Below are 56374 nucleotides of genomic sequence, written 5' to 3'. Positions count from 1 at the left end.
TTTCTCGGTTGGAATCGAAGATGTGGACGATATTTGGAACGATATTTCCAAAGCATTGGATACAACTTTGTAAATAAGGCTTAAAGGTCGTCTGAAGATGAATGGTTTTTCAGACTGCCTTTAGCAATACATAAGGATACATAAGGAATAGATATGAAAACATTATTCGGCGCATTAATGAGTATGGTAGTTTTGGCAGCTTGTACATCTCCTTCAGCATCTCAGCCTGAACAAGCCTCTAAAGCGCAGGTGCAAACTCAACAAACTGCGCAACCTACTTTAGCCGCCAAATGGCGTGTTGTCGCTTTCAATAAATTCACTGAAAAAGAATTGGCGGATAAAAACGCCTATTTGGATTTCAGCAAAATGCCTAAGGCTCATGGCAATATGGGTTGCAACGATATGATGTTTCAAGCGAATGTAATCGGAGCGGGCAAAATTGATTTTGGCCATATTGCGGTAAGCATGATGCTGTGTGAAGACATGAAGCTGGAAGATGCGTTTTTGCGCAAACAAAGCGTGTGGAACTATCGTTTTGACGGTAACGATTTGATTTTGGAACAAAAAGGCATCAGTATCCGTTTGCGCCGTGAATAATCTTAAAGGCCGTCTGAAAATAAATATTTCAGACGGCCTTTTGAATCTTTATAATAAGCCCTATTTGAAACTAATACCGCATATCAAGGAAACCTATTATGGCAGCTTCTCCAGAAGCCAAGTTTACCGAAGAAAAAGTCTTGTGGATCAAACACCATACGCCCAAGTTAATGACTTTTGCCATCAGCCGCCCTGAATCCTACCGCTTCTCGGCAGGGCAGTTTTCCCGTCTCGGCTTCCGCGACGGCGAAGGCTTTATCTGGCGCGCGTATTCTGTCGTGTCTGCCGAATACGCCGATACGCTTGAGTATTTCGCGGTGTTAATCGAAGGCGGCCCGATGTCGGCGCGTTTTGCCGCGATGAAAGAGGGCGATACTATTTTGCTGGATAAAACGGCTACCGGTTTCCTCTTGCCCGAGCGTTTCCCCGACGGAAAAGATTTGGTCATGCTCTGCACGGGTTCCGGCATTGCGCCTTTCCTCTCCATTATTGAGCAGCCTGAAATCTGGCAGCGTTTCGACCGTTTGGTTTTGGCGCATTCCGTTTCTTACGCCGACGAGTTGATTTTCAACCAACGCCTTGCCGATTTGAAAGGGCATCCGCTGATTGAAGAATATTTCCATAAATTCACTTTTGTTCCGGTTACCACGCGTGAGGAAACAGAAGGCGCATTGAGCGGCAAACGGATTCCCGAATTGCTGAAGAATGGCGGCTTGGAAGAGAAAGTCGGCTTCAAGTTCACCAAGGCAGATACGCGCTTTATGGTTTGCGGCAATCCGGCAATGGTCAAAGACACTTTCCAAGCCCTAATGGATTTGGGCTACGCCATGCACCGCAACCGCATCCCCGGCGAAATCATGATGGAAAATGGTTTTTAACAGATAAATGGTCAAAGGCCGTCTGAAAGTTTCAGACGGCCTTCAATATTAAATATAAACCGAAAATCAGAGAAAATATGAATATTAAACAATTTATCCAAGCCTTGCCCAAAGCCGAGCTGCACGTCCATATCGAAGGGACGTTCGAGCCGGAGCTGATGTTTGAAATCGCCAAGCGCAACCACATAGCGATTCCTTATGAGAATGTCGATGCGGTACGGCAGGCTTATGATTTTCACAATCTGCAGTCGTTTTTGGATATTTATTATGCCGGTGCCGGCGTCTTGCTGCACGAGGCGGATTTTTACGATTTGACCCGCGCGTATCTTGAGCGTTGCCGCGAAGACAATGTCGTGCATACGGAAATATTTTTCGATCCGCAAACCCATACTGCGCGGGGCGTGGCGTTTGAAACCGTGATTAACGGCATTGTCCGCGCCTGTCGTGAAGCCGGGCAGCAATGGGGCATAAGTACGCGTTTGATTATGTGTTTCCTGCGGCATTTGTCGGAAGAAAGCGCATTTGAAACCTTAAATCAGGCTTTGCCTTATAAAGAACACATCATCGGTGTAGGCTTGGATTCGAGCGAACTGGGACATCCTCCCTCCAAGTTTGAACGTGTGTTTGCTCAGGCGCGGGCGGAGGGTTTGCTGACGGTGGCGCATGCCGGAGAGGAAGGACCGCCGGAATATGTTTACGAGGCTTTGGACTTGCTGCATGTCCGCCGTATCGATCATGGCGTACGGGCGGAAGAAGATGGGGCCTTGATGGCACGTTTGATTAAAGAGCAAATGCCGTTAACCGTTTGTCCGTTGAGCAATTTGAAATTAAAAGTATTTCCGGCGATGGCAAAACACAATTTACGCCGTATGTTGCAACGCGGCGTGTTGGTAACTGTCAATTCCGATGATCCGGCATATTTCGGCGGCTATATGAACCGCAATTTTGAAGCGCTTGCCGAGGCTTTGGATTTGAGTGCGGAAGAAATCAAAACCTTGTGCGCCAATTCGTTCCGCGCTTCGTTTTTGAGCGAGGCGGAAAAGGAAGAATGGATACGGAAGATTGAAAGTTTTGATGTTGAATAACGATAAAAGGCCGTCTGAAAAAGTTTCAGACGGCCTTTTATGATGGCGGTTAATAGTCGACTTTGATTTTAGGCGTTTCCTGCGCGGCTTTGTATTCTTCTTCCAATTCAAAGCGAAGCGGATACAAATTCAATTTTTCCATCAGCAGGCGGTCGCCGTCTTCGTCCGGATTGCCCGTAGTCAGTAGCTTGTCGCCGTAGAAAATCGAGTTTGCGCCAGCCATGAAACACATGGCCTGCATGGATTCCGGCATATTGCTGCGGCCTGCGGACAGGCGGACGTAGCTGTGCGGCATAGTAATCCGTGCCACAGCGATGGTGCGGACAAATTCCGTCCAGTCCAAATCTTCGGCATCGGCCAGCGGCGTGCCTTCTACTTTAACCAACTGGTTGATCGGCACACTTTCAGGCTGCGGGTCGAGGTTGGCAAGGCTGGCAATCAGGCCTGCGCGTTCGGCGCGGGTTTCGTTCATGCCGACGATGCCGCCGCAGCAGACTTTCAAACCGGCATTGCGGACTTTGCCCAAAGTATCCATGCGGTCTTCGTGTTTTCGCGTGTGAATGATGTCGTTGTAGCGTTCGGGGTCGGTGTCGAGGTTGTGGTTGTAGTAGTCCAAACCGGCTTTTTTAAAGTCTTCAGCCATGCCGTCCTCGAGCATGCCGAAGGTGCCGCACACTTCCATGCCCAAGCCTTTCACCGCGCTGATGATTTCGGAAACAACAGCTACGTCTTTAGGTTTGGGGCCGCGCCATGCCGCGCCCATGCAGAAACGGCTGGCGCCGCGAGATTGGGCAATTTTGGCTTTTTCGACGATTTCGTCCACATCCATCATTTGCTCTTTGCCCAGATTGGTGTTGTGGTGTGCCGATTGCGGGCAGTAGGCGCAGTCTTCGGGGCAACCGCCGGTTTTGATGGAGAGCAGGGTGGAGAGTTGGATTTCGCGCGGGTTGAAGTTTTGGCGGTGGATTTCGGCGGCTTGGAAAACGAGGTCGAGGAAAGGCAGTCCAAACAAAGCCTCGACATCGCATTTTTTCCAATAACGCGCAGTCGGATGCGGCTTGCGCTCGGTTTGACGGCGCAAGGCTACGGGAGATACGGTCATAGTGTGTTCTTTCGTGTTTACAGCGACGCAGTGTCGCTGACGGCTTGACTGTCGGCGCAATGACGGCAGCAGCAGGTTTGAAATCAATATAAAAGGCCGTCTGAAACGGCGCAGCAAGTGTAACGCTTTTGATAATGTAGAGCAAATGTTTCAGACGGCCTGAAATATGGTTTGCCCGGGTTTGCTATAATCGCATTTTTAATTTTTCCGTTTTCTTATGAACGCGCCCAAAGCCTTCGCCGTACTCGGCCCGACCGCCGGCGGTAAAACCGCACTGGCCTTAAATATTGCCCAATCGTTGCCGGTGGAAATCATTAGTTTGGATTCCGCGCTGGTGTATCGCGGCATGGACATCGGTACGGCCAAACCGACTGCCGAAGAGCTTGCCGCCGTACCGCATCATTTGATTGATATTATCTCGCCGCTGGAAAGTTACAGCGCGGCGGATTTTGTCGGCGATTGCGTGCGCTTGGTGAACGAAATACATGTGCGCGGTCGCTATCCGCTGATTGTCGGCGGTACGATGATGTATTTCCACGCGCTGACGGAAGGTTTGAACGATTTACCCAGTGCGGATGCGGCGGTGCGCGCACAGCTTCAGGCGGAAAAAAACGAACATGGTCTGGCAGGCCTGTATCGCCGTTTGCAGGAAGTTGACCCGATGACGGCAGGCCGTCTGAAAGCCAATGACAGCCAGCGTATTGAACGCGCTTTGGAAGTTTACCTTCTGACCGGCAAGCCTTTGAGCGAACATTTCACGGAACAGAAGCAGGCTGCGCCTTTATTGGATTTATGCACGGTTGCCCTGATTCCCGAAGACCGCCATTTGTTACACCAGCAAATCGAAAAACGCTTTTTAAATATGTTGGAACACGGTTTCCTCGATGAAATGCACGCCTTACGCCGTGATTATCCGCAACTGCATGCGGATATGCCGTCTATGCGCTGCGTGGGCTACCGTCAGGCTTGGGATTATCTCGAAGGCGAAACCGATTATGACACCTTTGTCGAAAAAGGCATTGTTGCCACGCGCCAGCTTGCCAAACGCCAGTTGGCCTGGTTGCGGAAAATTCCTTTGGCACACACGCTAGACCCTTACGCAGACAACGATTATGTTCAGACGGCCTTAGCCTTGGCGCGTCGGCATTTTCAGGAATAATCCATGCTGACTACGCCACCACTTGCGCCTAAGACGTTGGTCGCATTAAAAGAATTGGGTATTTACACACTGGAAGATTTGCAAAAAATCGGCACAGTCCGCGCGTTTCTATTGCTGAAAGCGTCGGGTTTGACCGTAACCAAAAGCACCTTGTGGCAATTGGATGCGTTGGTTTCAGGTGTGGATGTCCGGCATATTTCCGAGGAGAGAAAGACGGAGCTGGGCGAAGCATTAAAAAACCATCCGCCTGTTGCCGTTTTTCCTTCGCAAAACGATATGGAAGCCTTTATGCGGCTGGCAATAGAACAGGCCAGACAATCGGCGGCATTGGGCGAAGTGCCCGTTGGCGCGGTCATCGTATATCAAGGCAAGGCAATCGCAGCGGCACACAATACCTGCATTGGCGACCACAATGTCAGCCACCATGCCGAAATCAACGCGCTTGCTGCCGCAGGTAAGGCCTTGCAAAACTACCGTTTGGAAGATTGCGACGTGTACATCACATTAGAGCCTTGCTCTATGTGCGCATCTGCCTTGATACAGGCGCGGGTCGGGCGCGTGATTTATGGTGCGGCCGAAGCCAAAACCGGCGCGGCAGGCAGTGTGGTCGATTTGTTTGCCGACAAACGTCTGAACAAGCATACCGCAATTTTGGGCGGCATATTGGCAGAAGAATGCCAAAGCGTATTGCAGGATTTCTTTGCGGCCAAACGTAAGGCCGTCTGAATTTCAGACGGCCTGTCAGCAAAAACATTTTATTTTAAATTTTCGGATTTCCCATGTCAGTCAATCATTACGAAAACTTCCCTGTCGGCTCCATTGTGCTGCCACGCCGTTTGCGCAAGCCGGTTCACGCCGTTTACGCTTTTGCACGGACGGCGGACGATATTGCCGACGAAGGCAATGCCGAAGCAGCCGAACGCCTGCGCCAACTGGACGAGCTGAAGGCAGAGTTAGACCGCATTGCACAAGGCGGGAAATCGCAAACGGCTTTAATGCAGCGTTTGTACAACGAAGCGATTGAGCCGTTTCAATTACCGTTGCAGCCGTTTTATGATTTGCTGGCGGCGTTTAGTCAGGATGTGGTCAAAACCCGTTACGAAAACTTTGGCGAATTGATTGCCTATTGCCGCTTGTCCGCCAATCCGGTGGGGCGCATTATGCTGCATTTGTACGGGCAAACTGATGAAGTGAGCATGGCGCAAAGCGACGGCATTTGCACTGCCTTGCAGCTGATTAATTTCTGGCAGGACGTGGCGGTAGATTGGCAGAAAGGGCGCGTGTACATCCCTCAAGAAGATTTGCAGAAGTTCAAAGTCAGCGAAGAGCAGATTGCGGCCGGCAAAGCCGACTTTGCTTTTCAACGACTGATGGCGCATGAGTGTCAACGTGCTTTTCAAATGCTGAAGGCAGGCTCGCCGTTGGGCAAAACCCTCAAAGGACGAATCGGTTTTGAGCTGCGCATGATTATTGTCGGCGGCCAGTTGATTTTGCAGAAGTTGGGCGGTTGCAAATATGACGTGTTTAACCAGCGGCCGCTGTTGGATAAGAAAGACTGGATGATTATCATCAAGCGTGCTTTGATGAAGAAATAAAAAAAAGGCCGTCTGAAATGGATGTTTCAGACGGCCTTGATGTTTTTGATTAGCGGTTTTTCAAACGGCTGATGCGGTTGTCCAAAGAAGGATGGGTGCTGAACCAAGAATCTTTTGCTTCGCTGGCAATGCCCATTGCGGTCATGGTTTGCGGCAGGTCGCTGGGGTTGCCTTTTAAGCGTTGCAGGGCAGCAATCATTTTCGGAGCGCCCACCAGTTTTGCAGCGCCCGCATCGGCGCGGTATTCGCGTTGGCGGCTGAACCACATCACAATAATGCTGGCAAGGAAGCCGAATACGATCTGCAATACCATGCTGACCATGAAATATGTACCTTGCGAAGTGCTGCCGTCATTGTTGCGCGCCACCATGCTGGAAACGATACGCGCCAAGAAGACGACAAAAGTATTCACAATGCCTTGAATCAGCGTCAGCGTTACCATATCACCGTTGCCGACGTGCGCCATTTCATGCGCCAAAACGGCTTCGACTTCATCGCGGGTCATGTGGTCGAGCAGGCCGGTGCTGACAGCGACGAGCGAGCTGTTTTTGGTCGCGCCGGTTGCGAAAGCGTTAGGCTCGGGAGAGTTGTAAATCGCTACTTCCGGCGTTTTCAGATTCCATTGGCGGGCTTGCGCTTCAACAGTTGCCAACAGCCAAGCTTCTTCTTCGCTTTGGGGCTGGTCTATGACGACGGCGCCGACCGAATGTTTGGCGATGGTTTTCGACATCAGCAGGGAGACAATCGAGCCGCTGAAGCCGACGACTGCGGAGTAAGCCAACAGGCTGCCGACTTGGTCGGTACTGTTGATGCCCAAGATGGCCAAAATAACACGGATGACAACCAGAACTGCGATATTGGTTGCGATAAATAAGAAAATGCGTTTCACCGATTATTCCTTTTTAGTGTGGTTTGTGAGGTGATTTTTATATGGGCGCATTGTCTCAAAAACTCTATAGAGATGAAACAGCGCAATAGGCAAAGGTATGCAAATTCAAAGCAATTGAAGCAAAAGCCGTATGAAAAAGCAGTATTTATGATTAAAAACAGCCTTTCAGACGGCCTGTATTGCAAACAGATATTATTTTCCGAATTCTTTCAGCCAGTCTCGCGCTACTAAAAATTGATTTAATGCGGTTTCTGGAGAACCTTCCTCCGGCGCATATTGATACTCGAAGCGTACCAAAGGCGGCATGGACATCAAAATGCTTTCCGTACGGCCGCCGCTTTGCAGGCCGAACAGCGTACCTCTGTCCCAAACCAAGTTAAATTCCACATAGCGTCCGCGACGGTAGAGTTGGAAATCGCGTTCACGTTCTCCGTAAGGCGTATTTTTGCGTTTGGCCACAATCGGCAGATACGCTGCGATATAGCCTTCCCCGACTGCCTTGATAAAATTCAAGCAGGTATCGAAATCCCAGCGGTTTAAATCGTCAAAAAACAGGCCGCCCACACCGCGTGTTTCATTACGGTGTTTCAAATAGAAATATTCGTCACACCATTGTTTGAATTCAGGATAAACCGATTCGCCAAATGGCGCGCATACGTCCCGCGCCACTGTGTGCCAATGCACGATATCTTCTTCAAAAGGATAAAACGGCGTCAAATCAAAGCCGCCGCCAAACCACCAAACCAGCTCGGCATTTTCAGGATAGGCAATAAAAAAGCGCACATTGGCATGGCTGGTCGGGACATAAGGATTTTTCGGATGAATGACCAGCGACACGCCCATGGCTTCAAACGCCGCGCCTGCCAATTCCGGACGATGGGCCGTAGCAGAAGCCGGCATTTGGGTTCCCTTTACATGCGATAAATTCACACCTGCCTGCTCGAATACTGCGCCGTTTTTCAATACGCAGGTTTCGCCGATGCCCAGTTTCCCCGTCCATGCTTCATGCACAAATTTGGCTTCGCCATCTTCTTGCTCCAGCGCGGCGCAGATTTGGTTTTGCAGGGTTTTGAGGAGGGTTTGGACGGATTTTGTGTGCATGATATATCCTTGATGGTTTCGTACTTGCAAAATGACGGGGAAAAAATGATTTAAGCTTTTGAAACTAAGTGTTATCTTTCTATTGCTTTGTTATGGGTAAATTTTGCATGGGCCTATCTTGCAATCAAGCTCCACTCATCAGCAATAGATTGAAAGATATCGATGATATTCCGATACCTTTCAGACGGCCTTGATTTATTCAGTAAAAAAAGTATGTGCGCCCAAATAGTTTTTGGCGTAAAACGGGGTGGAAAGTTTTTCGGTTTTGATGGTTTTACCGCTGCTGGGGGCGTGGATAAATTCGCCGTTGCCGATGTAGAGGCCGACATGGGAATATTTGTGTGCGCCGCCGGTGTTGAAAAAGACAAGATCGCCGGCTCTTAATTTGCCGTCGGGAATTTTTCGGCTGGCAGCGGCCATATCGCGCGCAGTGCGTGGCAGATTGACGTTGAGGGCGTTTTTATAGACGAATTGGATCATGCCGCTGCAGTCAAAGCCTGTGGATGTGGTGCTGCCGCCCCATTTGTAGGGTGTGCCGATCAGGCCTAGGCTGTGAAGCATCAATTCCTGCGAACCTTGGGTGCGGTCGATATGGGAAATGCGGACAGGTTGGACTTTTCTGGCGGTTGTTTGCGGCTTGTGGGATTTGTGTTTGCCGGTAGTGCCGCAGGAGGCCAACAATAGGCTGGCGGTACAAACAAATAGGGTTTTGCAGATGAGTCGAGACATGGTAAATTCCTCCGGCCGCATGATTTCTGTTTTCAGGCGGCCTCTATAATAATCCTTCTATGGGTAGGATGGACAGGATTTTTGAAGTAATCCGTTTCCAGAACTTGGCTTCGGGTTCGTGTGCGTAAGTTCGTTTTTCGCTTGGGTCATACCAGTATAGTTTGTTGTAATTGCCAAGCGTTACCTGATAGGCGTAGCTTGGTGTGGTCGTTACGAGGGTACGCTGCATTTGGCCTGCGATTTCGGGGCTTTCGATGACGACGCCCATTTCGGTATTGAGGCGTGCGGAGCGTGGGTCGAGGTTGAATGAACCGATGAAAATGCGTTTCTCGTCCACGATGAATGTTTTGGCATGCAAGCTGGTGGCGGAGCTACCGGTCAAGCCGCGGTCTTTGGAGGTCGGAACGGCGTGGTTGGGCTGGAGCTCGTAAAGTTTGACTCCTGCTTTAAGCAAGGGCTTGCGGTATTTGACGTAGCCGGAATGGACGGCGGCAACGTCGGTTGCCTGGAGGGAATTGGTCAGGACGGTAACATCCACGCCGTTGTGAATCAGCTTTTCTATGGCCTTAACGCCCGATTTTGTGGGTACAAAATAAGGGGAAACAAGATAAACGCTTTTTTCGGGTTGCTTGAGGGCATCTTGTAGGCGTTCGGAAATAGGCGGTTTGTGCCGGTCGCGGTCTAAGCCTTTGGCCGGGTCATCGCTGATCAGGCGTGTGCTGACGCTTTGCCACTCCATAAGGTTGCTCTGCATTTTTTGATATAGGTTGGAGTGTTCGATGCTTTGACGGTAGCGGATGAGCGTTTGATTTTTATCTTGGTCGGTGTAATTGAGCTCTGCCAATCCTTTTTGCAGGTTTCCCCGCTTGATGATGCTGGTCGCGTTGTAGGCGGAGTGGCTTGCCCAATAGCGGTCGAAATCTTGGGAAACTTCGGTTACGACGCGGCCTGTGGCGAGGATATCGAGGTCGGCAAAGATGGTATCGTCGTTAACCTTAAAATATTCGTCGCCGATATTGCGTCCGCCCAAAATGGTGGCACGGTTGTCGGCGGTAAACGATTTGTTGTGCATTCGGCGGTTGAGTCGCGGAAAGTCGGCAACGTAGCCGAGTGCACGCCATTTTCTGAAAATAAAGGGATTAAACAGACGTACTTCGATATTGGGATGATTGTCGAGTGCCAGCAGGAGATCATCCATGCCGTTGGTGTTGTTGTCGTCCAGAAGCAAACGCACACGGACGCCGCGTTCGGCCGCGCGATGAATCAGGTTGAACAGAAGCTTGCCGGATATGTCGTTGTGCCAGATATAGTATTGCAAATCGAGGGTATGGTCGGCGGATTCAATCAGGGCTGCACGGGCGACAAAGGCTTCATGGGCATCGTTCAGCAGATAGATATGGGAAACATCGGTCTTGGAGGACGTAGAAGGAATGCCTAATGCGCTGTCCAGCCGTGGGGTTGCAGGTATGTCAAGATAACTGCTTTGGGTGCGTTCGTCCAATGATGGCAAAAACGCGGCGCAACCGCCCAATAGCAGGGTATAAAGAAAGGGAAGATGAAATTTCATGGGAAACCGGTACAAACAATCCCTACCTAAATGACATTTAGGCAGGGATTGAATTGAAATTAGGTTGCTTGAATCAGCTTAGAAGGCAACATAATTTGCCGGATTGACCGGTTTGCCGTTTTGACGGATCTCAAAGTGCAACTGGGTACGAGATGCATCGGTATTACCCATGTGCGCAATGGTTTGACCGCGTTTAACGGTTTGGTTTTCATTAACCAGCAGACGTTGGTTGTGACCGTATGCGCTCAAGAATGAGGAGTTGTGTTGGATGATGACCAAGTTGCCGTAACCGCGCAAGCCTGAGCCTGCGTAAACGACTTTACCGTCTGCCGCTGCAACAACCGGCTGGCCTTGCGTACCGGCGATATCTACACCTTTGTTGCTACCGCCGAAGTTGGCGATAACGTTACCAGTAGTCGGACGCTGCCATGTGATGCCGCTGACGTTGCGGCTGCTGCCGGTAGACACGGTTGGTGTATTAGCAGGAGTGCTTGGGGTTGGAGCAGTGGTTGTCGTTGTTGGAGTAGAAGGTTTGCTTGCAGAAGCTGCAGGTGCAACGTAGCCTTCAGGTTTTACGCGCAGGGTTTGACCAATACTGATGGTGTTGTCGGCTAGGTTATTCCATGCACGCAGATTGTCTTGGGTAATGTTGTAGCGTTTGGAGATGTTGTAAACGGTATCACCACGAACAACAGTATGTGTCGCTGCATTAATATCAACAGGTGCGTAAGAAGGCGTGTAAGTGCCGGTGCTGCCGCTGTTGTACGTTGGAGCAGGTGTACTTGCCGGCGGAGTGTATGGAGCATCTGCCGCTGGGCTGGTGTTGGTATTGTAAGGCGCTGCACCGTAAGGATTGTCAGCGGTAGAGCTTGTTGTTGAACCACCGCTTTGTGTGCCGACGACTACAGGAGCCGGTTGTTGGCTGGCACAGGCTGCAAGTAATAAAACCAAAGCTGCCGATCCGGCATAAGATACACTTTTTTTCAACATGTTAATGACTTTCGTATTCGGGTAATTGTTCTCGTCGAGGCATATCATAATAAAAATATGCTTGTTTCTCAAGTGTTCGGCTGTTAGGGACTGTTAAGGCGCAGGGATTTCTGACCAAAAGGAAGCGGTTTGCTCCATTTGTCCGTAGGCAGTCAAATCGACTTGCAGGGGGGTAATCGTGATGAAGCCGGACGCGCATTCGCCAAAGTCGGTACCTTCTTCGCTGTCGGAAACATCGCCGACCGGACCAATCCAATAAATTTGTTCGCCACGTGGATTATACATGGGAACAATGCTTTGTTCATGATGACGACGGCCGAGCCGTGTAATTTTTATGCCTTGGATATCCTCAGGTGCGACGGCAGGGATATTGATGTTCCATAAGATGGGTTCGGAAATAGGACGTTTGAGAAAGTAGGAAAGCAGTATCCAAGCGGCTTTTTCCGCGGTTTCCCAATAACGGCCGCTGGAATCGGCAAGCGAGAAAGCAATAGCGGGAATGCCCATTAAATAGGCTTCCGTTGCGGCGGCAACCGTACCGGAATAAAGTGTATCGTCGCCCATGTTTGCGCCGTTGTTAATGCCGGACAAGACTAAGTCGGGTTTGAAGTCGGCAAGGGCGTGCTGGCCGACATGAATACAGTCGGTAGGAGTGCCATTGACATAGTAAAACCCGTTTTCCGCCTGTTTCAGTTGTAAAGGACGGTCTAAAGTCAGGGAATTACTGACGCCGCTGCGATCGCGTTCGGGCGCAACCACCCTGACATTGGCAAATTCTGCGCACACTCTTGCCAAAACAGCCAAACCGGGCGCAAGATAACCATCGTCGTTTGAGATTAATATGTTCATGTGACAATATTGTGACTATCGGTAAGATGGGCGGTATTGTACTGGTTTGCTTGAGCGATTGTCCACGAATCGGCAACGTTTGGGCGGAAAGGATAATAATGAAACATTATGAGTTAGACCCCAAAGCTTTATTGGGCGGCGTGATTGCTTCAGACGGCAATCAGGAGATTGTTCAGCTTTCACTGCAGAAAAATAATGAAATTCCGGCCTATGAGGCGGATGCGATTATTTTGCTTTTGGTTTTAAACGGCAAAGCCGAAATCAAAACGGTGGACGAAGTTTTGCAAACCGAAGGCTTACAAGTTATCCGTCTTGAGCCGATGGAAGCGCACAGTATTCGCGCGTTGGCTGATAACACCAATATCTTGGTTATCAAACAATTGATTCATGAAACCGGTCTCAGCAAACGTTTGAGATTTGGAAGTTGCTGCCTGTAATGCAATAAAGGCCGTCTGAAAAGTTTCAGACGGCCTTTTTAAAATCAACTAGGTTTATTTTAACCCTTTTTTCACCAAGTCTTCATAACCGCCATGGTTGGTTACGTTGGTGTAGCCGGCTTTTTTCAGCTCAGTCAGCGCGGCTTCTGCACGGCGGCCGCTGCGGCAGTAGAGGTTTACCGGCGCATTTTTATCCGGGCTGACAGATTTGATATGGTCAACGATTTGGTCATGCGGAATATTGAGCGCACCTTGCAAATGGCCTTCTTTAAATTCTTCGGCAGAGCGGACATCAATCCAAACGCCTTTTGCTTTTGCAGGTTGTGCCGCGCTTTTTTCAACCTTAGGCATAGAGGCTGCGGAAGCGGCCAAAGGAGTGGCAATAGCGGCGGCAAAAAGTACGGCGGTCAGCAGTTTCTTCATGGTTCAATCTCCTATTAGACAGAAAACAATATGATAACTTTATCAGTTTAGCATTTCATCAGGCCGTCTGAAAGGGGAGTAGGCTTTCAGACGGCCTGATTTTACAAACCGATTAGCGTTGGGTTTCTACTGCTTCCAAAGCGCGCAAAGCGTAGGTATAAGCGGCACCTGCATTCAGGGCGATAGCGGTGGCCAATGCGCCGGCGATTTCGCTTTCGGTTGCACCTGCTTTGGCTGCTGCGGCGGCATGCACGCTGATGCAGCTTTCGCAACGTGTGGTAATGGCAACGGCAATGGCGATCAGTTCGCGTGTTTTGGCATCCAGTGCTTCGGCAGCGGCTGCTTGATCCAGTGCACCGTAGGCTTGCAGCATTTTAGGATGGTTTTTACCCAGTTCACCGAATGATTTTTTTACCAAGGCGGTATGTTCAGGCCAGTTTTTAAACATGATATGTCCTTTCTTAATGTGAGTGGATAAGATAAAAAATCCTATCCGTTTGTGTTTGGTGTGTGTATTATTGCAATAATTGGAAGATTAAAATCGTCAAAACATCTCATTTATTGGTAGAAAAACACTATGGATATTTTGGATAGGCTGGTCGAATTGGCGCAGGTAAAAGGCAGTGTGGATGTTCAATGTCTGTTTCAGGGGGAATGGTATGTGCGGCATGAACCAAAGCGTGCGCATGGTTTGGTGCATATCGTAACTGCCGGTTCGGGTTATATCCGAATTGATGGGGAGCAAGAGGCCAGGCTGCTGAGTGCAGGGGATGTCATTTTTTTCCCGCGCAGCGTAGGCCATACTTTGAGCAGTGACAGCAGTTGTGAAAATCTCGGCGTCAACGTGCTGACGAGTGGAAAAGGCGCATTTAAAGTCAAGCAGAGTCATGCAGGAGGCGATGCGGCTTTGCATCTTTTCTGCGCGCGGTTTGAATATGAAGCGCAGGCGGATATTATGGCAGGGCTGCCTGATACGGTTTTACTGAATATCAACCATCCTTCTTTGCAGTATTTGGTGGCATTGTTGCAGTATGAGAGCGGTCAGGCTTTGTCTGGCTCGGTAGCGGTTGTGAACGCATTGGCTTCGGTGTTGTTAGTATTTCTACTTCGAGCCAGTCTGGAGAAAAATGGGGCAGCGCAATTAAGCGGTTTGCTGAATGGTTGGCAGGACAAACGCCTGCGGAATCTGCTTCAGGCAGTAGTGGATAAGCCGGAAGAAGAATGGAATATCGAGAAAATGACTGCGATGGCCAACTTATCTCGCGCCCAGTTAATGCGGGTATTTAAGCAGCAGACGGGAACAAGTCCACATGCCTTTGTTAACAGTATCCGCTTGCAGCAGGGAGCATTATTATTGAAACAGACGGCGGATTCGGTTTTATCGGTTGCGCTCTCGGTCGGTTTTCAATCGGAAACGCATTTTGGCAAGGCATTTAAAAAGCAATATGGGATATCGCCGGGGCAATATCGTAAGAATGATCGCGCTGATGAACCGGCGGTACAAGCGGAAGAAATGCCGATTTACTTTATTTAAACAGATGATAAAAGGCCGTCTGAAAGTGTAAAAATGAAATCTAAGATTTCCGAAACACTTTTCAGACGGCCTTAATTTTAAAACATATCAATCAAACAGAATTAGTCCAGTTTTTTGAAATGACGGCGACGTTCCAATTCGCTCAGGTAGCGTTTACGCAGGCGGATGGATTGTGGCGTAATTTCAACCAGTTCGTCATCGTCGATGAACTCAACCGCACCTTCCAAAGTCAATTTGATCGGTGTAGTCAGGCGCACGGCTTCATCTGTACCGCTGGCACGAACGTTGGTCAGTTTTTTACCTTTCAGAGGATTTACCACCAAGTCGTTGTCGCGGCTGTGGATGCCGATAATCATGCCTTCGTAGATTTTATCGTTGGGCGATACAAACATACGGCCGCGGTCTTCCAGATTCCATAAGGCATAAGCGACGGCTTCGCCTTGCTCTTGGGAAATCAGTACGCCGTTGTGGCGGCCGGGCATATCGGGTTTCACGGGCGCGTAGTCGTCGAATACGTGGCTCATCAGACCGACACCGCGCGTCAGGGTCATGAATTCGCCTTGGAAACCGATTAAGCCGCGCGCGGGAATATGGTATTCGAGACGGGTCCGGCCGTTGCCGTCGCTTTCCATATTGGTCAGTTCGCCACGGCGGCGGCCGAGTTCTTCCATTACCGCGCCTTGGTTTTCGTCCGGTACGTCCACGGTCAGGTTTTCATAAGGTTCGCATTTTTGGCCGTTAATTTCGCGGTAAACGACGCGCGGCTTGCCGACTGCCAGTTCAAAGCCTTCGCGGCGCATGTTTTCCAACAAAATGGTCAGGTGCAGTTCGCCGCGTCCGGATACGCGGAACACGTCGGCATCGGCGGTATCTTCCACGCGCAGGGCGACGTTGGTCAGCAATTCTTTTTGAAGACGGTCGCGGATTTGGCGGCTGGTCACGAATTTGCCTTCGGTACCTGCCAGCGGGCTGGTGTTCACCATAAAGTCCATGGTCAGCGTCGGTTCGTCCACGCTCAACATCGGCAGACCTTTGGGATTGTCTTTGTCGGTAATGGTCACGCCGATACCGATGTCTTCGATACCGGAAATAATCACGATGTCGCCGGCTTCGGCTTCTTCAAGCGGTACGCGTTCCAAACCTTTGAAACCCAAAAGCTGGTTGATGCGGCCTTGGGCGATTTGCTGCTCGTGGTTCATAACAGCAACGACTTGGCCGGGTTTGATACGTCCGTTCAGGATACGACCGATGCCGAGGCGGCCGGTGTAGTTGTCGTAGTCGAGTTGGGAAATTTGCAGTTGCAGCGTTTCGTCCGCGCTGCCGCTCGGTGCGGGCGTATGTTTTAAGATGGTGTCGAACAGCGGGCGCATGTCGTTGCTCTCGTCGGTTTCTTCCAGTTTGGCGAAACCGGACAGGCCGGAAGCGTAGACAATCGGGAAGTCCAACTGTTCGTCGGTTGCACCCAAGTTGTCGAAAAGTTCGAAAGTTTGGTCGATGACCCAGCTCGGACGGGCGGACGGTTTGTCGATTTTATTGATGACGACGATTGGTTTCAGTCCCAAAGCCAAGGCTTTTTTGGTGACGAAACGGGTTTGCGGCATCGGGCCTTCCTGCGCATCCACCAATAATACGACGCAGTCCACCATACCCAAAACGCGTTCCACCTCGCCGCCGAAGTCGGCGTGTCCCGGAGTGTCGACGATGTTGATGTGGTAGCCTTCGTAATCGATGGCGGTGTTTTTGGCAAGGATGGTGATGCCGCGTTCTTTTTCAAGGTCGTTGCTGTCCATCACGCGTTCGTCGACGTGCTGGTTGGCGCGGAATGTGCCGGATTGGCGCAGCAATTGGTCAACTAATGTGGTTTTGCCATGGTCGACGTGGGCGATGATGGCAATATTGCGGATTTGTTTCATGATGATTTATGTGTTTCAGCTAGGTGCTTAAAAAAAAGATAACTGGTAATTATAGCACGATTCCTAAGTGTTGACGGAGTAGAAGATTCAAAAAAATGAGGCAAAAGCAGTTGAGAATAATTCATAATTAAATTTGATTGATTTTGTTGGATTATTTGCTTTTATTTATGGTTAACGAATGTAAATGTTTTTGAATGATGCAATGGATTCTTAATACTAATGTCAAAAAAATGTTATTAAAAACAGTGGATTAATTTTTCAGACGACCTTTTAGGCGGGTTAAATTTTTTGATAATTGTTTGTATTTTAAATAGAAAATTTGTCAAAAGTGCTACTTGTGCATACAATTACGTCATTCCATAACAACACACGAATCTTCATTTCGTGATCGTCAACTTTTAAAAGAAAGAGAAAGAATTATGCAAGGCAACCAAGCAGTTATTGATTACATGAACGAATTATTGTCTGGTGAGTTGGCTGCTCGCGACCAATATTTTATCCACTCTCGCATGTACTCTGAATGGGGTTACACCAAACTGTTCGAACGTTTGAACCACGAGATGGAAGAAGAAACCACTCACGCTGAAGACTTCATCCGTCGTATCCTGATGTTGGGCGGTACTCCTAAAATGACCCGTGCCGAGCTGAACATCGGTACCGACGTAATTTCCTGCCTGAAAGCAGACTTGAACACTGAATACGAAGTACGCGATGCGTTGAAAAAAGGCATCAAATTGTGCGAAGAAGCTCAAGACTATGTTACCCGCGATTTGATGGTTGCTCAACTGAAAGACACTGAAGAAGATCACGCTCACTGGTTGGAACAACAACTGCGTCTGATCGAATTGGTCGGCGAAGGCAACTACTACCAAAGCCAACTGTAATCTAGCGTATAACGTATAAGGAGCTGAAAATGAAAGGTGATCGCTTAGTTATCCGCGAATTGAATAAAAACTTGGGCTTGCTTTTGGTTACCATCAACCAATACTTCCTGCATGCCCGCATTTTGAAAAACTGGGGCTTTGAAGAATTGGGCGAACATTTCTTCAAACAATCCATCCGCGAAATGAAATCCGCAGACGATTTGATCGAGCGTATTTTGTTCTTGGAAGGCCTGCCTAATCTGCAAGAGTTGGGTAAACTGTTGATCGGTGAATCTACCGAAGAGATCATTGCCTGCGATCTGAAAAAAGAGTATGAAAAACATGATGCTCTGGTTGCAGCCATCGCTCTTGCAGAAGAGCAACAAGACTACGTCAGCCGTGATTTGTTGGAAAAACAAAAAGACATCAACGAAGAACACATTGACTGGCTTGAAACTCAGCAGGAATTGATTGGTAAAGTTGGTTTGCCAAACTACCTGCAAACAGCGGCGCAAGAGGACTAAAACACAAACCACTGTCAAATATAGCAGTCCCTGCTCCCATCAACGGCATATCTTTACGGATATGCCGTTTTCTTTTATGGAAATGCTTTAAGGCCGTCTGAATGTTCAGACGGCCTTGATTTTATATCGTTTTCAAACGGTATAGATAAGTAGTTTCCTTGTTTCTGGCAAACGCCAAAGGATCGGTTTCATCTATTGCTTTTTTGTGTTGCGGTTTGGTTTTCAAAATATCAACTACATTGAGCGAGGCCGTCTGAAAGCATTGGTTTAGAAAGTCTTTATCGTGCAAATGCAAGTGTTCTGCTAGATCTGAAATAATCAACCAGGCTTCGCCGTTTGGATTTAAGTGCTTGCGTACGCCGTTGAGGAACGCAGTCAGCATGGCATGATTGGGGTCGTAAAGGGCGGTCTCAATAGCGGAGGTAGGTTTTGCCGGTAACCAAGGCGGATTGCAGACGATAAGGTCGGCGCAACTTTTTGGAAATAAATCAATCGATTGGATATTGACAGCTTTATTCAAGCCTAGGCGTTTGAGGTTTGCTGTGGCGCAGGCAATTGCTTTGGGGTTGGTGTCTGTGGCAATAATGTTGGGTATGCCTCGTTTGGTCAAAATTGCGGCAATAACACCTGAGCCGGTGCCGATGTCAAAGGCCGTCTGAATATTGGGAGCGAGTGGTGCTTGGGCGATTAAATCCAAATATTCGCCACGCAATGGAGAGAATACGCCGAAAGGAACATGGATTTTTCCGTCAAGCTGCGGAATGTCTATGCCTTTTTTGTGCCATTCGTGCGCACCGATAAAGCCCAGTAATTGATTCAGCGGTAATAGAAACGGTTTGTCGTTTAGTGTGTCGTAAACATCACACAGAGCGGCGTAGATGTCGGGTGCGCGTGCATTGTCCAGTTGAAAATTCGGTTGGATTTCAACGGCAAGCATATTGAACAAACGGCTTTGTTGGGCCTGTTTCATACGGTGGGCGTGAAAGGCCGTCTGAATATTGGCAGGCGCGTCTTTCTTTTTTTCAGACGGCCTGCGGATACGTTTTTTCATTGCGACCAAGACTTGCTTGGCATTGTGAAAATCGCCAGTCCAAACAGTTGCAGTTTGCTCGTGGGCATTTTTTAAAATTTCTGCTGCACCTGCTTCTTGGATGTAAACCGCCTGCTTGGGCGGCTTTTGTGTGCTTTCGTTGCGCCATTCGATGTCGGAGCGGTTGGTAGGGATAGTGTGGGGCATAATGTGTTTCAAATCAGGGAAATAGGGGATTAGTTTACTATATTTAGGATATGTTCGGTTTGAGAGGAGCTTTTAATAGTCTAAATTAGACAAAATGTATAAAAATTTCTCAGGTTTTAAAATTTATACCAATATTTTGATAAAAATAGATTGTCGTTTTGTCTAAAATGAGTATAATGCACAACCAGAACACAATAATCTTAATCAGATTTGGACAAGGAACATCATGCAATTAGACATTGACCGTTTGGTTGCCTATTTTGGTGGCGTAAACGCGCTGGCCGAAGCCCTGAAACAGCACGACCCAGAAAATGCGGCGACCACAGCGGCTATCTACAAATGGCGTACACGCGGTTCCCTGCCTTTGGCTCAGTTGCAAAAACTGACCGCTTTGGCGGAAGCGCAAGGCAGACCGCTTGATTTGAATGCTTTTTTACAAAAAAACGAATCTCTGGAGAGAACAGAAATGACACAGACCAATCGTGTAATTATTTTTGACACTACCATGCGCGATGGCGAGCAGTCGCCCGGTGCATCCATGACCAAAGAGGAGAAAATCCGTATTGCCCGCCAGTTGGAAAAGATGGGTGTCGATGTGATTGAGGCAGGTTTTGCAGCAGCCAGTCCGGGCGATTTTGAATCGGTTAATGCGATTGCCAAAATCATTACCAAATCTACAGTTTGCTCATTGGCGCGTGCCGTTGAAAACGATGTGCGCAAAGCAGGCGAAGCTGTTTCCCCCGCTCCGAATAAACGTATTCACACTTTTATCGCTACCAGCCCGATCCACATGGAGCACAAACTGAAAATGAAGCCGCAGCAGGTCATCGATGCGGCGGTCAAAGCGGTGAAAATTGCCAAAGAATACACTGACGATGTGGAATTTTCTGCCGAAGACGCAGTGCGTTCGGATTTGGACTTCCTTGCCAAAATCTTTACGGCGGTTATCGAAGCGGGGGCGACTACTATCAACATTCCTGATACTGTCGGCTACTCCATCCCTTCCGTATGGTACGAGCGTATCAGCAACATCATCAAAAGCGTTCCCAATGGCGACAAAGTAGTTTGGTCGACCCACTGCCATAATGACTTGGGTATGGCGGTTGCTAACTCATTAGCTGCTGTTCAGGCAGGTGTGCGTCAGGTGGAATGTACCATCAACGGTTTGGGAGAACGCGCAGGCAATGCCAGCCTTGAAGAAATCGTGATGGCGTTGAAGGTGCGTCATGATTTGTTTGGCTTGGAAACCGGCATCGATACCACGCAAATTGTGCCGGTTTCCAAACTGGTATCTACTATCACCGGCTATCCGATTCAGCCAAACAAAGCAGTAGTCGGCGCAAACGCCTTTGCGCACGAATCAGGCATCCACCAAGACGGCGTGTTGAAACACCCTGAAACCTATGAAATCATGACTGCCGAATCAGTCGGCTGGTCAACCAACCGCCTGACTTTAGGCAAATTGTCCGGCCGTAATGCTTTCAAAACCAAGCTGGCTGATTTAGGCATCGAGTTGGAAAGTGAAGAGGCATTGAATGCGGCATTCGCACGCTTCAAAGAGCTGGCGGATAAGAAACGCGAAATCTTTGATGAAGACTTGCACGCTTTGGTGTCTGATGAAATGGGCAGCCTGAATGCTGAAAGCTACAAATTCATTTCCCAAAAAATCAGCACTGAAACCGGCGAAGAACCACGCGCCGATATTGTGTTCAGTATTCGCGGCGAAGAAAAACACGCTTCCGCTAGCGGATCAGGCCCTGTTGATGCCATCTTCAAAGCCATTGAAAGCGTGGCGCAAAGTGGCGCAACCTTGCAGATTTACTCTGTCAATGCGGTAACTCAAGGCACGGAAAGCCAAGGCGAAACTTCCGTCCGCCTGCAACGTGGCGACCGTGTGGTCAACGGCCAAGGTGCAGATACTGACGTATTGGTGGCAACTGCTAAAGCCTATTTGTCTGCGCTGAGTAAATTGGAATTCGGCCAAGCCAAGCCAAAAGCGCAAGGCAGAGGCATGATTTAATGCTTTGAACAAGTAAAGGCCGTCTGAAAACGTTATGATGCGTTTCAGACGGCTTTTTTATTAGTCCGAAGAACCAGCTCGGTTATTGAAGTTTAAGCAGCCTATCTTGTTCGACGGATAATACGCCGTTTACCTTTTTAAAATAGGCAATGGCATCTTCAATCTTGGTCTTGGAAGACGGACGAATAGCAATGCCGTTCAGGTTTTTGTATTCATAAATCAAACTTGCGCCGGAGGCTTTCACTGCTTTTAGCAATGGCGCGGAACCGGTTTGAGCATCATAGAAGATAATCAGGTTGCCGGTAGTATCTTGGGCTTGTTGCTGAGATGGAGTAGCGTTTGATTGGGCAGGAATACTTGGGCTTTGGCAGGCGTAAAGCAGGGTGGAGAGTAGGACGAATAGAGGCGTTTTCATAATGTTGATTTAATTTGATCATTAAACAAGGCCGTCTGAAAAGTGTAAAACGAAATCTAAGTTTCCTTTTACAACTTTCAGACGGCCTTAGTCCGTTATGCTTCAGGCAATTCCATGGCTAGAACGGTTTGCTCTTGTTTGGCACGGAAAGCCGCCAATTTTTCAGCCAATTCAGGATTTTCGTTGGCTAAAAGTGAAATGGCAAACAGCGCCGCATTGGCCGCGCCTGCTTCGCCAATGGCAAATGTGGCAACTGGAACGCCTTTGGGCATTTGTACAATCGAAAGCAGGGAGTCTTCGCCGCGCAGATATTTGCTGGGCACGGGAACACCCAAGACGGGCACCGTGGTTTTGGCTGCAACCATGCCTGGCAAATGCGCTGCGCCGCCTGCGCCGGCAATGATGGCTTTGATGCCGCGTTCGCGTGCGGTTTCGGCGTATTCAAACATCAAATCAGGCGTACGGTGTGCAGAGACGACACGCGCTTCGTATTCAACGCCGAATTCTTTGAGAAATTGTGCTGCCTGCTGCATCACCGGCCAATCGCTGTTGCTGCCCATAATAATGCCGACTTGGATCATGAAGAGTTCCTTTTGCTTGAATGGATTAAGGGTAAAAAAATATTCAGACGGCCTTAGGAATGACAAGGCCGTCTGAACGTTTATCTTTGTTTAAGGCTGATAGAAGCGCGTTTTGCCGCTTCACTATTGGGGAAGCTTTGTATCAGTTTGCGCCATGTGCTGCGGGCGATGTCTTTTTGTTGCAGTTTGTATTGGCACTGGCCGATGCTGTACATGGCATCAGGAGCTTGTGGGCTGTTGCGGAATCGGTTGGCGTAGCGGTTGCCGATTTCGATAACGGATTCGCAGTTGCCCAGACGTTGTTGGCTTTGCAGTAGCAGATACATATTGCGGCGGGAAATTTCGCTGCCGTTGCCGCCGTCTGCCTCTTTCAAAATGGCCACTGCGGCGGAGAAGTTATTGCGTTGGTAGTATTTTTGCGCCTGATTATAAAGGCGCAGTTCGTTTTGTGCGGCTGAGTCTGTTTCAGACGGCACGCCGCCGCCATTGGCCAAATAATTCATTTTCAGCTTGCGGTCGTCCAATCGCTGGGCTTTGGGTTGGGAAGCCGAAGTAGTCGGACGTTTGATGTTTCGTTGTTGTTCCAATGTGTGCAAGCGTTGATTTAATTCTTCAACCGTGCGTTCCAGTCGGGCGATTTGTATGCCTAAGTGGTCAATCTGGGTTTGTTCGTCCAAACGCGGATAGGGGATACTTTTTTCGTGCAAAGGCTCACGTGGAATATCAGGCAGGACAAAGTTGGGATTGTCGGCAGATTGGGGAGAGTGGGAAACAGTGCATGATGCGGCCAATAGAGTAAGCGGCAAAAGAAACAGGGAATGTGATAATGTTTTCATCGGATTGTGTCGTTTTATTTTTTTAGTAGCAATGTCAAACCGTCGCCGACAGGCAGGGTAATGGGAATAATGCGTGTATCGTGCGGCAGATTTTGGTTGAAATGGCGCAGGATATCCAAGCTGGGCGGATCGTTTTCGGCTGCTTCATTCATGACGCGCCCACCCAGCAAGATATTGTCGATGGCAATCACGCCGCCACTCCGTACCAGTTGCAAACAGCGTTCGAAATATTTCGGCGTAGGTGGTTTGTCGGCATCGATAAGTGCCAAGTCGTAGCTTTCTGATTCGCCTTGCGCAATCAAATCGTCCAAAGTCAGCAAAGCCGGTTGCAGATGAAGCAAGATTTTATGCGCTATGCCTGCTGCCTGCCATGTTTCGCGGGCAATATCGGTAAAGGTTACATTGATGTCGCAAGCCGTGATTTTGCCGTCTTCGGGGAGGGCAAGCGCCATGGCGGTGCTGCTGTAACCGGTAAAGACGCCAACTTCCAAATATTTTTGGGCATTCAATAATTTGGCCAACCACACCAACATTGCTGCCTGCTCTTGGGCGATGGCCATCTTTCCCAGACGATGTGATTGGGTACGCTCGCGCAATGCGGTCAAAACGGGATGTTCGGATTGACCGATGCTGTTGAGGTAATGTTGTAATGCCGGATCGGTATTGTGCGTGTTGGTTGTCATGCCGATACGGGATTAGTCTTGATAGTAGGTATAGGGTTTTTTGTTGACTTTGGCCGCTTCAAATTCGGCCTGTTCTGTCGGATTGAGGGTAACATCCCACAGCAAATGGCGGTTTTCGAGGCGTTGTGCTTCCATTTCGGGATTGTCTTCCATGAGTTTGTCGAGGAATTTGGTAGCTTCGGATTTGTAATGGTACATGATGTTCTGCCTGAATCGTTGTTAGACCGTCATTATAGCCGATATTTTTTGTCAATACGCTAATTAATCGAACTTCCATAAGGTATAATGGCACGTCTTTTTTAGGCCGTCTGAAGCCTTTGCTCAATGTTTTGCCCCTTCTGCGGCAGAATATTGTGCAAAGGCTTAAGCCAGACAAGTTTCAGACGGCCTTTTTTATTGTGAAAAGAGCTGCTTATGTTAAAAAAATGGCTGCATAAAGTGTTGCCTAAAAAACACGTCAAATCGTTGCCTGAAAAGGAAATTATCCCGCTTGAGCAACACGGTATCCGCGCGGATATGTTGAGCTTTGCTGCGGAGAAAATTGCCAAACGCCTGCATGAAGCCGGTTTTCAGGCTTATGTTGTGGGCGGTGCCGTTCGGGATTTGTTGCTCGGGGTTGAGCCCAAAGACTTTGATATCGCAACCGATGCCACGCCGGAGCAAATCCGCAAAGTATTCCGCCGCAGCCGCATTATCGGCCGCCGCTTCCAAATCGTTCATGTGATGATCGGACCTGAAACTATTGAAGTCACGACGTTCCGCGGTGGCGATAAGGTTCAGCAAAATGCGCAAGGCCGTATTATGAAGGACAATACTTACGGCAGTATTGAAGAAGATGCCATGCGTCGCGACTTTACTTGCAATGCGCTGTATTACGACCCGATTAAAGAGGAGATTTGGGACTTCCATCAGGGCGTGGCTGATGTTGCCGATAAAAAATTGGTGATGATAGGCGATCCTGCCGAACGCTATCAGGAAGATCCTGTCCGTATTCTTCGCGCTGTACGTTTATCGGGCAAGTTGGGTTTTGAAGTAGAAGAGCAAACTGCTTTGCCGATTGCCGAATATGCAGGCCGTCTGAAAAATGAGCCGGTGGCCCGTCTTTTTGATGAAATTCTGAAAATCCTGTTTTCCGGTTATTCCTGTGCCTGTTTGAAACGGTTGAACGAGTTGAGTATTCCCGAAGGCATCCATCCGCTTTTAGATGCTTTGAAAACTGCCGAAGCGGCCGACAAACGTATGATTATGTTGGCGTTGAAAAATACCGACGAGCGTATCCGTGCGGATAAGTCCGTTTCCGTTGGTTTCGTATTGGCGGCGGTATTGTGGCCGACACTAAATGCTATGTGGCAACGAAATCTGAACCATGGACAAAAACCTGTCCCTGCATTGATGGATGCGATGAACACTATGCGGGATACGGTAGAGAAAGGTTGGGGCGTGCCGCAACGATTTTCTGCAACCATGCGTGAAATCTGGCAATTTCAGCCGCAATTCGACAATATGCGCGGTGCACGCCCGTATCGCCTGCTATCACAAGCCCGTTTCCGAGCCGCTTATGATTTCCTGATTTTGCGTAGCGAGGTTGGCGAGGTTGATAAAGAGATGGCTTCTTGGTGGACAACTTTCCAACATGCCGATGAGGAAACCCGTCAGCAAATGACTGCGGCCAATGATCACAAACGTCAGAAACAAAGTGGATCAACTGATGGAAAACTCAAACGTCGCCGTCGTCGTCCGAAAAAGAAAACCACTGAGGCTGAATAAATTATCAAAATAAATTTAAGGCCGTCTGAAACCATTGAATCTTTTGAGATTTGGTTTTTCAGACGGCCTTTTCGTATTCCAATAAAAAACCGCAGGTCTTTCAACCTGCGGTTTGTTTTTACGATTTGTTTTCTTCGCTGTCGAGGAAGCTGCGGAGGCGGTCGCTGCGAGTTGGGTGGCGCAGCTTGCGCAGGGCTTTGGCTTCGATTTGACGGATACGTTCACGGGTTACGTCAAATTGTTTGCCGACTTCTTCCAAAGTGTGGTCGGTATTCATATCGATACCGAAACGCATACGCAAAACTTTGGCTTCGCGCGGTGTCAGGCTCTCGAGGATTTCTTTGGTTACTTCGTGCAGGCTGGTGTACATCGCAGCTTCTGCCGGCGCAACGTTGTTGGCATCCTCGATAAAATCGCCCAAGTGCGAATCATCGTCATCGCCAATCGGTGTTTCCATGGAAATCGGCTCTTTGGCGATTTTCATGATTTTGCGGATTTTGTCTTCCGGCATTTCCATCAGCTCGGCCAGTTTGGCAGAATCAGGCTCTTCACCGGTTTCTTGCAGGTATTGGCGCGAGATACGGTTCATTTTGTTGATGGTTTCAATCATGTGAACCGGAATACGGATGGTACGTGCTTGGTCGGCAATGGAACGGGTAATTGCTTGACGAATCCACCATGTGGCGTAAGTTGAGAACTTGTAGCCGCGGCGGTATTCGAATTTGTCCACCGCTTTCATCAGACCGATATTGCCTTCTTGAATCAAATCAAGGAACTGCAAGCCGCGGTTGGTGTATTTTTTGGCAATGGAAATAACCAAACGCAAGTTGGCCTGAATCATTTCCTGTTTGGCTGCTGAGGTTTCTTTTTCGCTCAACACCATGTTTTTGTTGATTTCTTTCAACTCTTCGATGGAAATGCGGGTTTCGGCTTCCATATTTGCCAGCTCGGTTTGTTTTTCGAGGATGGCGTGGCGGAAACGATCCAATGCGTTTGCCCATACACGGCCTTTGGCTACTTCTTCTTCTACCCATTTCAAATCAGTAATGGCGGGCAGAAAGTTTTTGATGAAGTAGTCGCGTTCCATGCGGACGCGGTCGATACAGATGTCGCGGATTTCACGCTCAAGTTTGCGGATGTTTTCAACGCGGCTGCGCAGGCTGCTGCTCAGGTTTTCGATTTGACGTGTGGCGAAACGGACTTCCAACAGTTTGTTGGCAATGGCATCGCGGTGTTTCAGATAGTTGGCGTGCTGACTACCGTGTTTTTCCAACTGCTTGATCATTTTGCCGTATTCGCTCTCGATAAAGGCGAAATGTTCCAAAACTTTTTGCTTCAGTTCGGCCAAATGGGCGGCGGACATGGCATCGGAGTCGCTGCCGGAGTCGTCTTCATCTTCATCGTCGCCATCTTCATCATCGCTATCGGTTTCGCCTTCTTCGTTATCTGGTTTGGCATTTTCCAAATGACCCAAGCCCAATTCGTTCAATAAGACTTCGTTAGGGTCGATGATGGCTTCAACGACTTCATCCACACGGATTTCATCGTTGCGGACTTGCTCGATCAAAGCCAGAATTTCAGCAATCGAGCCTGGGCAGGCTGAGATTGCCTGCACCATGTTTTTCAGTGCATTTTCGATTTTTTTGGCGATGATGATTTCGTCTTCGCGCGTCAACAGATCGACTTGCCCCATTTCACGCATATACATGCGCACAGGGTCGGTAGTGCGGCCGAATTCTGAATCTGCGCTGGAGAGTGCTGCTTCGGCTTCTTCAACGGCATCGTCATCGGTCATGGCGGCGGCGTTGTCGCTCAAGAGGATGTCTTCAGCATCAGGGGCTTGCTCGGTTACTTGGATGCCCAAGCCGGAAATCATGCTGACGATGTTGTCGATTTGCTCGGCATCAGACATATCGTCGGGCAGGGCGTCGTTAATTTCGGAATAAGTGATGTAGCCGCGTTCTTTACCCATGATAATGAGTTGGCGCAGACGCGCGCGTTGCTCTTCGATACTCAAGGGACGGTTGTCGTCTTGGTCTTGGTATTCTTCGTAGTTTTGATTTTTAGACATGGATTGCTCTCTAGGTTGATAGGATGCCGACGGTTTACGGTGATGTGGCCGTACCTGAAGGCGGAGCAGAGCTTTTTGTTGTGAAATCAGATTTCACTTTAATACTCTGAGGCCGTCTGAAAATATTACAGATGGAGTGTTCTGCGTGTCATGTTTCGCAGCGTGTATTTAGATTGTTCAGACGGCCTGAGGGGTTAGTTTTGCTTTGCCGTCAAAAGCGACAGCAATAGTCTTTTTTCATTTTCGGTCAAACCAGTTTGAATACTTTTTTGCTTTAAAGTTTCGATTTGACTGTATTTTAATTCATTTAACAACTTTTTCATGCCGATTTGGAAACTTTCGCAATCTTCTTCGTTATCCCCTTCCATTTCTTCAGAGTGAAGGGTCGATAAAAAGATTTGATTGACGGTTTCCTCATAGGGCGAACCGCGCATATATTCAAGCACTTGTGCAGTTGCAGGAGTCGTATCATGATGCTTGATGGTTTCGGCCAAATTGGCAAGGCAGGCAAAGTCGCCGCTTAAAGCCAGATAATCGGGCAGGTCTATATATGAAGCCCAAGCCGGATTTATCAAGAGGCTGCGTATCTGTCTTTGAACCAGTGTCAGCATGGTTGGTTGTTTGACAGAAATAGGCGGCAGTTTGTAACTTTTTTGTTTGACGTGCCGCTTTGGCGCTTCTTGTCCGAGTAACTGGGCGAGGTTGTCCGGGTCAATGCCCACCAGCTCGCTGAGTTTTTGTTTCAGAAGATAGCCCAATGCCGGCGCGGTAATCTGAGCCAAAAGCGGAGAACTGGTTTTGACCAATTCTGCTTTGCCTTCTTGCGTATTGAGGTTGAGGCCGTCTGAAAGATGTTCCCAAAAGTATTCCGATAGGGGCTTGCTTTGGTTTAACAAGGCATCTTCAAATTGCGTCTTGCCGTAGGCGCGGATGTAGCTGTCTGGGTCGTGTTCTTCGGGTAAGAATAAAAAATGCAGCGATTTATCATCTTTTAATTGCGGCAATGCATTTTCTAGCGCGCGCCAAGCCGCTTTACGTCCCGCACTGTCGCCATCAAAACAAAAATAAATACTGTCTGCCTGACGCATCAGGATTTTGACGTGTTCCGCCGTGGTTGCCGTACCTAAAGCCGCTACGCCGTAGCCGACGCCGAACTGAGCCAATGCGACCACGTCCATGTAGCCTTCGACCACCAAAATCCGTCCGGCCTCTTTTACGGCAGCACGCCCTTCATATAGTCCGTAAAGGTTTTTCCCTTTGTCAAACAGAGGAGTATCCGGCGAGTTCAGGTATTTGGGTTTGGAGTCGTCCAATACGCGGCCGCCAAATCCGATGACCTGCCCACGCGGATTACGGATAGGGAACATAATCCGATGGCGAAAGCGGTCGTAATGTTTGCCTTCGTTGTTGATGACCATGCCCGTATCCACCAATGCAGTATTAGGATAGGGTTGGAACACTTGCGCCAAAGGCTGCCAACCGTCAGGCGCATAGCCTAAACCATAATGCGCGATGACTTCCGCACTCAAGCCGCGTTTGTCTAAATAAGCCTTCGCTGCCGGATTGAATTTCAACTGTTGCGCATAAAAATCCGCTGCCGCTGCCGTTGTTTCTTCCAAAGTCTGCTGTTTTTTCTTACGTTCGGCACGGATTTCGGGGTTGTCTTCCTGCCCGCGAACTTTAGGCACCGTCATGCCAACACGGTCTGCAAGAAACTGTACCGCCTCCGGAAACGACAGCCCCTGATGTTCCATCACAAAACCAATTGCCGAACCATGCGCCCCGCAACTGAAGCAATGGTAAAACTGCTTGGTCGGGCTGACCGAAAACGACGGCGTCTTTTCCTTGTGAAACGGACAGCAGGCCATATAGTTCGCCCCGCCTTTCTTCAGCGGAACCTGCTCGTCGATAATATCGACAATATCGACTTTGGACAAAAGCTCGTCAATGAAATCAGATGGAATCATGGCTCGGCAGAAGAGGATGGACGGAAAACATTTCAGACGGCCTTATAAACAGACAAAGGCCGTCTGAAAATGGGATTTTTGATGAGAGTTGAAATGAGTTTTGTATTATAGCAAATTGTTGTAATACATGTGTCTTATCCTTTTGAGGTAGAGTATTAATAATCGTATTTCATTCGTTATTAAGATGAATATGATGTCGCTAAACCAAAGACCGGCTGTAAGATATTCAGACGGCATTTGCTGTCGGCTTATTTTGCAATTCAGTTGCGCTTTCATGGTGTGAATATGATAATGAACATATATCCTCGGTTTTAGAAAGGTCGTTTCCCATGAAAACCTTTTCCCAACTGCTCAACCACCCCGATATTTCCTTTTCCCCGATTTCAGACGGCCTCAAAGTTGGCAATCCGGCAACGGGCGAGGCTTTGGCATTTGTCCGTAAGACTGATTCAGACGGCCTGAAGCTTTTGATTCAAAAGGCAGAGGCGGTACAAAAATTATGGGCGGCAAAAACTGCGTTGGAGCGTGCCGATGTGTTGTGGCGTTGGTATTTTTTGATTAAAGAAAACAAAGAAGAACTGGCGCGTATCATGACGATGGAACAGGGCAAAAGCCTGACCGAGGCTCGCGGCGAAATCGATTATGCGGCTTCGTTTGTGCGCTGGTTTGCCGAAGAGGCGAGGCGGATTGACGGCGATGTGCTGACAAGTGTGAAGGCGTCGCAAAAACTGGTCGTGTTGAAACAGCCAATCGGCGTTACCGCCGCGATTACGCCGTGGAATTTCCCGTCTGCGATGATTGCGCGCAAGGCTGCGCCTGCTTTGGCAGTGGGCTGCGCGATGATTGTCAAACCTGCATCGCTCACGCCTTTGAGTGCGTATGCGTTGGCCGTACTGGCTTATGAAGCTGGCGTACCTCAGGATTTGTTGCCTGTTGTCAGTGGTAGCGCTTCGGAAATCAGCCATGAATTCGCTACGAATCCGACTGTGCGCAAAATCAGTTTCACCGGCTCAACCGAAGTCGGCGCAAAAATTTTTGCTGACAGCGCGGCGGACATTAAAAAACTGAGTTTGGAGCTGGGCGGCAACGCGCCGTTTATCGTGTTTGACGATGCCGATTTGGACAAAGCCGTCGAAGGCGCGCTGTCCAGCAAGTTCCGCAACAGCGGTCAGACCTGCGTCTGCACCAACCGCGTTTACGCTCAATCCGGCATTTACGACGAATTTTGCCGCAAATTAAGTGAAAAAGTGGCCGCGCTCAAATTGGGCAACGGCTTGGAGGATGGTGTGAACCAAGGGCCGCTGATTGAGGAAAAAGCAGTGGAGAAAGTCGAGCAGCACATCGCCGACGCATTGGCTAAAGGCGCAAGTTGTCTGACCGGCGGTAAACGGAGCGCATTGGGCGGAACGTTTTTTGAGCCGACTGTTTTAAGCGGCGTTACGGCGCAAATGGCGGTAGCTCGCGAGGAAACCTTCGGGCCTTTGTGTCCGGTGTTCCGTTTTGAAACCGAAGCCGAAGTCATCGAGGCTGCGAACAATACGGAATACGGTTTGGCAGCTTACCTTTTCACCTCCGATACCGCCCGCCAATGGCGCATCGGCGAAGCCTTGGAATACGGCATGGTCGGTATCAATACCGGCTTAATCAGTAATGAAGTAGCACCATTTGGCGGCGTAAAACGCAGCGGTTTAGGACGTGAAGGCAGCAAATATGGTGCGGATGAGTATTTGGAACTGAAATATTTGTGCATTGATGTAGCGGAATAAGGCTGCACGGTAAAGGCCGTCTGAAATTTGGTTTTCAGACGGCCTTTGTTTTAGAGTAGATCCTGGATGGCTGAACGTTCTTCTTCTAATTCGGCCAGTGTGGCGGCAATACGTTTTTGGCTGAATTCGTCCGACAAATCCAAGCCTTGGACGATGCGGTAGCTGCCTTCGTCACAAATGACGGGGAAGCCGAAAATCAAACCTTCGGGAATGCCGTAAGAGCCGTCGGATGGAACGCCCATGGTTATCCATTTGCCGCTGCTGCCGAGCAACCAGTCGCGCAGGTGGTAGATGGCGGCATTGGCGGCGGAGGCCGCAGATGATGAACCGCGAGCAGCGATAATGGCGGCACCGCGTCCGGCGATTTTCGGCATAAAGACCTCGGTGTTCCAGTCGGGTTCGGTAATCATGTCTTGGACGGACTCGCCGTTGCTGGTGGCGTAGCGGTAGTCGGCGTACATGGTTGGGCTGTGGTTGCCCCAGACGCACATTTGCTCGATGGAAGTAATCGGGCGGTCGATTTTTTCGGCAATTTGACTGACGGCGCGGTGGTGGTCAAGACGCATCAGGGCGGTGAAATTTTCCGGCGGGATGTCGGGTGCGGATTTCATGGCGATGTAGGCGTTGGTATTGGCCGGATTGCCGACGACGAGGACTTTAACGTTGCGATTGGCAACTTTGTTCAACGCCGCGCCTTGTACTTTGAAAATTTCACCATTGGCGTGCAGCAAATCGGCGCGTTCCATACCTTGGGTACGCGGGCGCGCACCAATCAAGAGGGCGATGTCGGCATCTTTGAAGGCGACTTCGGGGTCGTCTGTGGCGAAGATGTCGGCAAGGAGTGGGAAGGCGCAATCCTGCATTTCCATAATCACGCCGCGCAATGCCTGTTGTGCCTGCGGCAGGTCGAGCAGCTGCAGGATAACGGGTTGGTCGCGTCCGAGCATGATGCCGCCGGCGATACGGAAGAGGGTGGCGTAGGCGATTTGGCCTGCCGCGCCGGTAACGGCGATTCGGACGGGTGGCTTGAGGGTCATATTTTTCCTTTTGAAGTCGTTGTTTTACTTGATTTTTGGATTATAGCAGTATTATGGGGAGAATGATGTAGTAAGGCCGTCTGAAATTTGATTTTCAGACGGCCTTGAGTGTTTGAAAAGATTATTCGCCGTTTTCCTTTTCGGCTTGTTCTTCCGCTGCTTCATAGGCTTCGACGATTTTCTGCACCAAAGGATGGCGGACGACGTCTTCGCTGGTGAAGGTGTGGAAATACAGGCCTTCTACATCGCGCAGTTTTTCGCGTGCATCTTTCAAGCCGGATTTGATGTTGCGCGGCAGGTCGATTTGGCTGATGTCGCCAGTAATGACTGCTTTGGCACCGAAGCCGATACGGGTCAGGAACATTTTCATTTGTTCGGGCGTGGTGTTTTGTGCTTCGTCCAAAATGACATACGCGCCATTTAAGGTGCGGCCGCGCATATAGGCCAGCGGCGCAATTTCAATCAAACCTTTTTCCATCAGTTTGGTTACGCGGTCGAAGCCCATTAAATCATACAGTGCATCGTAAAGCGGTCGCAGGTAGGGATCGACTTTTTGTGCCAAATCGCCCGGCAGGAAGCCTAATTTTTCGCCTGCTTCGACTGCGGGGCGTACCAAAACGATGCGTTCGATTTGGTGTTTTTCCATGGCATCGACTGCGGCGGCAACGGCAAGATAGGTTTTACCCGTACCGGCAGGGCCTAAGCCGAACACGACATCGTGGTTGAGCAAGGCGCGTATATAGCCGTTTTGGCGCGGGGTACGGCCGCCGATGCTGCCGCGTTTGGTGCGGAAATAGTATTGTTGGTCGTGGTGTTTTTCTTCGTGTTTTTCATCTGCGGTTTTTGCTTCGACGGCCGCGAGGCTGATGGCATTGTCGTCCAAGTCGCCTTTTTCTGCGGCTTCGGCAAGCGACAGCAAGGCACGACGGCCGGCGTGTGCCAGTTCGCCCATGAAGGTGAAATGTTCGAAGCGGTGGCTGATTTGGATATCAAGGGCTTTGCCTAAGGCTTCGAGATTGCTGTCGAGCGCGCCGCACAGGCGTTGCAACACGGTATTGTCAATTTCTTCAAACTGCAAATGGACGGTGTGGGTCATATCGGTTTCCGTAAATAAATCTAATTTTTCCGTATTATACCTTGTTCAGACGGCCTGCTTTATAATACGTCGCTTCTTTTTAATAAACCATTCCAATCAAAATGAATCACACTGCTTCTCCTCGCTCAGAATTTCTGCGCGGTATCAAAGAAACATCGCCCATGCTGATCGGCTTGTTGCCGTGGGCGCTGATTTTGGGCATGCAGGGCGGGCAGAAAGGCATGAGTTGGCTGGAAATGCTGCTGATGACGGGCATGAACTTTGCCGGAGGCTCGGAATTTGCCGCAGTCAATTTATGGGCAAATCCTTTGCCGATTATGCTGATTGCAACGGTTACGTTTATGATCAATTCGCGCCATATACTGATGGGTGCGGCGATTGCGCCGTATATGAGGGATATGCCGCTGAAAAAGGCGATGCCCGCGCTGTTTTTTATGTGTGATGAAAGCTGGGCAATGGCGTTTGCTGAAATTCAAAAACGCAAGGCGCTTGGTTTGTCTGCATTCAATATGCCGTTTTATGCGGGCGTGTGCTTTATTTTGTATGTGACTTGGATTGGTTTTGCGGCATTTGGCGCGGCAGTCGGCCCGATGTTTGGCGTTGTGGCGGCTTGGGGCTTCGGCATGGCGTTTCCTGCGGTGTTTTTGGTGTTGCTGCGCGGGATGTGGAAGAGCTTTGCGGCTTCACGCCCTTGGTTTGTCAGCCTGATTGTGGCGTGCGTAACCTATTTGACCGTAGATGGCGCATGGTATGTTCCGGCCGGAACGTTGTCGGGCTTGTTAGTGGCGTATTTGTGGGGAGAGCAAAAATGAAGGATTTGCTGTCGCTGCAATCGTTTCTGCTGTTTTTAAGCATGTTGGCCGTTACTTATTCAACCCGATTAATCGGCTTTTTTGCCTTGCGCAACCGTACATTGAGCCGTCGTGCGCAAGTGGTGATGGAGGCTGCGCCGGGCTGCGTGTTGATTTCTGTAATTGCGCCTTATTTTGTATCGGACAAACTGCATGAGCTGATTGCCATTGCTTTGACGGTATTGGCCGCCAGCCGGTTTTCGATGTTGGTAACGGTATTAATCGGCGTTGGCACTTCGGGCATACTCGGTTATTTGATGAAATAAAAAATTTTCAGACGGCCTTACTTGTTATAATGGCCGTCTGAATTTTTTGATAAAGCAAAAACATGGCAAACCAACGACTCATCTATGGCTTTCACGCCGTCAATGCCCGTTTGTGGCAAAACCCGAAATCGATTACCGAACTCTATATCCAAGAGGGCAAATCCGATGCGCGCACCCGCGATGTATTGGATAAAGCGGCCTCTGAAAACGTGCGCGTACACTTTGCCGACGCCGACCGCCTCAACGCCATCAGCAAAGGTGCGCGGCATCAGGGCGTGGTCGGGTTTATCGACGCTTCCAAAAACCATGTTCATTTGGAAGATGTGTTGGAAAACCTGAGCGAACCTCCGTTTTTGCTGGTATTGGACAGTATTACCGATCCGCACAATCTCGGCGCGTGCCTGCGTACTGCCGATGCGATGGGCGTGCATGCCGTGATTGCGCCCAAAGACAAAAGCGCCGGCCTGAATGCGACCGTCAGCAAAGTTGCCTGTGGTGCGGCGGAAACTGTGCCGTATATTACCGTAACCAATCTTGCCCGTACTTTGCGTGAGCTGAAAGAATACGGCATTTGGATTGTCGGCACGGACATGGGCGGCGACTCCGACCTTTACCACTGCGACTTGCCCGACAGCGTGGCCTGGGTAATGGGCAACGAAGGCGAAGGCATGCGCCGCCTGACGCGCGAACATTGCGATATGCTGGTGTCGATTCCGATGTTTGGCACGGTCGAAAGCATGAACGTCTCCGTCAGCGCGGGCATGGTGTTGAGCGAAACGCGCCGTCAGCGGGTGTTGAAAGCAGAGAAATAACGCTTAGGTTTGTGAACAGAAAACGTCGTCTGAAAACTGGAAATTCGGTTTTCAGACGACGTTTGTTATGGTGATTAAAGTTAATCCGCGTATAAATGGCGTGGACTCCGAGAGCGCTCAGTCATGAAGACGGCACGGAGAGGTCGTCTGAAAATCAGACGGACATATTGAGATTATTTGAAAGCAGCCTGCATTTCGGCAAACGAAACTCAGGCTGCTTTTGCATTTTCAGATGACCTCCACCCGCAGCGCATCCACAATCAGCTTAAACACATTCGAATGCCCGCGGTGGCTGGGGTAATAGAGGTAAAGCGGATCGTAAGTCATTGCATATTCAGGAAGTAACTCGACTAACTGACCCGAATGGATTGCATCCGCCACGCTCATATGTGCCACCCACGCGATGCCGAGGCCGTCTGAAACGGCTTGCAGGCGCAGATGATTATTGATGGAAAACTGCGATTTGGGCGTGAATGTAATCAGCTCTTTTTTGTATTTGAATTCCCACTGCATCTCCGCGCCGTGTTCGGCGGAGAGCTTTGTGCCGATGAGGCGGTGCTGCTGCAAATCGTCAATATTTTTCGGCGAACCGTGTTGCGCCAAATAATCGGGCGAGGCGACCAACGCCATTTTGAGCGGTGCGGAAATCGGCACCGCAATCATCTCTTCGGGTATTGGTTCAAAATCGGCTTTAATTTCGGGTACAACGCAGCTTCCACCGCTACCACAGTGGCATTGATACGAAATTTATTCTATTGAGAAAATTATTTTTGTAGTAACTATTGAATTATCATCGCATTCCCCAAATAATTGAGTAAATTTAACAGATAAAGGTAAAACAATGTATAAGCAACAATGGAGATTATCGAACGATACGGATAAATTGCATTTGACTCTTGATAGGATTATTGGATTTATTTCAAATTGTGATACCAAAGTATCATTTTGGTTCTCATTTTTTGGCGCTATTTTAACCATTTTATCTACTTTAAAAACACCCACAACAGAATTTATAAAAAGTGTTTTTTGTGCAAATCCTAGAAATAGAACAGATGAAGTCGTTTTATTTATTTTTATGCTTATATTTTTGGTATCAGCTATATGTTTCATAATTGGACTTTACTTTCTAAGCAAGGCCTTGATGGCAAAAATAACCAATAACGAGGATAGAAAATCTAATATTTTCTTCGGGCATATTGCATCAAACAGGAACCAACAAGCCTATTTGAAGTGTCTTAAAGCGACTAATTTGAATAAATACATTGAAGATTTAGTTTCACAAATATATATCAACTCCAAGATTTGTGAACAAAAATTTAAAAATTATAATAAGGGAGTAAAAATAAGTGGTATAAGCACTATTTTTTTATTGGTTTCGTGGCTTTACATTTTTCAGAAATAGGAGATAACAATGTCAGAGTATGACTATATACAGGGAAAAAACCGAGTAGAAAGTATTCTAGATAATCATATGATCATAGAAGAAAAGAAGAAATTACCAGTAGATGGTAATTTTACTTTTGAAAATGGATACAGGACATGGTTAACCAGTATTTTTATAGATATTCGGGATTCAAGTAGATTATTTACAAGCAATAATCAGGAGGAAACTGCAAAAGTAATCAGAGCATTTATTTCTGAACTGATTGAAATACTAAGAGATGATGATGGATTCATGCTTGAGATCGGTATTCGTGGGGATTGCGTTTATGCAATTTACAATACACCTTCAAAAGAAGATATTCTAAATTGTGCCAATAAAACCTTCGATGCAAACACATTTATCGAGATGTTTAATAAGATGTTATGGAAAAGAGGGATTGATCCTATTAGAGCAGGAATAGGAATGTCGACAGGGTACGATTTAGTTATTAAAACAGGGAGAAAAGGTGTTGGAATTAATGAAAAAGTATGGATTGGTACAGCTGTCACTGAAGCATCCAATCTTTCATCATTAGGAGATAAAAATGGTTACCGTAGATTAATGTATTCATCGCTATCATATAGTAATTTTATTGATGGATTAAAAGCTCAGAATAGTAATCAAAATGTTGAAAAATGGTTTACATCTATAAACAACCCTATACCTAATATAGGTATTGTATATAATACGGATATTATACAATCTACATTTAATGAGTGGATTAAGTTTAACGTATAAAGATATTGGTCGAAAGTAAATTATAGTTCCATTACTGATAGCGTAAACATCCACGCTATTATTGTTAAAAGGTCGTCTGAAAACGGATTTAGTTTTTCAGACGACCTTTTCCTTATCTATACGCAAAAGTGCGGTCAAGTTCCCAAGCGTTTTTCAAACTTCAAAAACTTAAAAATTTTCGCCCACGCGGTGGATTTGGGGCTGTTTAATAAAGTGATGCCGCAGGCTAATCAGATTGAAATCAATCCATTCCAACAAAAAACCGAAGCCGTTGCCGCTTTGCAGGCTGAAGGCATTGCCGTGGAAGCGTGGGCGCCGTTTGCCGAAGGTAAAAACGATATTTTCCACAACCCCGTGTTAAGCAAAATCAACACGAAATACGGCAAATCCGTGGCGCAGGTGATTACCCGCTGGCTGATTGAGCGCGACATGGTGGTATTGGCAAAATCCACCAAACCTGAACGCATGGCGGAAAACTTGAATGTCTTTGACTTTGCCCTCAGTGATGAAGACAAAGCAGAAATTGCCAAACTGGATGGCACGTTCGCCGCCATCATGCATCACGACACGGTGGATAATTTGAAACGCATCTTCGCGTGGAAAACGGGGCAGTAACCGTTAAACATGGTGTGCTCCGGCACACCTTACTTTTTCTCTAAACATTTCAGACGACCTATTTTTAACTTTGCAGCAAAGCCAAAGAATATTTCATCATTTCCTACTGGGAAAATATGTTGTTCATAAATTGAGATTTATTGCTTAATCATTTATCCGTACAATCCGCCTCATCAGATATTAAGGAGGCAACGATGAAAAAATGCCTGTATTATTTGTCGGACATGGCAGTCCGATGAATGTGTTGGATAAGGAAAATCCTTTCAATACCCACTATTTTTATGACTTAGGCAAGATTTTGTCGGGCTGAGACGATTTTGCAAAAGTCTCAGCCCCGATTTATCTTACATTAACTTTTCTTCCGGCGGCGTTCGCCCGGCAGCAGCATATCTGCCCATTTGATAATGTTGGCGACTTCTGCCGGATTGAGTTCGTAGAACTGGCCGCGTTTGAGGCGGTTTGGCAGACCGATGGGGCCAAAGCCTACGCGGACGAGGCGGCTGACGGTCAGGCCTTGGCTTTCAAAAATACGGCGTACTTCGCGGTTGCGGCCTTCTTTGATGACGACGTTGTACCATTTGTTTGCGCCTTCGCCGCCTTGTTCGTAGATGCGTTCGACTTTAGCCAAACCGTCTTCGAGCATGACACCTTCCTCAGTCAGGACGCGCATTTGTTCGGTGGTCAACTCGCCCAATACGCGCACGGCGTATTCGCGTTCGACTTCAAAGCTGGGGTGGGCAAAGCGTTGAACCAGTTCGCCTGAAGTGGTCAGGATCAAAAGGCCGCTGGTATTGATGTCCAAACGGCCGATGGCCACCCAGCGGCTGCTGGCTGCTTGCGGCAGGCGGTCGAAAATGCTGACGCGGCCTTGCGGGTCGTCACGGGAAACGATTTCGCCTTCTTGTTTGTAGTAGAGGATGATGCGTGGCAGGCGGTCGGCCCATTTGAGTTTGATGATGCTGCCTTTGACGGTAACGTGGTCGTCAGGCGTAACTTTTTCGCCCAGTTGCGCTACGCGGCCGTTGACTGTTACCCAGCCGTTGCTGATCCATTCTTCCATTTCGCGACGTGAGCCGACGCCGGAAGCGGCCAGGACTTTTTGCAGGCGCTCGGGTTCAAAGCGTGAAAGGTCGCTGCGGCGTTCTTTCAAATCGCGGGCGTGCTCCATGATTTTTTGGTTGGGATTGCGGACCACCAGTTTTTTGGCTTTGGCCGCACGTTGTTTAGGCGCGGTATTTTGAGCTTTAGGGCCGTCTGAAACTTTTTGGCCGTAAGGTTTGCCTGATGTTTTTCGTTCGTCGTCTGGACGTTTCTTATTGGCAAAGGATTTGGCCGGTTTGGAAGGTTTTTTGGCGGTAGAGGATACGCCGTCGCGCCATTGGCGTTTGCTGGAAGGCTGTTTGGACATGATTTTTCCTAACTCGCTTGAAAAAGCGGTTCTTCTGCGGCGGTTGCGGCAGGGGTTGGATTGGGGGAAAAGGCCGTCTGAAAATCAAATTCAGACGGCCTGCCGATGAAAGGTTGTATTGTAACTCAACCAGTAAATTTTTGTTTGAAAATCCGAAAATTATGGCGAAAGGCGTTCGCGTATCCAGTTGCCGTCAACCAGGCGGTATTGGATGCGGTCGTGCAGGCGGCTGGGGCGGCCTTGCCAGAATTCGATGCGGTCGGGAATAACGAGGTATCCGCCCCAATGCGGCGGGCGGGGAACATGCAGGGGATGTTTGACACCGACGGCCGCGGACTTAGCCACCAATACGGCTTTGCTGGAAATCACTTCGCTTTGCGCGCTTGCCCATGCGCCGATACGGCTGGTATACGGGCGGCTTTCAAAATATTCGTCCGAAGCGGCGGCGTCGAGTTTTTCAATGCGTCCTTCAACGCGCACTTGGCGTTCGAGTTCCGGCCAGAAAAAGGTCATGGCGGCAAAAGGGTGAGCAGTATAGGAACGGCCTTTGCGGCTGTGGTAATTGGTAAAGAAAACAAAGCCTTTGGGGTTGACTTCTTTCAGCAGTACCATGCGGCTGTTGGGCCTGCCGTCTTCGCCTACGGCGGCAACGTTGACCGCTGTCGGCTCGTTGACTTCGGCGTGAATCGCTTCGTTCAGCCATTGCTCGAATTGGACAATAGGGTCGGCGTGGCATTCGGCTTCCGACAGCTCGCGTTTGCTGTAATCTTCGCGGATATTGTGCAGATCCATGATTTTCCTCCTTAGGTCTGACTGAATCATACTCCGTTTTTTCAGACGGCCTCAAGGGCATTTGTGTATAATCGTAGCCCTTTCCAATATCGAACAATACGGAGTCCTGTCATGCAAACCGAAGTCGAACTGAAAATCTTAAATCCGAAAATGGCCGATTCCCTGCCTGCTTATGCAACGCCCGGTTCTGCCGGTTTGGACTTGCGTGCCTGCTTGGATGAAGCTGTTGTATTGCAGCCGGGCGATGTGTATCTCGTTCCGACTGGTTTGGCGGTGCATTTGGCCAACCCTGCCTATGCAGCCGTTTTGCTGCCGCGTTCCGGCTTGGGTCATAAACACGGTATTGTTTTGGGTAACTTGGTCGGTTTGATTGACTCGGATTATCAAGGCGAATTGAAGGTTTCTTTGTGGAACCGTGGTAAAGAAGCGTTTACCATCGAGCCGATGGAGCGCATCGCGCAAATGGTGATTGTGCCGGTTGTCCAAGCTGCGTTTAAGGTTGTGGACAAGTTTGCCGCCAGCGAGCGTGGTGAAGGCGGATTCGGCAGCACCGGCAAAGCATGATAATTTAAAAGGTCGTCTGAAACAGGGAAAATTGAAATATTCGATTTCGGTTTGCCGCTGTTCAGACGGCCTTTTTATTGAGGCAACCTTTGCATAATTACACACAAGATTGCATTTTTATATCTTGCCTGCATGGCCGGCGCACCCAATAATACAGGCCGTCTGAAACCTTTACGGAGCGTTGTTATGTCCCGCCCCTCACTTTTTCTGCCTTTGTTTTTGATTATCTTTGGCGCGATTTGGTTTTTACGCGCTACGGATATTTTGCCTGCGACATCGACAATGATTGCCGGCGCATTAATTATTTTGGGCTTTGCCGTATTGATTATGGACGGCATCAACAAACAGTCCATTGTTTCCGGCCCGATGCTGGTTTATATCGGTACAGCCATTTATCTGCACATGAGCTACTGGATTTACCTCTCGCCGTTGCTGGCCATCGGCATGGTCGTGTTGGGTTGCCTGCTGTTGCTCTCGCGCAGCGATATGATTCCTGAGAAACACACAAAATAGAAAGATGAGAGATTTGGGTTTTGCCCTATAAAGGCCGTCTGAACAATGGTATAATCCGCCGTTTAAGACGGCCTTTTTTATTGTGGTTTAAATTTGAAATTTGCCCTCCCGGCCGCACCGTTTTCTTACATTTTGCAAAGTTTCCGCCATGACCCAAGACAAAATCCTTATTCTCGACTTCGGCTCGCAAGTTACCCAGCTGATCGCCCGCCGCGTGCGCGAAGCCCATGTTTACTGCGAACTGCATTCTTTCGATATGCCTTTGGAAGAAATCAAAGCTTTCAACCCGAAAGGCATTATCCTCTCCGGCGGTCCTAATTCCGTTTACGAATCCGATTATCAAGCCGATACTGGTATTTTTGATTTGGGCATTCCGGTTTTGGGCATCTGCTACGGCATGCAATTTATGGCGCACCACTTGGGCGGCGAAGTTAGCCCGGGCAACCAACGAGAATTCGGTTATGCGCAAGTTAAAACCATCGACAGCGAGCTGACACGCGGTATTCAAGACGATGCACCTAATACACTCGACGTTTGGATGAGCCATGGCGATAAAGTTTCCAAACTGCCTACCGGCTTCTCTGTCATCGGCGACACCCCGTCTTGCCCGATTGCCATGATGGAAAACGCTGAGAAACAATTCTACGGCATCCAATTCCACCCTGAAGTGACCCACACCAAACAAGGCCGCGCGCTGTTGAACCGCTTTGTCTTGGATATTTGCGGCGCACAACCAAGCTGGACCATGCCGAACTACATTGAAGAAGCCGTTGCCAAAATCCGCGAACAAGTCGGCAGCGACGAAGTGATTTTAGGTTTGTCCGGCGGCGTGGACTCTTCCGTAGCGGCCGCGCTGATTCACCGCGCCATTAGCGATCAACTGACCTGCGTGTTTGTTGACCACGGTCTGTTGCGTTTGAACGAAGGCAAAATGGTGATGGATATGTTTGCCCGCAACTTGGGTGTGAAAGTGATTCACGTCGATGCCGAAGAGCAATTTTTGGCGAAACTTGCCGGCGTGACCGATCCGGAGAAAAAACGCAAAATCATCGGTGCGGAATTTATCGAAGTATTTGACGCTGAAGAGAAAAAACTCACCAACGCCAAATGGTTGGCGCAAGGTACGATTTACCCTGACGTAATCGAATCCGCAGGCGCAAAAACCAAAAAAGCCCACGCCATCAAATCTCACCACAACGTCGGCGGCCTGCCTGAAAACATGAAACTCAAATTGCTTGAACCATTGCGCGACTTGTTCAAAGACGAAGTACGCGAATTGGGCGTGGCTTTGGGTCTGCCGCGTGAAATGGTGTACCGTCATCCGTTCCCGGGTCCGGGTTTGGGCGTGCGCATCTTGGGCGAAGTGAAAAAAGAATACGCCGACTTGCTCCGTCAAGCAGACGATATTTTCATTCAAGAATTGCGCAACACCACCGACGAAAACGGCACATCTTGGTACGACCTGACCAGCCAAGCCTTTGCCGTATTCCTGCCTGTGAAATCCGTCGGCGTGATGGGTGACGGCCGCACATACGATTACGTCGTTGCCTTGCGTGCCGTGATTACCAGCGACTTTATGACTGCGCACTGGGCAGAGCTACCATACTCGCTGCTTGGCCGCGTGTCCAACCGCATCATCAACGAAGTCAAAGGCATCAACCGCGTGGTTTATGATGTCAGCGGCAAACCGCCTGCCACGATTGAATGGGAATAATCCCTAAATAATAAAGGCCGTCTGAACAGATATTGTTCAGACGGCCTTATTCTTTAGGGATCAAGCCCAATTAAAATTGATTTTTTAATTCACGCAAAGCGGCGAAGACTTCGAGTTCACTGTTTAACTTTCGTCCGCTCAATTCTTCGGCGCGTGCCTGAACTTGGGGCAGGTGTATGCGGAAAAACGGATTGACTTTGCGTTCGTGTGCAAGGCTGACAGGCAGTGTCAGCGTGTGTTCGGCAGCGGCCAAGGCCGTCTGAATGTCGGCGTTGTCCGGCTCGATATGCTGGGCAAAGCGCAGATTAGAGGCGGTGTATTCGTGCGCCGGATAAAACAGCGTTTCTTCGGGCAGTTGGTTGAATCGGTGGAAGCTGTCGTAAAGCTGCTCGATTGTGCCGGTAAATACGCGGCCGCAACCGGCGGAGAACAAGGTATCGCCGCAGAAAACGTGCAGGCCGTCTGAATTTTCCAACAGATAACTGATGTGGCGGTCGGTATGGCCGGGGGTTGCCCAAACGGTAACCAAGCCTTCGCCAAACGGGAACTGCGTACCTGCGGTAACGGTATGCGTTGCTACGTCGATGTCGCTTTCGCCATAGATCGGGGATTCCAAAAAGCCGTGGAACAGGCTTTTTGCGCCGCCGGTATGGTCGGGGTGCGGATGGGTAATCCATGTTTGCGCCAGCATCAGGCGGTTGTGAACGAGGAATTTCAAAACGGGCGTGGCATCGGACGGATCGACGCAGGCGGCATGGTTGCCTTCTTGAATCATCCAGATGTAGTTGTCGTTTAGGGCTTGGATTGGCGTGATTTTCATATGCTTTCTTCTGGTTGGGGATTTCAGACGGCCTCTAAATAATCTTTGATATTCGGGCTTTGACCGAATACGGCTTCATGGGCTTGATGGATGCACAGTCGGTTGAACAGCAATCTTTGGGTTTGGTCGCCGTCGATAATCCGCACTTGGCCTTGCAGTTTGGGCGCGTCGTGATGAAAGGTATTCTTAAACGCGTGCCAACGGTCGGTTTGCAGATGGACGACGGCAAACATATCGTGCGAGATATTAACGCCGACACTGAATAGCTTGGCCGAGGCTTGCAGGCAGAAACTGCTGTCGCCAAACAGGCACAGCCCCGTGTTTTCCGGATAGCGGAACAATTCGATTTTCACGGCTTCGGGTTTGGCAAAGATATTACAAAACAACCGTTCAAACAACGACGGCTGCGCCACGCCTTCGCTCAACATACCGTAAAGCCCACCTAGCCAATCGACATAGCCGAGAAAAGTGAAACGGTAGTCCTGCATAATGGCTTCGATGCGCTTGGGGTCGCGTTTGCTGATCAAGCGGACAAATTCAAAACCGACTTCCGGCAGCCGCGCCCGAAGCGTTTGGAGCAGGCGGTGGGCAAACAGGTTTTTATGGTTGTGCGGATTGCGCAGAATGCCGAGGAATTTCAGCCGCAATATCCGCCACAAGGCATCCGGTACTTTGACGGTATCGGCATTTGCCGTAGTTGTTTTCAGACGGCCTGCAGGTAAGGTGCGCAGGTGGTTGCAGGCCTCTTCGTAGCCGCTTTCATGACGGTTGAACCAGCTTTCCAGATTGTATTGGTTGGCGGAGTCTTCGACAAAGGTCAGCGTATAGAGGTTTTTCGCCGCCAAGTTACCGATGATGTTGACGCTTATCGCTTCGCTGCGGTTTTGTTCTTTGCCACGGGCTTTTTCGCCAGTATGGAACATAGACAACGGCAGGCGGTAAACGTTTTGGTTTTGCGGGCTGACCTGCGGATTATGCGCATGCTGCCGCTGCTCGGTTTGGGCGATGAAGTGATGTTCCTTCGTCGGATTCGCGGTCAACAGGGCGTAAGGCTTTTCTCCGCATTCGGAAAATTCGCAATCGCTGAGGATAAAGGCTTGTCGAGTCATAATGTCGGGAAAGGCCGTCTGAATATGTCGATTATAGCTGATGGGGAGCTAAGGGGGGATTATGATTATACGGAATGATGCTTCTGCTTGCAGAATACGCTAATAGAATGCCGATAATGGGAATCCAAAAAACATTTCACCGCCGTCATTCCCGCACAGGCGGGAATCCAGAAGCTTGGATTTACAGTAATCTTTAAATATTTCTGAAATGAAGAGGTCTGGATTCCCGCCTACGCGGGAATGACGGTAATTGGTTAGTATTCGTATACAAAAGAACGCAAAAAGGTCGTCTGAAAACAAATATAGCGGGGTTCGCTAAATCGTTTTCAGACGACCTTAAATCAACGGACTGTTCAACACTATTTATTCTTCTTTTTGGAAAACGTGGTTGCGGTGATATTCGAAATATTTTTCGCTTTCAGGTTCGATTTTTAATTGCATATCGGGAGAAATTCCAAGCCGCTCTTGATTTTCCGGATCGATTTTTGGACTGATTTTTATCGTACCGTCGGTATCAAACGTAATCAGACCGCTATCGAATAATGCGTCGATATGGGGTGCGAGCATCAGACCATTGGAGGGATCTAACCTCTCTTCATTATTGCACTTACTCCAAGGTTTAATATGGCTGGCAATGAGTAAAGACTCGATATCTAGACCTGTCAGTGGACAGCTCGGATACAGGTTGAGTAGTTTTTTCCGGAAACTGCCTTGCCCTTGACGGGCTTTTATTAAGGTTTCGATTTCGGTTCGCTTTTCTGGTTCAATTTCGGATACTAATTGTTCTTTGAGTTTACCGAGATCTTGTTCCAAAGATTGGGTTGAGTTTATTTGAAAATTTGTTGGTTTGTATAATTCAAATATTCCTCCTTTTTTCCACCATAAAAAGTCTTGGTGCATTGATTCGTGATAATGCTTCCTTGAGTTTGAATTGACACTAAGTACATGCAAAGAAGCATGTGTATCATCATTATAGTCAGGAGTAATCTGCCATTGGTTTTTTAGTTCTTCAATCTGTTCATCTACATCTTTTACCTTAAATTGTGTTTTGCCCATATCATGCAGATGTAAGACGATTCTTTTTATAATTTCTATTGTCCCATCAATATGTTCCCCATTGATCCGTGCGGAATATTTTGTTTTTGCCATTTAAGTTTTCCTATCAAAGTCAAGTTTTCTAATTTAATTATTTGGGGTAATGCATCGATTTTCCTATGATCGTCATTCCCGCGCAGGCGGGAATTCAGACCTCTGCATTTCAGAAATATTCAAAGATTACTGTAAATCCAAACTTCTGGATTCCCGCCTGCGCGGGAATGACGGCGGTCGGTTCGGTCTTCATACGCAAAAGAATGAATAAAGGTCGTCTGAAAACAGATATAACAGAATCCGCTAAATCGTTTTCAGACGACCTTTTCTTTAAAGCCGAATCAAATCAGCCTGCCGGTTAACCCAAAGCCTTCCTCGCTCCGGCGAAGAGGCGGTACCAGCCGGACAGTTCCGTCCAGTCTTCCGGTTTCCAGCTCATTTGCGCGGCGCGGTACACGCGTTCGGGGTGGGGCATCATGATGGTGACGCGGCCGTCGGCGTTGGTAACGCCGGCGATGCCTTGCGGCGAGCCGTTGGGGTTGAGCGGGTAGGTTTGGGTAACCTGGTTTTGTCCGTCGACGTATTGCAATGCGATGCCGAGGCCGTCTGAAATTTTGCCGCCGTGAAGCGCGAAGTCGGCGCGGCCTTCGCCGTGGCTGACGACGACGGGCAGGCTGGAGCCCTGCATTTCGTTCAGGATCAGGGAGGTTGATTTGGGAACGTGAACCATGCTCAGGCGCGCTTCGAACTGTTCGCTCAGGTTGCGTTTGAACTTCGGCCAGCCTGCCGTGCCGGGGATGATTTCGGCGAGGTTGCTGACCATCTGGCAGCCGTTGCACACGCCCAATGTCAGCGTGTTCGGGTCGGCGAAGAAGGCGGCGAACTGGTCGCGCAAGGCGGGGTGGAACAGGATGGATTTCGCCCAGCCTTCGCCCGCGCCGAGTACGTCGCCGTAGCTGAAGCCGCCGCACGCCGCCAGCATTTTGAAGTCGGCAAGGTGGACACGGCCTGCCATCAGGTCAGACATATGTACGTCGTAGGCATCGAATCCGGCGCGGGTAAAGGCGGCGGCCATTTCGATTTGCCCGTTCACGCCCTGTTCGCGCAGGATGGCGATTTTGGGTTTCGCACCGCTGTTGATGAACGGCGCGGCGATGTCTTCGTTCACGTCGAACTTCACGTCGGCAAACAATGCGCTGCGGTCGTTGTCGCCAATCAGGGCGAACTCGCTGTCGGCGCAGGCGGGGTTGTCGCGCAGGCGTTGGATGGCATGGCTGGTTTCCTGCCATGCGCGTTGCAGGTCGGCGCGGGTTTGTTCCAACACGATGCCTGCCTGATTGCGGATAACGATTTTTTCGTCAGAACCGATGGTGGCAACGGTATGCAAGGGCAGCGTTGCCGCTTTAAACAAGGCTTCTACTGCCGCAACATCTTGTTTGGCAATTTGAATCACTGCACCCAGTTCTTCATTGAACAATGCACGTATGCTGGCTTCGTTGACGTCGGCTTGGTTGGCAACCATTGAGGTCAAATCCACATTCAAACCGCACCGCCCTGCAAACGCCATTTCCACCAACGTCGCAAACAAGCCGCCGTCGCTGCGGTCGTGATACGCCAAAAGTTTGTCTTCGGCGACAAGCTGTTGAATCACGTTGTAAAACGCTTTCAGACGGCCTGTATCGTCCAAATCGGGCGCGTCACCGCTCATGTTGTTGTAAACCTGACCGAATGCTGAACCGCCCATACGCGCTTTGCCGAAGCCCAAATCGACAAACAGCAATACGCTGTCTTCAACGTTTTTCAATTCGGGCGTAACGGTTTTGCGCACGTCTTTGACAGGTGCGAACGCGGAGATAATCAGGCTCAACGGTGAAACCACGGATTTTTTCTCTTCGCCGTCCTGCCACACGGTTTTCATCGACAAACTGTCTTTGCCCACGGGAATGCTCAAATCCAATGCCTGACAGGCTTTGGAAACCGCATCGACGGTGCGGTAGAGTTTTTCGTCTTCGCCCTCGTTGCCGCACGCCGCCATCCAGTTGGCGGAAAGTTTGATATTGCCGATGTCGCCAATGTTGACCGCCGCGATGTTGGTGATGGCTTCGCCGACGCACATTCTGCCCGAAGCGGGCGCGTCAAACAGGGCGACGGTCGGTTTTTCGCCCATAGACATCGCTTCGCCGCGATAGGTGTTGAAGCCCATCATGGTAACGGCGCAGTCGGCTACGGGGGTTTGGTATTTGCCGACCATTTGGTCGCGGTGGGTCATGCCGCCGACGCTGCGGTCGCCGATGGTAATCAGGAAGTTTTTGGCGGCTACGGTGGGCAGGCGCAAAACGCGGTAGGCGGCTTCGGTAATGTCGATATCGCCGGCGTTAAACGATTTTTCAGACGGCGTAACCGTTTTGTCGGTGCGCGTGGTTTTGGGCGGTTTGCCGAGCAAAACGTTCAGCGGCAAATCGACGGGATTGTTGGAGAACAAATCGTCGCGCACTTTCAAATGGCCGTCGTCGGTCGCAGTGCCGACCACGGCAAACGGGCAACGTTCGCGTTCGCAGATGGCGCGGAAGGTGTCCAAATCTTTTTCCAAAATGGACAACACATAACGCTCTTGCGATTCGTTGCACCAGATTTGCAACGGGTTGAGACCGTGTTCTTCCAGCGGCACTTCGCGCAGTTTGAATACCGCGCCGCGTCCGGCATCGTTGACCAGTTCGGGGAAGGCGTTGGACAGGCCGCCTGCACCGACGTCGTGGATGGAGATAATCGGGTTTTTGTCGCCAAGCTGCCAGCAACGGTCGATGACTTCTTGCGCGCGGCGTTCGATTTCGGGGTTGCCGCGTTGTACGGAGTTGAAATCCAAAGAAGCGTCGTTTGTGCCGGTATCCATCGAAGAAGCCGCGCCGCCGCCCAAGCCGATAAGCATGCCCGGGCCGCCCAGTTGGATCAGCAGCGCGCCTTCGGGGATTTCGTCTTTATGCGTCTGCTGCGCCTGAATGCTGCCCAAGCCGCCGGCAATCATAATCGGTTTGTGGTAACCGCGAACTTGTCCGTCAAACTTCTCTTCAAAGGTGCGGAAGTAGCCCAAGAGGTTCGGGCGGCCGAATTCGTTGTTGAACGCTGCGCCGCCGATCGGGCCTTCAATCATGATGTCTAAAGGAGAAGCAATATGGCCGGGTTTGCCGTAGGCTTGTTCCCAAGGCTGCTCCAAGCCAGGGATATTCAGGTTGGAAACAGTAAAACCGGTCAAGCCTGCTTTCGGGCGCGAACCTTTGCCCGTTGCGCCTTCGTCGCGGATTTCGCCGCCCGCACCCGTTGCCGCGCCCGCAAACGGCGCAATGGCGGTCGGGTGGTTGTGCGTTTCCACTTTCATGATGATATGCGTGTCTTCCTCGTGGAAACGGTAGCCTTGGTTTTCCGCCGCATTCGGATAGAAACGCTCGATTTTCGCGCCTTCGATCACGGACGAGTTGTCTTTATAGGCAACGACCGTGCCTTCGGGATGCGCGTTGTGCGTGTCGCGTATCATGCCGAAGAGGGATTTCGGCTGTTTTTCGCCGTTGAGGATGAAATCGGCGTTGAAGATTTTGTGGCGACAGTGTTCGCTGTTTGCCTGTGCGAACATCATCAGTTCCACATCAGACGGATTGCGCTGCAAAGCCCGATAGTTTTCAACCAGATAATCGATTTCGTCGGCAGAAAGCGCCAAGCCCATTTCGGTATTGGCTTTGACCAAAGCCTCTTTACCGCCGCCCAATACATCTACGCTGGAGAAGGTTTCCGATTGGATATGGTGGAACAGTTGCGCCGCTGCATCGATGTCGGTCAACACGCTTTCGGTCATGCGGTCGTGCAACAGGGCTGCCCATTGTTGTTTTTGCCCATCGGTAAGCACACCTTCGAGCCATACTGCCATACCGCGTTCAATACGCTCAATACCTTCCAAACCGCAGTTTTCGGCGATATTGGTTGCTTTGGAAGCCCAAGGAGAAATGGTGCCCAAACGGGGCGTTACCAAAAATAAATGCAAGCCCTCGCGCGCTTTGGGCGTTTGTTCAACGCTTTGCGCTGCCAGTAAGGCTTGCAGTTTTTCGACTGTCGCGGCATCAAGTGCTTTTTCGCTACCGACAAAATACCAAAATTCGCTGCTTAATTTGACTTCGGGCAGGCCGAGGGCGGCTGCTTTTTGGAAGAGTTTTTCAACACGGAAATCGGAAAGGGCGGTTACACCGCGCAAGGGCAGAACAACAGACATGGATTCAGCTCACAAAATGCAGTTGGGGAATCCATTATTATACCTGAAAAATGCAATTTTGCTTGTGAATTTATACTTCAAGTGTTGACAATTTTTGCTTGTGAATTGAAGGGGAATGGAGCAATCGTATCGTTTGATTTTTTATTTTTGTACCTGATTATTCGATTATTTTTGTTTATTTTTGAAGAATCGGAAGGAATGGGGATAGACAGGCGTAAAGGTCTAAAGTAAAAATTATTTGATAGTTGACTTTGACATTTTGCTGACAATAAGGCCGTCTGAAACCTTACTTTCAGACGGCCTTGCTTTATCCTTTTCTTTTATTTCCCAACATATCCAGCAATCCTGCTAAATTACTTTTTCCCTCTTCCTTGCTCACAATCGGCTCGCCGCCTTTGCGGCCTAGGATTTTGATGTCTTCCTGCGGCATTTCGTCTATAAAGCGGCTCGGCTCGGGGAACTGCCATGTGCCTTGCTTTTTGCGTTTGAGGCAGTGGGTCAGCGTAAGTTGGCGTTTGGCGCGGGTAATGCCGACGTACATCAGGCGGCGTTCTTCTTCGACGTTTTCTTCTTCGATGCTGTCGTTGTGCGGCAGGATGCCCTCTTCGCAGCCGACGAGGAAAACGTAGGGGTATTCCAAGCCTTTGGAGGCGTGTAGGGTCGAGAGTTTGACGGCATCGACTTCTTCTTCGCTTTTGCCTTCCAAGAGCGTCATTAGGGCGACGGTTTGGGCAAGTTCGATGATGTTTTTGCCGTCTTGTTCGCCTTTGCGCTCCAACCAGCCGGTCAGGTCGCTCACGTTGCGCCATTTGATTTCGCCAGCTTTACCCTCTTCACTGGCAAGCAGGTGGTTTTCGTAGTCGATTTCTTTGAGCAGGCCGTTGATGAGTTCGCCTGCTTCGCTGGTTTCGGCTTTGGCGCGGTAGTTTTCAATCATATCCATGAAGGCTTGCAGGTGTTGGCGGTTGGTATTATTCAACAGGGCAAGCGCTTCTTCTGTTTGCGCGGCTTCATATAGGCTGCATTCGTGTTCGTGCGCGTAGGTGTTGAGCTTGCCCAGTGTCACGTCGCCGATGCCGCGTCTGGGCGTGGTAACGGCGCGCAGGAAGGCGGGGTCGTCGTTGGGATTGGCAAGCAGGCGCAAATAGGACAAAACGTCTTTAATTTCGGCTTTGTCGAAAAAGCTTTGTCCGCCGGAGAGTTGGTAGGGAACGCGTGCGCTGCGCAAGGCCTCTTCAAAAATCCGTGCCTGATGGTTGCCGCGGTATAACACGGCGAAATCGGCGTATTGGGTTTTGTCGCTGCCGACCAGCTTCTGCTTGACGATTTGGCTGACAACCCAGTCGGCTTCGTGTTGCTCGTTTTGGCAGGCAACGACTTTGACGATTTCGCCTTCGCCGAACTGCGACCAAAGTTTTTTCGTGAACAGCTTGGGGTTGTTTTCAATCACTTTGTTGGCGATTTTGAGAATCCGCGCGGTGGAGCGGTAGTTTTGCTCCAATTTGATGACTTTCATCTGCGGATAGTCTTCCTGCATTTTGCGCAGGTTTTCCATGTTTGCGCCGCGCCATGCGTAGATGGACTGGTCGTCATCGCCGACGGCGGTAAACATGCCTTCCGCGCCGGTCAGAAGCTTCATCAGGGTGAATTGGCAGGTATTAGTATCCTGACATTCGTCAACCAACAGATAACGCAGCTGCCGCTGCCATTTGTTGCGCACTTCGCTGTTTTGCTGCAACAGCACGGCAGGCAGGCGGATTAAGTCGTCGAAGTCCACCGCCTGATAGCTTTGCAGGGTTTCCTGATAACTCGCATAGACGCGCGCTGTTTGTTGTTCCCACACATTAGCGGCCGTCTGAACGACATCTTCAGGCGTCTTTAAAGCGTTTTTCCAAAGGGAAATTTGATGTTGCGCTTTGAATATGGCTTCTTTGCCCGTACCGCCCAAGAGCTCGCCGATGATTTTGGCGCTGTCGGTAGAGTCGAGGATGGAAAAGTTTTTTTTGTAACCTATTTGATTGGCTTCTTCGCGCAAAATCTTCATGCCCAAAGAGTGAAAGGTGCAAATCGTCAGCCCGCGCGTTTGCGATTTGGGCAGCATTTTGGCAACGCGCTCCTGCATTTCCGTAGCGGCTTTGTTGGTGAAGGTAATCGCGGCGACGGTGTGCGGCAGATAGCCGATATTGACAATCAAATGCTTGATTTTTTGCGTAATCACGCCGGTTTTGCCGCTGCCTGCGCCGGCAAGGACGAGCAGGGGACCACCTAGATATTTGACCGCGGCTTGCTGTTGGGGGTTGAGTTTCATTGAAGGGGAAGACGGGTAATGTGGGGAGCAATTATACAACAAGGCCGTCTGAAATTTTCAGACGGCCTTGGGCGTTTTTTAGAGTAAACCCTATGCAAAATATTTCAATTTGCCTTTGAAGTCTTCCAGCTTCTCATAGCCTTTTTGCGCCATGATGGCTTTTAATTCAAGAGAAACACGTTCAAAAATGTCTACGCCTTGCTGGTGTAGCGCCGTGCCTATCTGCACCATGCTTGCGCCGCACAAGATGTGTTCAAACGCATCACGGCCGCTGTAAACGCCGCCCGTGCCAATGACTTGGATAGACGGATCTAATCTTTGATAGAACGCGTGGACATTGGCGAGCGCAGTCGGTTTGATGTATTGGCCGCCTATGCCGCCGAAGCCGTTTTTCGGGCGGATCACGACGGATTCGTCTTCAATATACATGCCGTTGCCGATGGAGTTGACACAGTTGACGAATTTCAAGGGATAGCGGTTGAACACTTTCGCCGCTTGATCGAAATGGGCAATATCGAAATATGGCGGCAATTTGATGCCCAAGGGCTTGTCGAAGTAGGTAAAGGCATTATCCAAAATCGTCTCGGTGGTTTCAAAGTCGTAGGCGATTTGCGGTTTGCCGGCGACGTTTGGGCAGGATAGGTTGAGTTCGGTAATGCCGTTGAACCCGCTGTTTTGCACCTTTTCCAACAGGATATGTGTTTCGCCGGGCGACAGGCCGACCAGTGATAGGAAAAATGTCCGTTCCGGCTGAGACTCTTGAAGGGTAAGCAGGTAATCCAGATAGTAATCAATGCCTTGATTCGGCAAGCCCATCGAATTGATACTGCCGAGAGGGACGTCCCGATAACGCGGCTCAGGGTTGCCTTGACAAGGGGTAAGCGTTGCTGTCTTGGCAATGAAAGTGCCGGCAGCAGATTGTCTGACCTCTTCCAATTCCTCAACAGTCATGCATGACACACCTGCTGCGTTCATCAGGCAGTTGTCAAAAGAAAAACCGGCGATTTGTGTTTCCAACGATACCATCTCCTGCTCCTTTTCTTCGAAAAATCAAATTGTTTGCCAAGCGTAACACGAAGAGGCGGTACGATTTTTAACAAACATCAAATGACAAAGCATGTAGGCGGATGTTGTTTTCAATATTGAAAAAAGGCCGTCTGAAAAACTCAAACGGTCTTTCAGACGGCCTTCACTATATGGCATCAATTAGGAACAAAAGCTGTCGGTTGATTTGGATATTGGGTTTTGAAATCAGACCAACCATTCGGCTAAGGCCGCTTCAAAACGTTTCAAGCCTTCGGCCATGTCTTCATCGTTCAGCAGCAGGCTGGGGGCGAAGCGCACCACATTAGCGCCGGCAACCAGTACCATCAGGCCGTGTTTCAAAGCGGCGGCGGTAATTTCCGATGCCTTGCCTGCGTATTTGTCCGCCAACACGCAGCCGAGCAGCAAGCCCATGCCGCGGACTTCTTTAAATATGCCGGTTTTTTCGCCTATTTCACGCAAGGCCGTCTGAAGTTTTTGGCCTTGTTGTTCAACGTGTGCCAATGTTTCGGGCGCATTGATGATGTCAAATGCACGACTGCCGACGGCACACGCCATCGGATTACCGCCAAAGGTCGAGCCATGTGTTCCGGGGCCGAAGGTTGGGGCGATTTTATCGGTGGTCAGAATCGCGCCAATCGGGAAGCCGCCGCCTAAAGCTTTGGCAGAGCTGAGAATATCGGGCGTCACGCCGTAATGCTCGTAGGCAAACAGTTTGCCCGTATGACCCATGCCGGTTTGCACTTCGTCCAGAATCAGCAATGCGCCGTGCTTGTCGCACAAACGGCGTGCGGCTTGCAGATATTCTTGGGTGGCAGGCAGGATGCCGCTTTCGCCTTGAATCGGCTCGATAATCACGGCGCAGGTTTTGTCGCCGACGGCTGCTTCCAATGCGGCAACATCATTGAAGGGAACGTGGGTAATGTCGGCCGGCAGCGGTGCGTAGTCTTTGCTATATTTGGGCTGGCCGCCGACGGATACGGTAAACAGGGTGCGGCCGTGGAAGCTGTTGAGACAGGAGATGATTTCGGTTTTGTGTTCGCCAAAATGATCGCGGCCGTATTTGCGCGCCAGTTTCAGCGCGGCTTCATTGGCCTCTGCTCCAGAATTGCAGAAAAACACTTTGTCGGCAAAGGTGTTTTCGACCAATTTTTGGGCCAATTCTTGCGCCGGTTGGGTGGTGTAGATATTAGAAATGTGCCAGAGTTTTTGCGATTGTTCGGTCAAGGCTGCGACCAAATCGGGATGGCAATGGCCTAGCGCGTTTACAGCAATACCGCCTGACAGGTCAATGTATTCTCGTCCTTCGGTATCCCAAACCCGGCTGCCGAGCGCGCGTTCCGGAATCATGGGGGCGAATGAGAAATTGGGCGTCAGGTAGTTTTGCATGTTCTTTTCCTTTTGAGATTGTCAACAATCTCTTGAATTATGCGCCTATTGGTTGAGAGATTCAATATGGTAATCAGGCCGTCTGAAAACTGGCTTTCAGACGGCCTGATGCTTATTTATGCTTGATTTCCCAGCATTGATGGATTTTTTTGTTGCGGAAATCGTCGGGAACGGACTGTTTGGAAATGTCTTTGACGGCGTATTGTTCCGATACCGAATCGTCCAGCACAAAGCTGCGTAGATTATTGGAGAAGTACAAAATGCCGTCTGAAGCGAGCAGGCTCATTGCTCCATCAATCAGCTTTTTATGGTCGCGCTGGATATCGAGAATGTCGAGCATCTTTTTGCTGTTGGAAAAGCTGGGCGGATCCATGACGATCAGGTCGAACTTTTTGCCTTCGTCTACGGCATTTTGCAGGTATTGGAACACATCGGCGCGGACGATTTTGTGTTGTTCGGGGCTGATGCCGTTGAGTTCGAAATTGCGTTTTGCCCACTCGAGATAAGTGTTCGATAAATCGACGGTTTCGCTGGATACTGCGCCGCCGGTTGCGGCATAGACGGTGAAGCTGCCTGTGTAGGAAAACAGGTTGAGGAAGCGTTTGCCACCTGCGGTTTCGCCGACTTTTTTGCGTGTGTTGCGGTGATCGAGGAAAAGGCCGGTATCGAGGTATTTGTCGAGGTTGACCCAAAACTTGCGGCCGTTTTCAGTGATGACGAAATCGTCGCCGGTTTTGCCGGTTTTCTCGTATTGCTGCAAGCCTTTTTGGCGTTCGCGGCGCTTGAGGTGGATTTGTTCGGGCGCAAAGCCTGTCACAAAACTAATAGCTTCCAATACATCCGCAAGCCATGCTTCGTATTCTTCAGGCTGTATCAGCCAGCCGGTATCGTATTCCTGAAGATGGATTTGGTCGCCGTAAACATCGACGGCAAAGGGAAATTGGGGAATATCG

General features: G+C 49.5%; 55 protein-coding genes and 1 pseudogene (2 of these 56 only partly in view). 25 read left to right on the top strand and 31 right to left on the bottom strand.

All coding sequences use genetic code 11. From position 1 onward, the window contains the following. The 4 genes from ACTHTA_RS02700 to ACTHTA_RS02685 form a co-directional block, all read left to right on the top strand. Nucleotides 1-73, top strand: partial view of a trans-sulfuration enzyme family protein gene (locus ACTHTA_RS02700; protein WP_049351516.1) — the 3' end only. The gene continues 1085 nt to the left of window position 1, outside the view; only the last 73 of its 1158 coding nucleotides appear in the window; its start codon lies off the left edge, out of view; its stop codon occupies nucleotides 71-73. 80 nt (nucleotides 74-153) lie between these two features. After that, nucleotides 154-597: an META domain-containing protein gene (locus ACTHTA_RS02695; RefSeq protein ID WP_308887462.1), complete on the top strand. Its 444-nt coding sequence runs from the start codon at nucleotides 154-156 to the stop codon at nucleotides 595-597. Between the two features lie 98 nt (nucleotides 598-695). After that, the gene (locus ACTHTA_RS02690) at nucleotides 696-1475 is read left to right on the top strand and encodes a ferredoxin--NADP reductase (RefSeq protein ID WP_128582580.1); all 780 of its coding nucleotides are present in this window, start codon (nucleotides 696-698) and stop codon (nucleotides 1473-1475) included. 77 nt (nucleotides 1476-1552) lie between these two features. Beyond that, the gene (locus ACTHTA_RS02685; protein ID WP_308887463.1) at nucleotides 1553-2560 is read left to right on the top strand and encodes an adenosine deaminase; all 1008 of its coding nucleotides are present in this window, start codon (nucleotides 1553-1555) and stop codon (nucleotides 2558-2560) included. A 49-nt stretch (nucleotides 2561-2609) separates the two neighbouring features. Here the strand turns inward: ACTHTA_RS02685 and bioB are convergent, their stop codons facing one another. Beyond that, nucleotides 2610-3662, bottom strand: coding sequence for a biotin synthase BioB (gene bioB, locus ACTHTA_RS02680; RefSeq protein WP_004519884.1), 1053 nt, complete (start codon nucleotides 3660-3662; stop codon nucleotides 2610-2612). A gap of 217 nt (nucleotides 3663-3879) precedes the next feature. Between bioB and miaA the strand changes: the two genes are divergently transcribed. From miaA to hpnC, 3 genes are read left to right on the top strand one after another with little or no spacing between them, the layout of a single operon-like run. After that, the gene (miaA, locus tag ACTHTA_RS02675) at nucleotides 3880-4821 is read left to right on the top strand and encodes a tRNA (adenosine(37)-N6)-dimethylallyltransferase MiaA (protein ID WP_440364301.1); all 942 of its coding nucleotides are present in this window, start codon (nucleotides 3880-3882) and stop codon (nucleotides 4819-4821) included. 3 nt (nucleotides 4822-4824) lie between these two features. Beyond that, nucleotides 4825-5547 (top strand): tRNA adenosine(34) deaminase TadA, encoded by a 723-nt coding sequence (gene tadA / locus ACTHTA_RS02670; protein ID WP_308887465.1) that lies wholly within the window; start codon nucleotides 4825-4827, stop codon nucleotides 5545-5547. A gap of 53 nt (nucleotides 5548-5600) precedes the next feature. After that, nucleotides 5601-6416 (top strand): squalene synthase HpnC, encoded by an 816-nt coding sequence (gene hpnC / locus ACTHTA_RS02665; RefSeq protein WP_308887466.1) that lies wholly within the window; start codon nucleotides 5601-5603, stop codon nucleotides 6414-6416. A gap of 49 nt (nucleotides 6417-6465) precedes the next feature. Here the strand turns inward: hpnC and htpX are convergent, their stop codons facing one another. The 6 genes from htpX to surE all read right to left on the bottom strand — a co-directional run bounded on the left by htpX (nucleotide 6466) and on the right by surE (nucleotide 12541). Continuing rightward, nucleotides 6466-7305 (bottom strand): protease HtpX, encoded by an 840-nt coding sequence (htpX, locus tag ACTHTA_RS02660; protein ID WP_063067809.1) that lies wholly within the window; start codon nucleotides 7303-7305, stop codon nucleotides 6466-6468. Nucleotides 7306-7497: 192 nt separating this feature from the next. Next, nucleotides 7498-8406 (bottom strand): oxygen-dependent coproporphyrinogen oxidase, encoded by a 909-nt coding sequence (gene hemF, locus ACTHTA_RS02655; RefSeq protein WP_308887467.1) that lies wholly within the window; start codon nucleotides 8404-8406, stop codon nucleotides 7498-7500. A 195-nt stretch (nucleotides 8407-8601) separates the two neighbouring features. Then, the gene (locus tag ACTHTA_RS02650) at nucleotides 8602-9135 is read right to left on the bottom strand and encodes a C40 family peptidase (RefSeq protein WP_250590047.1); all 534 of its coding nucleotides are present in this window, start codon (nucleotides 9133-9135) and stop codon (nucleotides 8602-8604) included. Nucleotides 9136-9178: 43 nt separating this feature from the next. After that, nucleotides 9179-10702, bottom strand: a complete 1524-nt coding sequence (locus ACTHTA_RS02645; protein WP_250590046.1) for a phospholipase D family protein — start codon at nucleotides 10700-10702, stop codon at nucleotides 9179-9181. Between the two features lie 78 nt (nucleotides 10703-10780). Beyond that, entirely contained in the window at nucleotides 10781-11692 is a 912-nt protein-coding gene (locus tag ACTHTA_RS02640) for a peptidoglycan DD-metalloendopeptidase family protein (protein WP_003686291.1), read from the bottom strand. A 93-nt stretch (nucleotides 11693-11785) separates the two neighbouring features. After that, nucleotides 11786-12541, bottom strand: a complete 756-nt coding sequence (gene surE, locus ACTHTA_RS02635) for a 5'/3'-nucleotidase SurE (protein ID WP_003686460.1) — start codon at nucleotides 12539-12541, stop codon at nucleotides 11786-11788. Nucleotides 12542-12639: 98 nt separating this feature from the next. Between surE and ACTHTA_RS02630 the strand changes: the two genes are divergently transcribed. Then, nucleotides 12640-12978 (top strand): hypothetical protein, encoded by a 339-nt coding sequence (locus ACTHTA_RS02630; RefSeq protein WP_004520298.1) that lies wholly within the window; start codon nucleotides 12640-12642, stop codon nucleotides 12976-12978. Nucleotides 12979-13032: 54 nt separating this feature from the next. Here the strand turns inward: ACTHTA_RS02630 and ACTHTA_RS02625 are convergent, their stop codons facing one another. After that, the gene (locus tag ACTHTA_RS02625; RefSeq protein WP_308887469.1) at nucleotides 13033-13401 is read right to left on the bottom strand and encodes a rhodanese-like domain-containing protein; all 369 of its coding nucleotides are present in this window, start codon (nucleotides 13399-13401) and stop codon (nucleotides 13033-13035) included. A 112-nt stretch (nucleotides 13402-13513) separates the two neighbouring features. Then, nucleotides 13514-13849 carry a carboxymuconolactone decarboxylase family protein gene (locus ACTHTA_RS02620; RefSeq protein ID WP_308887470.1) on the bottom strand — a complete coding sequence of 112 codons (336 nt, stop codon included), beginning with the start codon at nucleotides 13847-13849 and terminating at the stop codon, nucleotides 13514-13516. Nucleotides 13850-13978: 129 nt separating this feature from the next. On the opposite strand from ACTHTA_RS02620, the gene ACTHTA_RS02615 reads away from it, so the two are divergent. Continuing rightward, on the top strand, nucleotides 13979-14935 hold the full coding sequence (locus ACTHTA_RS02615) for an AraC family transcriptional regulator (protein ID WP_308887471.1): 957 nt from the start codon (nucleotides 13979-13981) through the stop codon (nucleotides 14933-14935). A gap of 101 nt (nucleotides 14936-15036) precedes the next feature. Here ACTHTA_RS02615 and typA read toward each other — a convergent pair whose 3' ends face one another. After that, a complete protein-coding gene (gene typA / locus ACTHTA_RS02610; protein ID WP_440364300.1) occupies nucleotides 15037-16848 on the bottom strand; it encodes a translational GTPase TypA in 1812 nt (603 codons plus the stop codon). 419 nt (nucleotides 16849-17267) lie between these two features. Between typA and bfr (ACTHTA_RS02605) the strand changes: the two genes are divergently transcribed. Beyond that, nucleotides 17268-17732 carry a bacterioferritin gene (gene bfr / locus ACTHTA_RS02605; protein ID WP_003686357.1) on the top strand — a complete coding sequence of 155 codons (465 nt, stop codon included), beginning with the start codon at nucleotides 17268-17270 and terminating at the stop codon, nucleotides 17730-17732. Nucleotides 17733-17761: 29 nt separating this feature from the next. Next, the gene (gene bfr, locus ACTHTA_RS02600) at nucleotides 17762-18235 is read left to right on the top strand and encodes a bacterioferritin (RefSeq protein ID WP_003686403.1); all 474 of its coding nucleotides are present in this window, start codon (nucleotides 17762-17764) and stop codon (nucleotides 18233-18235) included. A 121-nt stretch (nucleotides 18236-18356) separates the two neighbouring features. Here the strand turns inward: bfr (ACTHTA_RS02600) and ACTHTA_RS02595 are convergent, their stop codons facing one another. Next, on the bottom strand, nucleotides 18357-19472 hold the full coding sequence (locus ACTHTA_RS02595; protein ID WP_308887472.1) for a class I SAM-dependent methyltransferase: 1116 nt from the start codon (nucleotides 19470-19472) through the stop codon (nucleotides 18357-18359). A 226-nt stretch (nucleotides 19473-19698) separates the two neighbouring features. Here ACTHTA_RS02595 and ACTHTA_RS02590 point away from each other — a divergent pair, with 226 nt between their 5' ends. Continuing rightward, nucleotides 19699-21492, top strand: coding sequence for a 2-isopropylmalate synthase (locus ACTHTA_RS02590; protein WP_440364299.1), 1794 nt, complete (start codon nucleotides 19699-19701; stop codon nucleotides 21490-21492). 82 nt (nucleotides 21493-21574) lie between these two features. Here the strand turns inward: ACTHTA_RS02590 and ACTHTA_RS02585 are convergent, their stop codons facing one another. The 5 genes from ACTHTA_RS02585 to ACTHTA_RS02565 form a co-directional block, all read right to left on the bottom strand. Continuing rightward, on the bottom strand, nucleotides 21575-21907 hold the full coding sequence (locus ACTHTA_RS02585; RefSeq protein ID WP_315116257.1) for a hypothetical protein: 333 nt from the start codon (nucleotides 21905-21907) through the stop codon (nucleotides 21575-21577). A gap of 95 nt (nucleotides 21908-22002) precedes the next feature. Then, on the bottom strand, nucleotides 22003-22488 hold the full coding sequence (gene purE, locus ACTHTA_RS02580) for a 5-(carboxyamino)imidazole ribonucleotide mutase (RefSeq protein WP_003686478.1): 486 nt from the start codon (nucleotides 22486-22488) through the stop codon (nucleotides 22003-22005). 80 nt (nucleotides 22489-22568) lie between these two features. Then, on the bottom strand, nucleotides 22569-23324 hold the full coding sequence (locus tag ACTHTA_RS02575; protein WP_308887475.1) for a tetratricopeptide repeat protein: 756 nt from the start codon (nucleotides 23322-23324) through the stop codon (nucleotides 22569-22571). A gap of 14 nt (nucleotides 23325-23338) precedes the next feature. After that, nucleotides 23339-24007, bottom strand: coding sequence for an O-methyltransferase (locus ACTHTA_RS02570; protein ID WP_308887476.1), 669 nt, complete (start codon nucleotides 24005-24007; stop codon nucleotides 23339-23341). 12 nt (nucleotides 24008-24019) lie between these two features. Then, the gene (locus tag ACTHTA_RS02565; protein WP_308887477.1) at nucleotides 24020-24205 is read right to left on the bottom strand and encodes a DUF3460 family protein; all 186 of its coding nucleotides are present in this window, start codon (nucleotides 24203-24205) and stop codon (nucleotides 24020-24022) included. A 216-nt stretch (nucleotides 24206-24421) separates the two neighbouring features. Between ACTHTA_RS02565 and ACTHTA_RS02560 the strand changes: the two genes are divergently transcribed. Continuing rightward, on the top strand, nucleotides 24422-25774 hold the full coding sequence (locus tag ACTHTA_RS02560) for a polynucleotide adenylyltransferase PcnB (protein ID WP_308887478.1): 1353 nt from the start codon (nucleotides 24422-24424) through the stop codon (nucleotides 25772-25774). A 118-nt stretch (nucleotides 25775-25892) separates the two neighbouring features. Here ACTHTA_RS02560 and rpoD read toward each other — a convergent pair whose 3' ends face one another. Further along, complete coding sequence (gene rpoD / locus ACTHTA_RS02555) at nucleotides 25893-27845, bottom strand: RNA polymerase sigma factor RpoD (protein WP_308887479.1); 1953 nt, start codon at nucleotides 27843-27845, stop codon at nucleotides 25893-25895. A gap of 194 nt (nucleotides 27846-28039) precedes the next feature. Continuing rightward, nucleotides 28040-29812, bottom strand: coding sequence for a DNA primase (gene dnaG, locus ACTHTA_RS02550; protein WP_283121261.1), 1773 nt, complete (start codon nucleotides 29810-29812; stop codon nucleotides 28040-28042). A 329-nt stretch (nucleotides 29813-30141) separates the two neighbouring features. Here dnaG and ACTHTA_RS02545 point away from each other — a divergent pair, with 329 nt between their 5' ends. Continuing rightward, nucleotides 30142-31578, top strand: a complete 1437-nt coding sequence (locus tag ACTHTA_RS02545; protein ID WP_308887481.1) for an NAD-dependent succinate-semialdehyde dehydrogenase — start codon at nucleotides 30142-30144, stop codon at nucleotides 31576-31578. A 50-nt stretch (nucleotides 31579-31628) separates the two neighbouring features. On the opposite strand, the gene ACTHTA_RS02540 is transcribed toward ACTHTA_RS02545, so the two are convergent. Both ACTHTA_RS02540 and ACTHTA_RS02535 read right to left on the bottom strand, forming a co-directional pair. Next, nucleotides 31629-32615 (bottom strand): malate dehydrogenase, encoded by a 987-nt coding sequence (locus ACTHTA_RS02540; protein ID WP_107810366.1) that lies wholly within the window; start codon nucleotides 32613-32615, stop codon nucleotides 31629-31631. Between the two features lie 121 nt (nucleotides 32616-32736). After that, nucleotides 32737-33711 (bottom strand): PhoH family protein, encoded by a 975-nt coding sequence (locus tag ACTHTA_RS02535; protein ID WP_308887482.1) that lies wholly within the window; start codon nucleotides 33709-33711, stop codon nucleotides 32737-32739. A gap of 101 nt (nucleotides 33712-33812) precedes the next feature. Here ACTHTA_RS02535 and ACTHTA_RS02530 point away from each other — a divergent pair, with 101 nt between their 5' ends. The 3 genes from ACTHTA_RS02530 (at nucleotide 33813) to rlmB (ending at nucleotide 35640) form a co-directional block, all read left to right on the top strand. After that, nucleotides 33813-34523: an AzlC family ABC transporter permease gene (locus tag ACTHTA_RS02530; RefSeq protein ID WP_440364424.1), complete on the top strand. Its 711-nt coding sequence runs from the start codon at nucleotides 33813-33815 to the stop codon at nucleotides 34521-34523. Next, nucleotides 34520-34828 (top strand): AzlD family protein, encoded by a 309-nt coding sequence (locus ACTHTA_RS02525; protein ID WP_003686428.1) that lies wholly within the window; start codon nucleotides 34520-34522, stop codon nucleotides 34826-34828. Before ACTHTA_RS02530 ends, ACTHTA_RS02525 begins: the two co-directional genes overlap by 4 nt. Nucleotides 34829-34890: 62 nt before the next feature. Further along, nucleotides 34891-35640, top strand: coding sequence for a 23S rRNA (guanosine(2251)-2'-O)-methyltransferase RlmB (gene rlmB, locus ACTHTA_RS02520; protein ID WP_440364425.1), 750 nt, complete (start codon nucleotides 34891-34893; stop codon nucleotides 35638-35640). A gap of 228 nt (nucleotides 35641-35868) precedes the next feature. Here the strand turns inward: rlmB and ACTHTA_RS02515 are convergent, their stop codons facing one another. Continuing rightward, nucleotides 35869-36303 carry a LysR substrate-binding domain-containing protein gene (locus ACTHTA_RS02515; RefSeq protein ID WP_308887485.1) on the bottom strand — a complete coding sequence of 145 codons (435 nt, stop codon included), beginning with the start codon at nucleotides 36301-36303 and terminating at the stop codon, nucleotides 35869-35871. A gap of 178 nt (nucleotides 36304-36481) precedes the next feature. Between ACTHTA_RS02515 and ACTHTA_RS02510 the strand changes: the two genes are divergently transcribed. From ACTHTA_RS02510 to ACTHTA_RS02495, 4 genes and pseudogenes are all read left to right on the top strand, one after another. Next, entirely contained in the window at nucleotides 36482-37042 is a 561-nt protein-coding gene (locus ACTHTA_RS02510; protein WP_308887486.1) for a Pycsar system effector family protein, read from the top strand. Nucleotides 37043-37051: 9 nt separating this feature from the next. Then, nucleotides 37052-37801 (top strand): adenylate/guanylate cyclase domain-containing protein, encoded by a 750-nt coding sequence (locus tag ACTHTA_RS02505; RefSeq protein WP_308887487.1) that lies wholly within the window; start codon nucleotides 37052-37054, stop codon nucleotides 37799-37801. Nucleotides 37802-37996: 195 nt separating this feature from the next. After that, on the top strand, nucleotides 37997-38416 hold the full coding sequence (locus tag ACTHTA_RS02500) for an aldo/keto reductase (RefSeq protein WP_273620630.1): 420 nt from the start codon (nucleotides 37997-37999) through the stop codon (nucleotides 38414-38416). Nucleotides 38417-38618: 202 nt separating this feature from the next. Continuing rightward, nucleotides 38619-38684 (top strand): annotated as a pseudogene (locus ACTHTA_RS02495) (dioxygenase); the annotation flags it as partial. Between the two features lie 81 nt (nucleotides 38685-38765). On the opposite strand, the gene ACTHTA_RS02490 reads toward ACTHTA_RS02495, so the two are convergent. Further along, nucleotides 38766-39824 (bottom strand): pseudouridine synthase, encoded by a 1059-nt coding sequence (locus ACTHTA_RS02490; protein ID WP_003686367.1) that lies wholly within the window; start codon nucleotides 39822-39824, stop codon nucleotides 38766-38768. Nucleotides 39825-39983: 159 nt separating this feature from the next. After that, nucleotides 39984-40616 carry a pyridoxamine 5'-phosphate oxidase gene (gene pdxH / locus ACTHTA_RS02485; RefSeq protein WP_308888254.1) on the bottom strand — a complete coding sequence of 211 codons (633 nt, stop codon included), beginning with the start codon at nucleotides 40614-40616 and terminating at the stop codon, nucleotides 39984-39986. A 111-nt stretch (nucleotides 40617-40727) separates the two neighbouring features. On the opposite strand from pdxH, the gene dut reads away from it, so the two are divergent. The 3 genes from dut to guaA all read left to right on the top strand — a co-directional run bounded on the left by dut (nucleotide 40728) and on the right by guaA (nucleotide 43407). Beyond that, nucleotides 40728-41180, top strand: coding sequence for a dUTP diphosphatase (gene dut, locus ACTHTA_RS02480; RefSeq protein WP_250600433.1), 453 nt, complete (start codon nucleotides 40728-40730; stop codon nucleotides 41178-41180). A 186-nt stretch (nucleotides 41181-41366) separates the two neighbouring features. Next, entirely contained in the window at nucleotides 41367-41693 is a 327-nt protein-coding gene (locus tag ACTHTA_RS02475; protein WP_039862324.1) for a hypothetical protein, read from the top strand. A 148-nt stretch (nucleotides 41694-41841) separates the two neighbouring features. Beyond that, nucleotides 41842-43407, top strand: coding sequence for a glutamine-hydrolyzing GMP synthase (gene guaA, locus ACTHTA_RS02470; RefSeq protein WP_308888253.1), 1566 nt, complete (start codon nucleotides 41842-41844; stop codon nucleotides 43405-43407). A gap of 70 nt (nucleotides 43408-43477) precedes the next feature. Here the strand turns inward: guaA and gloB are convergent, their stop codons facing one another. The 3 genes from gloB to ACTHTA_RS02455 all read right to left on the bottom strand — a co-directional run bounded on the left by gloB (nucleotide 43478) and on the right by ACTHTA_RS02455 (nucleotide 46485). Continuing rightward, a complete protein-coding gene (gene gloB, locus ACTHTA_RS02465) occupies nucleotides 43478-44227 on the bottom strand; it encodes a hydroxyacylglutathione hydrolase (protein ID WP_440364120.1) in 750 nt (249 codons plus the stop codon). Between the two features lie 23 nt (nucleotides 44228-44250). After that, complete coding sequence (locus ACTHTA_RS02460; RefSeq protein ID WP_313971069.1) at nucleotides 44251-45336, bottom strand: hypothetical protein; 1086 nt, start codon at nucleotides 45334-45336, stop codon at nucleotides 44251-44253. Nucleotides 45337-45699: 363 nt separating this feature from the next. After that, nucleotides 45700-46485, bottom strand: a complete 786-nt coding sequence (locus ACTHTA_RS02455; protein ID WP_083311757.1) for an HNH endonuclease — start codon at nucleotides 46483-46485, stop codon at nucleotides 45700-45702. A 65-nt stretch (nucleotides 46486-46550) separates the two neighbouring features. Here ACTHTA_RS02455 and ACTHTA_RS02450 point away from each other — a divergent pair, with 65 nt between their 5' ends. Then, nucleotides 46551-46787, top strand: coding sequence for a hypothetical protein (locus ACTHTA_RS02450; protein ID WP_308888250.1), 237 nt, complete (start codon nucleotides 46551-46553; stop codon nucleotides 46785-46787). Here the strand turns inward: ACTHTA_RS02450 and purL are convergent. From purL to ACTHTA_RS02425, 5 genes are all read right to left on the bottom strand, one after another. Continuing rightward, nucleotides 46784-50680: a phosphoribosylformylglycinamidine synthase gene (gene purL, locus ACTHTA_RS02445; RefSeq protein WP_308888249.1), complete on the bottom strand. Its 3897-nt coding sequence runs from the start codon at nucleotides 50678-50680 to the stop codon at nucleotides 46784-46786. The two genes, ACTHTA_RS02450 and purL, sit on opposite strands and share 4 nt — an antisense overlap. A gap of 307 nt (nucleotides 50681-50987) precedes the next feature. Then, nucleotides 50988-52988 (bottom strand): DNA helicase Rep, encoded by a 2001-nt coding sequence (rep, locus tag ACTHTA_RS02440; protein WP_440364119.1) that lies wholly within the window; start codon nucleotides 52986-52988, stop codon nucleotides 50988-50990. A 90-nt stretch (nucleotides 52989-53078) separates the two neighbouring features. Next, the gene (locus ACTHTA_RS02435) at nucleotides 53079-54014 is read right to left on the bottom strand and encodes a dihydroorotate oxidase (protein ID WP_313971065.1); all 936 of its coding nucleotides are present in this window, start codon (nucleotides 54012-54014) and stop codon (nucleotides 53079-53081) included. 225 nt (nucleotides 54015-54239) lie between these two features. Further along, on the bottom strand, nucleotides 54240-55421 hold the full coding sequence (locus ACTHTA_RS02430) for an aspartate aminotransferase family protein (protein ID WP_308888246.1): 1182 nt from the start codon (nucleotides 55419-55421) through the stop codon (nucleotides 54240-54242). A 112-nt stretch (nucleotides 55422-55533) separates the two neighbouring features. Next, on the bottom strand, nucleotides 55534-56374 hold the 3' portion of the coding sequence (locus ACTHTA_RS02425; RefSeq protein ID WP_313971064.1) for a class I SAM-dependent methyltransferase. 104 nt of this gene lie beyond the right edge of the window; only the last 841 of its 945 coding nucleotides appear in the window; its start codon lies off the right edge, out of view; the stop codon is at nucleotides 55534-55536.

The organism is Neisseria sp. P0013.S005 (assembly GCF_051958425.1).
Lineage (GTDB): Bacteria > Pseudomonadota > Gammaproteobacteria > Burkholderiales > Neisseriaceae > Neisseria > Neisseria subflava.
Note: the sequence above shows the minus strand (reverse complement) of the source record. Positions and strands in the feature narration are given on the sequence as shown.

Coding starts and splice junctions, on each gene's coding strand:
- ACTHTA_RS02490 (WP_003686367.1), bottom strand. CDS start 39,824: ATGTCCAAACAGCCTTCCAGCAAACGCCAATGGCGCGACGGCGTATCC.
- bfr (WP_003686357.1), top strand. CDS start 17,268: ATGCAAGGCAACCAAGCAGTTATTGATTACATGAACGAATTATTGTCT.
- ACTHTA_RS02455 (WP_083311757.1), bottom strand. CDS start 46,485: ATGGCAAAAACAAAATATTCCGCACGGATCAATGGGGAACATATTGAT.
- ACTHTA_RS02460 (WP_313971069.1), bottom strand. CDS start 45,336: ATGACTCGACAAGCCTTTATCCTCAGCGATTGCGAATTTTCCGAATGC.
- ACTHTA_RS02690 (WP_128582580.1), top strand. CDS start 696: ATGGCAGCTTCTCCAGAAGCCAAGTTTACCGAAGAAAAAGTCTTGTGG.
- ACTHTA_RS02620 (WP_308887470.1), bottom strand. CDS start 13,849: ATGTTTAAAAACTGGCCTGAACATACCGCCTTGGTAAAAAAATCATTC.
- ACTHTA_RS02695 (WP_308887462.1), top strand. CDS start 154: ATGAAAACATTATTCGGCGCATTAATGAGTATGGTAGTTTTGGCAGCT.
- tadA (WP_308887465.1), top strand. CDS start 4,825: ATGCTGACTACGCCACCACTTGCGCCTAAGACGTTGGTCGCATTAAAA.
- ACTHTA_RS02585 (WP_315116257.1), bottom strand. CDS start 21,907: ATGAAAACGCCTCTATTCGTCCTACTCTCCACCCTGCTTTACGCCTGC.
- ACTHTA_RS02565 (WP_308887477.1), bottom strand. CDS start 24,205: ATGTACCATTACAAATCCGAAGCTACCAAATTCCTCGACAAACTCATG.
- ACTHTA_RS02525 (WP_003686428.1), top strand. CDS start 34,520: ATGAAGGATTTGCTGTCGCTGCAATCGTTTCTGCTGTTTTTAAGCATG.
- ACTHTA_RS02640 (WP_003686291.1), bottom strand. CDS start 11,692: ATGTTGAAAAAAAGTGTATCTTATGCCGGATCGGCAGCTTTGGTTTTA.
- ACTHTA_RS02475 (WP_039862324.1), top strand. CDS start 41,367: ATGTCCCGCCCCTCACTTTTTCTGCCTTTGTTTTTGATTATCTTTGGC.
- ACTHTA_RS02595 (WP_308887472.1), bottom strand. CDS start 19,472: ATGCCCCACACTATCCCTACCAACCGCTCCGACATCGAATGGCGCAAC.
- dut (WP_250600433.1), top strand. CDS start 40,728: ATGCAAACCGAAGTCGAACTGAAAATCTTAAATCCGAAAATGGCCGAT.
- ACTHTA_RS02630 (WP_004520298.1), top strand. CDS start 12,640: ATGAAACATTATGAGTTAGACCCCAAAGCTTTATTGGGCGGCGTGATT.
- bioB (WP_004519884.1), bottom strand. CDS start 3,662: ATGACCGTATCTCCCGTAGCCTTGCGCCGTCAAACCGAGCGCAAGCCG.
- ACTHTA_RS02545 (WP_308887481.1), top strand. CDS start 30,142: ATGAAAACCTTTTCCCAACTGCTCAACCACCCCGATATTTCCTTTTCC.
- ACTHTA_RS02645 (WP_250590046.1), bottom strand. CDS start 10,702: ATGAAATTTCATCTTCCCTTTCTTTATACCCTGCTATTGGGCGGTTGC.
- ACTHTA_RS02575 (WP_308887475.1), bottom strand. CDS start 23,324: ATGAAAACATTATCACATTCCCTGTTTCTTTTGCCGCTTACTCTATTG.
- ACTHTA_RS02615 (WP_308887471.1), top strand. CDS start 13,979: ATGGATATTTTGGATAGGCTGGTCGAATTGGCGCAGGTAAAAGGCAGT.
- ACTHTA_RS02510 (WP_308887486.1), top strand. CDS start 36,482: ATGTATAAGCAACAATGGAGATTATCGAACGATACGGATAAATTGCAT.
- pdxH (WP_308888254.1), bottom strand. CDS start 40,616: ATGGATCTGCACAATATCCGCGAAGATTACAGCAAACGCGAGCTGTCG.
- ACTHTA_RS02430 (WP_308888246.1), bottom strand. CDS start 55,421: ATGCAAAACTACCTGACGCCCAATTTCTCATTCGCCCCCATGATTCCG.
- ACTHTA_RS02450 (WP_308888250.1), top strand. CDS start 46,551: ATGATCGTCATTCCCGCGCAGGCGGGAATTCAGACCTCTGCATTTCAG.
- ACTHTA_RS02685 (WP_308887463.1), top strand. CDS start 1,553: ATGAATATTAAACAATTTATCCAAGCCTTGCCCAAAGCCGAGCTGCAC.
- miaA (WP_440364301.1), top strand. CDS start 3,880: ATGAACGCGCCCAAAGCCTTCGCCGTACTCGGCCCGACCGCCGGCGGT.
- dnaG (WP_283121261.1), bottom strand. CDS start 29,812: ATGATTCCATCTGATTTCATTGACGAGCTTTTGTCCAAAGTCGATATT.
- ACTHTA_RS02570 (WP_308887476.1), bottom strand. CDS start 24,007: ATGACAACCAACACGCACAATACCGATCCGGCATTACAACATTACCTC.
- ACTHTA_RS02530 (WP_440364424.1), top strand. CDS start 33,813: ATGAATCACACTGCTTCTCCTCGCTCAGAATTTCTGCGCGGTATCAAA.
- ACTHTA_RS02435 (WP_313971065.1), bottom strand. CDS start 54,014: ATGGTATCGTTGGAAACACAAATCGCCGGTTTTTCTTTTGACAACTGC.
- bfr (WP_003686403.1), top strand. CDS start 17,762: ATGAAAGGTGATCGCTTAGTTATCCGCGAATTGAATAAAAACTTGGGC.
- guaA (WP_308888253.1), top strand. CDS start 41,842: ATGACCCAAGACAAAATCCTTATTCTCGACTTCGGCTCGCAAGTTACC.
- hemF (WP_308887467.1), bottom strand. CDS start 8,406: ATGCACACAAAATCCGTCCAAACCCTCCTCAAAACCCTGCAAAACCAA.
- ACTHTA_RS02505 (WP_308887487.1), top strand. CDS start 37,052: ATGTCAGAGTATGACTATATACAGGGAAAAAACCGAGTAGAAAGTATT.
- hpnC (WP_308887466.1), top strand. CDS start 5,601: ATGTCAGTCAATCATTACGAAAACTTCCCTGTCGGCTCCATTGTGCTG.
- ACTHTA_RS02560 (WP_308887478.1), top strand. CDS start 24,422: ATGTTAAAAAAATGGCTGCATAAAGTGTTGCCTAAAAAACACGTCAAA.
- ACTHTA_RS02590 (WP_440364299.1), top strand. CDS start 19,699: ATGCAATTAGACATTGACCGTTTGGTTGCCTATTTTGGTGGCGTAAAC.
- rpoD (WP_308887479.1), bottom strand. CDS start 27,845: ATGTCTAAAAATCAAAACTACGAAGAATACCAAGACCAAGACGACAAC.
- purE (WP_003686478.1), bottom strand. CDS start 22,488: ATGATCCAAGTCGGCATTATTATGGGCAGCAACAGCGATTGGCCGGTG.
- gloB (WP_440364120.1), bottom strand. CDS start 44,227: ATGAAAATCACGCCAATCCAAGCCCTAAACGACAACTACATCTGGATG.
- ACTHTA_RS02625 (WP_308887469.1), bottom strand. CDS start 13,401: ATGAAGAAACTGCTGACCGCCGTACTTTTTGCCGCCGCTATTGCCACT.
- rlmB (WP_440364425.1), top strand. CDS start 34,891: ATGGCAAACCAACGACTCATCTATGGCTTTCACGCCGTCAATGCCCGT.
- ACTHTA_RS02535 (WP_308887482.1), bottom strand. CDS start 33,711: ATGACCCACACCGTCCATTTGCAGTTTGAAGAAATTGACAATACCGTG.
- purL (WP_308888249.1), bottom strand. CDS start 50,680: ATGTCTGTTGTTCTGCCCTTGCGCGGTGTAACCGCCCTTTCCGATTTC.
- ACTHTA_RS02540 (WP_107810366.1), bottom strand. CDS start 32,615: ATGACCCTCAAGCCACCCGTCCGAATCGCCGTTACCGGCGCGGCAGGC.
- rep (WP_440364119.1), bottom strand. CDS start 52,988: ATGAAACTCAACCCCCAACAGCAAGCCGCGGTCAAATATCTAGGTGGT.
- surE (WP_003686460.1), bottom strand. CDS start 12,541: ATGAACATATTAATCTCAAACGACGATGGTTATCTTGCGCCCGGTTTG.
- ACTHTA_RS02515 (WP_308887485.1), bottom strand. CDS start 36,303: ATGATTGCGGTGCCGATTTCCGCACCGCTCAAAATGGCGTTGGTCGCC.
- ACTHTA_RS02650 (WP_250590047.1), bottom strand. CDS start 9,135: ATGTCTCGACTCATCTGCAAAACCCTATTTGTTTGTACCGCCAGCCTA.
- typA (WP_440364300.1), bottom strand. CDS start 16,848: ATGAAACAAATCCGCAATATTGCCATCATCGCCCACGTCGACCATGGC.